The sequence below is a fragment of the Kitasatospora sp. NPDC056181 genome (genome assembly GCF_042266225.1).
Classification (GTDB): Bacteria; Actinomycetota; Actinomycetes; order Streptomycetales; family Streptomycetaceae; genus Kitasatospora.
Map to the genome: position 1 here is coordinate 41,502 of NZ_JBHJUK010000011.1, position 57,671 is coordinate 99,172.

The following is a 57,671-nucleotide window of genomic DNA, read 5'->3' on the forward strand; positions in this document are numbered from 1 at the left end:
ACTAGGGCGTTGGTGGCGAGCTTTTGTTGTTTATAACCGACTCCATTTGGCGGGTTGTGTTGACCTTACATTGGGGGTTGGGCGCCTTGCGCCGACGCCCGACGCGGGCGCCCTCGCGGGGGGTTCAGGCCTTCTTGACCACGCTCGACTTGAGCTGCATGGGGCCGAAGCCCTCGATCCTGCAGTCGATGTCGTGGCCGTCGACGCCGTCGACCAGGCGGATGTTGCGGACCTTGGTGCCCGCCTTGATGCCCGAGGGGCTGCCCTTGACCTTGAGCGCCTTGACGACGGTCACGGTGTCGCCGTCGCTCAGCACGTTGCCGACCGAGTCCTTGACCACCCGCTCGCCGGCGGCGCCGGTCTCCTCGGCGCCGCCGGCGCCGGGCACCCATTCGTTGCCGCACTCGGGGCAGACCATGAGTGCGTTCATCTCGTAGGTGTACTCGCTGGAGCACCGGGGGCAGGGGGGAAGGTTCTCGCTCACCTGGCCAGGGTATCCGACCACCAGCGGATATCACGCTCCGTGGTCGCCCGGGGGCGGAGCGCGCCCGTCAGGCCAGGAAGCCCCGGAGCAGTGCGGCGGTCGCGGCGAGGTGCTCCTCGGTGGCGCGGCGGGCGGCCTCGCCGTCGCCGTCGAGGATCGCCCGGACCATCGCGCGGTGCTGGTCGGCGGCGTGCTCGATGTTGCGCTCCAGCATCGGGATGGCGTTGAGCAGGTCGTTCAGGCGCATCCGGGCCTCGGCGATGCCGGCGGCCAGGGTGCGGGAGCCGGTCAGCTCGCCGACGGCCAGGTGGAAGCGCGAGTCCAGCTGCCGGTACTGCTCCGGGGGCGCGCCCTCCAGGTCGGCGAGCCGGCTCTCCAGGTAGGCGCGCTGGTCGGCGGAGAGGGTGCGCCGGGCGGCCGCCTCGGCGGCGCCGGTCTCCAGCACCAGACGGTACGTCAGCGCGTCCTCCAGTTCGCCGCCGAGGTCGCGGGCGGCCCGGCGCAGCTCGGCGACGTCCGGCGGCGGCATCCGGTAGGTGACGAAGGTGCCGCCGTAGCGGCCGCGTCTGGACTCGACGCAGCCGGCCTGCTGGAGCGTGCGGAGCGCCTCGCGCAGGGTCTCGCGGCTGACCCCGAGCCGGGTGGCGAGGTCGCGTTCGGCGGGCAGCCGGTCGCCGTGGCCGAAGACGCCCAGTTTGATCGCCTGGAGGAGGCGTTCGACGGTCTCCTCGAAGGCGTTGCCGGTCCGTACGGGCCGGAAGATCGCCCCGGCCTGCCAGTCCACGCGCGCTTGTTCGCGTACCTCGTCGACGTCCACGCCGGAATCGTACCTATGAGTGGCTCCCGGACCCGCCCCCTCACCACCCTTGACGCGGCCCGGGCGGGGGGTGAACGATGCTGCTCACCACCCCAATGGTCTGAATCCAGGCCATTGAAGAGCCGTCCGACCGTCTCACCCGCCGGGGGAGGCGTGCCACACCGCCGTGGCCGCCCGTCCGCCGGCACACCCTCAACCCCCAGGGGTGCCCATGACCGACGAACGCTCACCCGACCAGCCTGCCCCGCCGGTGTTTCCGGCAGACACACCCCCCGTTACCGCCGCCGACACCGCCTCCCCCGCCGACGGGCTCTCCGCCGACGAACAGCGGCTGCGCGAGCTCGGCTACACCCAGGAGCTCGCCCGTTCGATGTCGGGCTTCTCCAACTTCGCCGTCTCCTTCTCCATCGTCTCCATCCTGTCCGGCTGTCTCACCCTCTACGGGACGGGGATGAACGCCGGCGGCCCCGCGATGATCGTCTGGGGCTGGCCGGTGGTCGGCCTGCTGACGCTCTGCGTCGGGCTGGCGATGGCCGAGATCTGCTCCAGCTACCCGACCGCGGGCGGCCTGTACTACTGGTCGGCCAAGCTGGCCCGCAGCAGCGGACCCGCCTGGAGCTGGTTCACCGGCTGGTTCAACTTCCTGGGACAGGTCGCGGTGACCGCCGGCGTCGACTACGGCGCCGCGTTCTTCACCAACGCCTTCCTGAGCCTCCAGTTCGGCTTCGCCGCGAGCCCCGCGCACACGGTGGAGATCTTCGCCGTCATCCTGCTCCTGCACGGCCTGCTCAACACCCGCGGCGTGCGCCTCGTCGCCTTCCTCAACAACGTGTCCGTCTGGTGGCACCTGGTCGGCGTCGCCGTCATCGTCGGCGCGCTCGTCCTGCTGCCCGACCAGCACGCCTCCGCCTCCTTCGTGTTCACCGAGTTCGTCAACAACACCGGCTTCCACAACCAGCTCTACGTGGCCATGCTCGGCCTGCTCATGGCCCAGTACACCCTCACCGGCTACGACGCCTCCGCCCACATGACCGAGGAGACCCACGACGCCGCCCGCTCCGGGCCGCGCGGCATCGTCAACGCCATCACCGTCTCCCTGGTCGCCGGGTGGATCCTGCTGCTGGGCATCACCTTCGCCATCCGCGACTACGACGGCGCGCTGGCCAGCGACACCGGCGTGGCGCCCGCACAGATCTTCATCGACGCGATCGGCGTCAACGGCGCCGAACTGCTCCTGCTGATCGTCATCGGCGCCCAGTTCTTCTGCGGCATGGCCTCCGTCACCGCCAACTCCCGCATGATCTACGCCTTCTCGCGGGACGGCGCACTGCCGGGCTCGGCCCTGTGGCACCGCATCGACCCGCGCACCCAGACCCCCACCAACGCGGTCTGGCTGGCGACCGGCGGCGCCCTGCTGCTCGGCCTGCCCGCGCTCTGGAACACCACCGCGTACACCGCCGTCACCTCGATCTCGGTGATCGGCCTCTACATCTCCTACGTCATCCCGGTCTACCTGCGGCTGCGCCAGGGCGAGGCCTTCCCGCGTGGTCCCTGGCACCTGGGCCGCTGGAGCCGGATGATCGGCACCGTCGCGGTCGGCTGGACGGCCGTGATCACCGTCCTGTTCATGCTCCCCACCGTCAACCCGATCACCGCAGAGAGCTTCAACTACACGCCCGTGGCCGTCGCCGTGGTCGTCGGCTTCGCCGGCCTCTGGTGGCTCGCCTCCGCCCGCCACTGGTTCACCGGCCCCCGCATCCACGAGACACCGCAGGGCCCGGCCGCACCGGACGCCGAAGACGCACTGGAGATCCGTTGAACAGCCCCCGGCTCACCCTCGACGAACTGCGCACCCGCGTGGCCGACGGGTCCGTCGACACCGTCGTGCTCGCGATGACCGACATGCAGGGCCGCCTCCAGGGCAAACGCGTCGCCGCGCCGTACTTCCTGGCCGACGTCGTCCCGAACGCCGCCGAGGGCTGCGGCTACCTGCTCGCCGTCGACGTCGACATGAACACCGTGGACGGCTACGACATCTCCTCCTGGGAGAGCGGCTACGGCGACCTCGTCCTGCGCCCCGACCTCGCCACGCTGCGCGCGGTGCCCTGGCACCCCGCCACCGTCATGGTCCAGTGCGACATCGCCCACCACGACGGCACGCCCGTCGCCGTCTCCCCGCGCCAGATCCTGCGCCGCCAGCTCGACCGGCTGGCCGGATACGGATGGCAGGCCCACGCCGCCACCGAGCTGGAGTTCATCGTCTTCCGCGACACCTACGAGCAGGCCTGGGACAAGGACTACACCCGGCTCACCCCGGCCAACCAGTACAACGTGGACTACTCCGTCCTCGGCACCGGCCGGATCGAACCCCTGCTGCGCCGGCTGCGCAACGGGATGGCCGGCGCCGGCCTCACCGTCGAGTCGGCCAAGGGCGAGTGCAACCTGGGCCAGCACGAGATCGCCTTCAAGTACGCCGACGCCCTCACCACCTGCGACGACCACTCCGTCTACAAGACCGGCGCCAAGGAGATCGCCGCCCAGGAGGGCTACAGCCTCACCTTCATGGCCAAGTACGACGAACGCGAGGGCAACTCCTGCCACATCCACCTCAGCCTGCGTGACGAGCAGGGCACCCCCGTGTTCGCCGGCGACCGGCCGCACGGCTTCTCCCGCACCATGGAGCACTTCCTGGCCGGCCAACTCGCCTGCCTGGCCGACTTCTCACTGCTGTTCGCCCCCACCGTCAACTCCTACAAGCGCTACGTTCCCGGCAGCTTCGCGCCCACCGCGATCGCCTGGGGGCGGGACAACCGCACCTGCGCCCTGCGGGTGGTCGGCCACGGCCCCTCGCTGCGCTTCGAGAACCGCGTCCCCGGCGGCGACGTCAACCCGTACCTCGCGGTGGCCGCCCTGATCGCGGCCGGCCTGCACGGCATCGAGCAACAGCTCGAACTCGAACCGGAGTTCACCGGCAACGCCTACGCCTCCGACGCCCCCCGGGTGCCGGCCACGCTGCGCGACGCGGTCACCGCCTTCGAGAGCAGCGCAGCCGCCGGTGCGGCCTTCGGCAAGGACGTCGTCCGCCACTACGCCCACGCCGGCCGGGTCGAACTCGCCGCCTACGACCGGGCGGTGACCGACTGGGAGCGGCGCCGCGGATTCGAGCGGCTGTGAACCGCGACCACCGCCGGCGCCCCCTGATCGGCATCACCAGCTACCAGGACGAGGCCGCCTGGGCCGTCTGGCGCCAGCGCGCCTCGCTCGTCCCGCAGACCTACGTCGACGCCGTCGCCCGGGCCGGCGGCACGCCCGTCCTGCTGCCGCCGCAGCCCGGCGGCGTCGGCCACCTGCTCGACGCCCTGGACGGGCTGGTCCTGGCCGGCGGCCCCGACATCGACCCGGCCCGCTACGCGGCCGCCGCCGGCCCGCACACCGGCCCGCCGCACCGGGCCCGCGACGACTGGGAGAACGACCTGCTGCTCGGCGCGCTGGAGCGCGACCTGCCGCTGCTCGGCGTCTGCCGCGGCATGCAGCTGCTCAACGTCGCCCTCGGCGGCACGCTCCTCCAGCACCTGCCCGAGCGCAGCCACCAGATCGTCCCGGCCGGGTTCGTCCGCCACCGCGTCGACGTCCTCGACGGCAGCCGGATCGCCGCCGTGCTCGGGCCCGCCGCCGACGTCTCCTGCTACCACCACCAGGCCGTCGCCCGGCTCGGCACCGGGCTGACCGCCACCGCCCACAGCGCCGACGGCACCGTCGAGGCACTCGAACTGCCCGGCCGCCGGTTCGCGCTGGGCGTCCAGTGGCACCCCGAGACCGACCCCGACGACCTGCGCCTCTTCCAGGCGCTCAGCACCGCCGCGCTCGCCACCACCAGCCACAGGGAGACCGCACGATGACCGAACCGGACCTCTTCGAGGTCGTCAACCCCGCCACCGAGGAGGTGATCACCACCGTCACACTGGCCGGCCTCGCCGAGACCGACGCCGCCGTCGACCGCGCCCGCGCCGCCTTCGACACCTGGCGCCGCGTCACCCCCGCCGACCGCGCCCGCCTGCTGCGCGCCTTCGCCGCCGCCGTCGACGCGGACCGCGAACACCTCGCCGCACTGGAGGTCGCCAACGCCGGCCACACCATCGGCAACGCCCGCTGGGAGGCCGGCAACGCGCGCGACGTCATCGAGTACTACGCCGCCGCCCCGGAACGGCTCTTCGGACGGCAGATCCCGGTCGCCGGGGGTCTCGACGTCACCTTCCAGGAGCCGCTCGGCGTCGTCGGCGTCATCGTGCCGTGGAACTTCCCGATGCCGATCGCCGCGTGGGCGCTGGCCCCCGCCCTCGCCGCCGGCAACACCGTCATCGTCAAGCCCGCCGAGCTCACCCCGCTCACCGCCCTGCGCCTCGGCGAACTCGCCCTCGCGGCCGGCCTCCCCGAGGGCGTGCTGCAGATCCTGCCCGGCCGCGGCCCGGTGGTCGGGCAGCGCTTCGTCAGCCACCCCGACGTGCGGAAGGTGGTGTTCACGGGCTCCACCCGGGTCGGCAAGGGGATCATGGCGGGCTGCGCCGCCCAGGTGAAGCCGGTCACCCTCGAACTCGGCGGCAAGAGCGCCAACATCGTCTTCGCCGACGCCGACCTCGCCAAGGCCGCCGCCACCGCCCCCTACGCCGTCTTCGACAACGCCGGCCAGGACTGCTGCGCCCGCTCCCGGATCCTCGTCGAGGCCTCCGCGTACGACGAGTTCATGGCGCTGCTGGAGCCCGCCGTCCGGGGTGTGCGGGTCGGCGACCCGGCCGACGAGAAGACCGAGATGGGCCCGCTGATCTCCGCCGCCCACCGCGCCAGGGTCGCCTCCTACGTGCCGGACGGGTCGGCGGTCGCCTTCCGCGGCAGCGCCCCCGACGGGCCCGGGTTCTGGTACCCGCCGACGGTGCTGGCGCCCGTGCGGCACGACGACCAGGCGTTCACCGAGGAGATCTTCGGCCCGGTCGTCACCGTCGTCCCGTTCCGCGACGAGCAGGACGCCGTGCGCATCGCCAACGCCACCGAGTACGGGCTCTCCGGCTCCGTGTGGACCAGGGACGTCGGCCGCGCCCTGCGGGTCTGCCGCGGGGTCGAGGCCGGCAACCTCTCCGTCAACTCGCACTCCTCGGTGCGCTACTCGACGCCGTTCGGCGGCTTCAAGCAGTCCGGCCTCGGCCGTGAACTCGGCCCGGACGCCCTCGACGCCTTCACCCAGACCAAGAACGTCTTCATCTCCACGGAGGAGTGATCAGCATGACCGAGCGACTGAACGAGCGACTGGCCGGCCGGGTGGCCGTCATCACCGGCGCCGGCAGCGGCATCGGCCTGGCCACCGCCAGGCGGTTCGCCGCCGAGGGGGCCAAGGTGGTCTGCGTCGACCTCGACCCGGAGACGGGCGCCAAGGCCGCCAACGAGGTCGGCGGCCTCTTCATCGAGGCCGACGTCACCGACGAGCGGGCGGTGGAGGCCCTCTTCCAGCGCGCCGTGGACGAGTACGGGCGGCTCGACATCGCCTTCAACAACGCGGGCATCTCCCCGCCCGACGACGACTCCATTCTCACCACCGGCCTGGACGCCTGGAAGCGCGTCCAGGAGGTCAACCTGACCAGCGTCTACCTCTGCTGCAAGTACGCCATCCCGCACATGCAGCGCCAGGGCAAGGGCTCCATCATCAACACGGCCTCCTTCGTGGCCGTGATGGGCGCCGCCACCTCGCAGATCTCCTACAGCGCCTCCAAGGGCGGCGTCCTCGCGATGTCCCGCGAGCTGGGCGTGCAGTTCGCCCGCGAGGGCGTCCGCGTCAACGCCCTCTGCCCCGGCCCGGTCAACACCCCGCTGCTCCAGGAGCTGTTCGCCAAGGACCCGGAGCGCGCCGCCCGCCGCCTCGTCCACATCCCGCTCGGCCGCTTCGCGGAGCCGGAGGAGATCGCCGCCGCGGTCGCCTTCCTGGCCTCCGACGACTCGTCCTTCATGACCGCCAACACCTTCCTCGTCGACGGCGGCATCTCCGGCGCCTACGTCACCCCCCAGTAGCCGTCCCCGCCGACCGGCCGGGGCCCGCGGACCCCGGCCGGTCAGCCACGACCGGACCGGCAGGCGGCCAGGAAGCGCAGGAGGGCGGCCGGCGGGGCGGGGAAGGGCGTGTGGCCGGCCGGGAGGTGGTGCCAGGTCACGGGATGGCCCCAGGCGAGGAGCGTGTCGCGGACGTGGGCGCCGGCGGAGGGCGGGATCACCCAGTCGTCGGCGCCGTGGGCGATCCAGACCGGGGTCGCCGTGCTGGCCGGGGTGCGGCGTTCGGCCAGACAGGCGGCGAGGCCGCCGGGCAGGTAGGGGGCGCTGAGGGCGAGCCCGGCCAGCGGGGCGGGGTGGAGCAGGCAGGTGACCAGGGCCATGACCGCCCCCTGGGAGAAGCCCGCCAGCAGCACCCGGCCCGTGCCGGTCCGGGCCGTCTCGGCGTCCACCACCTCGCGCAGGCGCTCGGCCATGGCGAGGACGTCGGGCAGGCCGATCCGGTCGAGGCTGAAGACGCTCTGCGGGAACCAGGCGCGCACCACCCGGCCGCCGCCCAGCCCGCCCGGCTGCTCCGGCGCCCGCGGGAACAGCCCGCGCGGGGCCGGCCCGGGCGGGCCGAGCAGCCGGGCGGTCGGCATCAGGGCGGACGGGTCCTGGCCCATGCCGTGCAGCCAGATCACGCTCACCGGCGGCCCGTCCGCACCGGCCGGCTGCTGTCCGAGGGTGAGCTCGACGACGTCCAGCACGGTCGCTCAGCCCCGGGCCGCCGCGGCGGGGCGGGGTGCGCGCGGATCGTCCGGCCGGCGGAAGACCATGGACGCGTACTGGCCGCCGAAGCCGAACGAGTTCTTCAGGACCGTGCGAACCGGCCGCTCCACCGGTGCCGCGTTGGTCCGCACCGCGCACTCCGGGTCCGGCTCGGCGCAGGTCACCACCGGCGGGACGACACCCCGGCAGAGCGTCAGCGCGGCGACCACCGACTCGACGATGCCGGAGGCCGCGGAGCCGTGCCCGGTCAGCGACTTGACGGCGCAGACGTCGAGCTCGGCCATCCGCCCGCCGAAGACCCGGTGCAGGGCGCGGGCCTCGGTGAGGTCGTTGAGCCTGGTCGACGTGCCGTGCGCGTTGACGGTGTCGATCCCGGCGGGGTCGGTGCCCGAGCGCTCCAGGGCGGTCCGGATCACCCGCTCCACCGACCCGACCTGCGGAGCGGTGATGTGCGCGGTGTCCACGGCCAGGCCCCAGCCGCCCACGACCGCGTGCGCCCCGCCGGCCCCGCGCCGGGCGGCGTGCTCGGCGGTCTCCAGAACCAGCGCCCCGGCGGACTCGTTGATGACCATCCCGGAGCGCCGCCGGTCGAAGGGCATCGACGCCTGCGCCGGGTCGCCCTTCCACCGGGACAGCGCCATCAGCTGGTTGTACTGCGACAGCACGTACGGGGTGCTGCGCGAGACCGCGGCGGTGACCACGGCGACGTCCACCCGGCCCGACCGCAGCAGCCTGGCGGCCTCGGCGATCGCCCGCAGCCCGCCCGAGCAGGTGGCCTCCAGGCGGGTGGTGACCAGCGGAACGCCCAGCCGCCGCGAGACCTCGCGCGGGAACGCCGACACGTCGGTGGGCTCCGGCGGCAGCGGCCGCTCGCGGAGGTAGGCGGCCACGGCGGCCGGATCGTCCCCGACGGCGGTCCGGCAGGCGGCCACCTCCCGCAGGTGGACCTCGTAGTCGCGCGGGTCGGAGCCGCTCGGCCCCGGCCAGACCCGCGACCAGACCAGCCCGGCCGGCCGGGCCAGCGGCCCGCCGACCCCGGCGTCGGTGAGCGCCTGGTCGACCGCGCAGTGCATGATCGTGTCGCTCCACGACCGGCCCGGCGCGCCCCAGCCCTCCCGCACCTGCGCCTTGACCTCCTCCGGGATCACGCCGGACACCCACCCGCACGGCAGGCCCGACACGTCGATCCGGTCCTCGGCCACGAGTCCCGACCGGCCGGCCAGGTTGGCCTCCCAGAAGGACTCCACGGTCGCGCCGATGGGGGTGACCACGCCCATCCCGGTGATGACGATGCGACTGTCCACGTCAGCTTCCCTTCACGATCACGGCGGCACCCGCCGTCGCCGCGTCCCGGCCGTGGCCGAGCGCGGTGACCAGGGCGGCGGCCGCGCCCGGCACCTCGCGCGGTCCGCCGACGACGAAGTCCACGGCCCCGAGCGCGGGGTCGGGCTTCTCCAGCAGGCCGACGGCGGGGAGCCGGCCGCGGCGCAGCGCCTCCACGGCGAGCACCGCGTCGACGAGTGCGGAGCACTCCAGGGCGTTGCCGACGGTTCCCTTGCTGGACGTGGCCGGCACCGCCGCGCCCAGGCGGGGGGCGACGGCCTCGCACTCGGCGAGGTCCATCGCGACGGAGCCGCACCCGTGCGCCCACCAGAGGTCCGCCGGGCGTCCGGCGCGGGCGAGCACCTCGTCGACCACGGCCGCGGTGGCGGACGCCCGGTCGGCGGCGCAGAGCGTCTCGCAGGCGGCGAGCCGGGCCAGGGGGGCGGCGCCCCGGGCGCGGGCCGCGGCGGTATTCTCGATCAGCAGGGCCGCCGCGGCCTGGCCGACGAGGGTGCCGGCCCGGTCGAGGTCGAAGGGGCCGCGCCCGGGGCCGGCCTCGCGGCCGAAGCGCTCCTCCCGGTCGAAGGCCACGGCGGTGGTCAGCGGCAGCGGCGGGCTGACGCCCACGACCAGGACGCGGTCGAGCTCGCCGCTCCGGATCAGCCGGACGGCCAGGGCCAGCGCGCCGAGCCCGCCGGCGCCGGTCTCGCCGTAGACGGACAGGTTCGAGCCCTCGAACCCGGAGGCGAGTGCGACGAACTGGCCGAGCTGGGACGGGATGCTCCGGATGTAGGCGTAGTCGGGCACCTCGTCGTAGAGCAGCTCGGCGATCGGGCGCTCGTCGTGCTGGGCGAGGACGGCGAGGCGCGGCAGGATGTCGGCGAGTTCGTCGGAGCCGTTGCTGCTGACGGCCACGACGGTGCCGCCGCGGGTGGGGTCCGGGCGGCCGGCCTGGTCGCCGGCCTGGTCGCCCGCCTGGTCGCCGGCCGGTGCGCCGTCCTCCCAGCCGGCCCGCGCCAGCGCCGCGCTGGCGGCGGCGAGGCCCCAGTGCGCGCCCGGGCCGGCGTACTTGCGGATGTTCTGCCAGCGGGCGCCGTCGGGCCAGGGCGCGTGGCGCGGGTCCACCGCGGCGACCGGCCACGGCAGGCCGGCGCCGTCGCCGAAGCCGGGCGTGCCGGACTCCAGCGCCTCCCAGGCGCGGTGGACGCCGGCACCGGCGGAGGTGAGGAGGCCGGTGCCGGTGATGTCGATGTCGATGTCGGACATGGCTGTGCCGTCCTTCCGGCCGTCAGAGGCTCTGGTGGTCGCCGAGGCTGTGGCCCCAGAGCCGGTAGCCGCCGTCCACGGTGATGGTCTGGCCGGCGATCCAGGCGGCCTCGTCCAGGCAGAGCATGGCGACGACGTCGGCGCTGTTCTCCGGGGTGGTCATCCGGTCGCCCGCCCACGGTGTGACCGACTGCTCGTGCGCCACGCCCCGGTTGAGGTCGGGCCGGACCTTGAAGACACCGGTCTGGACGAGCCCGGGGCGCACGCAGTTCGCGACGATGCCGTAGGGCGCCAGCTCGTAGGAGAGGTACTCGGTCAGGGACTCCAGGGCGGCCTTGGCGGCCCCGAACAGGCCGGCCCCCGGGACGATACGGGTGGTGGTGGAGTTGGTGATGGTGATGAACCGGGCGCCGGGGCGGTCCCGCATCAGCGGGACGGCGTGCTTGGCGAGCAGCCAGGTGGAGCGGGCGTTGGTGTCCTGGACGAACTGCCACTGGCCGAGGGTGGCGTCCTCCAGGCGGGTGAACTTGGTGGCCGCCGCGTTGGCGACCAGGACGTGCAGGTCCCCGTGCTGCTCCCCGATCTCGCGGATCAGTCCCTCGATCGCCTCCGGGTCGGCGAGGTCGGCCTGGTGGAGCGTCACCTTGCTTCCCTGGTCGGCGAGTTCGGCGGCCAGCTCGCGGGCGGGCTTGGCCCGGTCCACGTAGTTGACGCAGACGGTGGCGCCCCAGGCGGCCAGCTTGCGCGTGATGCCGGCGCCGATCCCGCGCGAGCCGCCGGTGACCAGGGCGACCTTTCCCTGAAGCGGCTTGATCTCGGTGCTCATCGGGTGTTCCTCTCGGCGGAGTCGGAGTCGGAGTCGGTGGTGCTCCCGGGCGGGTCCGCGGCGGTGCTCCCGGGCGCCGCGGCGCGGCGCAGGACGACCAGGCTCATCCGTCCGATGGCGTGGGTGCGCCCCTGCTCGTCGAAGACCCGGCGGACGGAGTCGATCGTGCCGCGCCTGGCGTCGATCTCGGCGGAGCGCTCGGTCTCGGTGGTGAACCAGAAGGGCTGGTCCGGGTAGAGCGGCCGCAGGAAGTCCCAGGCGAGCCGGCGCATGCCGATGACGGCCACCGGTGCACCGTGCTGGACGGTCCAGCCGGAGGTCACCGAGTGGATGAAGCCGCCGGGGACGATCCGCTCCTGCCGGTCCAGCGTCCGCGCGAACCCGGCGTCGTCGTGGATCGGGTGCTTCTCGCCCATGAGGTCGAGCAGGTGGTCCATCAGCCCGGTCCCGACGACGAGCGGACCGAACCTCCGGACGGGCGCGTCGACGAGGTCCTCCCAGTACTTCAGGGTCTCCCTGGTCGGGGGGTCCTCCTTCAGGGGCTCCCCGTTCGTGGTCTTCCCGTTCACGAGGCCCGGCCCCGGCCGGCCCGGTCGCGCATGACGAGGCGTCCGCCGTCGACGGTGATGGTCTGCCCCTGGATGTAGTCGGCCTCGTCGCCGGCGAGGAAGCCGACGATGCCGCTGATGTCCTCGGGGACGCCCCAGCGGGTCCCCGCGCCGTCGCCGCCGAGCAGGTCGGCGACGGCGGTCGTCATGTCGGTGCGGACCTTGCCGGGCGCCACGGTGTTGACCCGGACGCCCTTGTGGCCGACCTCCGCGGCCAGGGCGCGGGTGAACGCCTCCAGGCCGCCCTTGGACGCGGCGTAGGCGGTCTGCCCGGGGCCGGGGATCCGCACCGAGTTCGACGAGATGTTGACGATCCGCCCCCAGCCCTGGTCCAGCATGACGGGCAGGACCGCCCGGCTGGTGAGGAACGGGCCGGTGAGGTTGGTGCGCAGGACGCGCTCCCAGCCGGCGGTCCGGGTGCCGAGCAGCAGCCGGTCGTCGATCACGGCGGCGTTGTTGACCAGGACGTGGATGCCGCCGTCCTGCTCGGCGACGTCGTCGACCAGGGCGTCGACGGCGGCCTCGTCCGCGACGTCGGCCCGGTGGGCCCGGGCCCGGCCGCCGGCGGCCGTGATCTCCTCGACCGCCTCGGCGGCCTCGTCGGCCGCCTCCCGGTACACCAGGTGGACGGTGTGGCCGTCGCGCGCGAGGCGCAGGGCGACGGCGCGTCCGATGCCCCGCGAGCCGCCGGTGACGATGGCGACCCTGTGGTGCTCGGTCATCTTCGTTCCTTCCGGGTCGGTGTCGCGGGCTCAGACGGCGGCGGGCTCGATGGCGGCGAGCACCGAGCCGAGGGAGCGGCGGTGGGTGTCGGCCTGCTCGTTCCAGGCGTCGAGGTCGAAGTCGCCGCCCAGCTTGCGGTTGATCTTCCGGGCGAGCTGGAGGAGGTCCAGGGAGTCGAGGCCGAGGTCGTCGACGAGGGACTGCTCGGGGGTGAGGGTGAGGTCGCCGAGGCCGGGCTTGACCTCGACGACGAGTGCGGCGAGGCCGGCGAAACGGTCGTCGCCGGAAGCGGGCGCATCGGAGGCGGGGGAGTTGGAAGCGGGGGTGGAAGCGGGGGCGTTGGAAGTGGTCATGACAATCTCCGGTTCTGGTGGGGGTGTGGCGCGCGGTCGTGGTGACCGGCCGGGCGCTAGCGGGAGGGTGTGGCCGCTCCCGGGGCCCGCAGGGCCGCCCGGTCGGGCTTCCCGGTGGGGCCGAGCGGGAGTTCGGGGTGGAAGGTGATGACGGCCGGCACGTGCTCCGGGGTGAGCTCCGCCCGCAGGTGCCGGGCCAGCTCGTCGGCGGTGAGCCGGGCGCCGGGGTGCGGCACGACGGCGGCCCGGGCCCGCTCGGTGCGGTCCTCGGCGACGATGCCGAAGACCGCGGCCTGCGCGACGCCGGGGTGGCCGAGGAGGGCCCGCTCCACGGCCTCGGGGTGGATCCGGATGCCGTTGGTCTTGATCACGTCGGCGATCCGGCCGTGGACGTGCAGATAGCCGCGGTCGTCGAACCGGCCGAGGTCGCCGGTGTGCAGCCAGCCGTCGCGGACGACCCGCGCGGTCAGCGCGGGGTCGGCCCAGTAGCCGAGCATCGCGTGCGGCGACCGGACGCAGATCTCGCCCGCCTCCCCGGCCGGCACGGGCCGGCCGTCGGGGCCGAGGACGGCGATCCGGGCGACCGTGGGCCGCCCGACGGTGGACAGCAGCTCCGGCACGAGGTGCTCCTCCGGGGAGAGCCGGGTGACCGTCCCCGCCTCGCTGGTGCCGTAGGTCTGTTGCAGGACCGGCCCGAACACCCGGACCGCCCGCTCCAGCCGTTCCGGCGACGCCGGACAGCCGAGGTAGGTGACGACCCTGAGGCTGGACAGGTCGGTCGTGCCGACGTCCGGGTGGTCGAGCAGCCGGTACAGCTGGGGCGGGCTGATGGTCATCCGGGTGACCCGGTGGGCCTCCACCGCCCGCAGCACCTCGCCCGGCTCGAACCCCTGGTGCAGGAGCACGGTGCCGCCGGAGGCCAGGGCGCCGTCGGCCATCACCCCGGACATGTGGCTGAGCGGCAGGGTGACCAGGCAGACCGACCGGATCTCCGAGGCCAGGCCGGCGGCGACGGCCAGGCCGCGCAGCCGGAAGGCGGAGGCCACGCCCTTGGGGCGGCCCGTGGAGCCGCTGGTGTAGGTCACGATGCCGGCCTCCTCGGCCAGCCCCACGGCGAGTCCCTCGTCCAGCGGCCCGGCGCCCGTGCCCGTGCCCGTTCCCGTGCCCGTGCCTGTGCCCGTTCCCGCGTCTGCGCCCGTTCCCGTGCCAGCGCCGACGGCGTCGGCGTCGGCGTCGGCCAGGTCGAGCAGGCCCGGGCCGCCGCCGTGGGCGGCGAGCAGCGGGGGAGCGGGGAGCCGGCGGCACAGCCGGCGCGCGGTGCCGGCGTGGTCGGGGTCCACGGCCAGCAGTGCCACGTCGGAGCGGGAGAGCGGCTCCAGCAGGTCGTCGTCGGTGAACCGGCTCCGCGGGTCCACCGCGTTGGCCGTGTGCAGGTGGAGCGCGGTGGCGCCGACCAGGTTGGCCGCGTACCGCAGGACGAGGTTGGCCGGGCTGTTGGTGACCGTCAGCACGCCGACCACCGGCCGCCCGCCCGGTCCGGGGCGGGCCGCGCCGCCCGCGCACACCCCGTGGCGGACCATGACCCGCGCCGCCGACCGGACCGACCGGGCGAGTTCCGCCGCCGTGACGTCGCCGCCGCTCCAACGGACGGCGACCCGCTCCGGCGCGGCGTCGAACACCTCCAGCAGCCGCCGGACGTACCCGCCGTCGACGGGCTCGCCGGCGTCGGCCGGCACGGGGGCCCCGGCCGGGGCGGTGTCGCTGGTCATCCGGGCCTCACTTCGCGTCGGCGGAACGGGGGAAGGGCGTGGTCGGGGTGCGCCCCGGGCGCGGCGGCCGGGGCAGGGCGGCGGGCGGCGCGCAGGCCGCGGGTGGTACGCCGCCGGGTGCGACGGCCGGGCCGGCCGAGGACCGTCCCGTCCCGGCCCGCCGCACCCGGGGACGGGTCAGACCGCGTGCATGACGTCGTACTTGGCGGCCTCCACGAACTGCGGCGCCCACTTGCGCTTCAGCCAGAGGCAGTACCGGTTCAGCAGGTCGGCGAAGACGCCCATCGGCCGCCGGAAGTCGACGATCACGATGATCCGGGGCTCCTCGCTCTCGTTGATCACCTCGTGTTCGAGGGAGACGTCGAGGACGGTGCCCTCGCCCTCCTTCCAGGTGTAGTAGTCCCGGTCCAGGCGGATCCGGGGCGGGTTGTCCTTCGGGATCCGCAGGCCGAGGTGGTAGCGGAGGATCCCCGCGTACGGGTCCCGGTGCGGCGGCAGTCTGACCCCGGGGTCGAGGATGGAGACGAACGCGTTGATCACGTTCGGCGTGGACTCCGCGAACGCCAGCAGCGACGGGATCTCCGTGCGGGCCAGCTCGTTGGGCCGGCCGAACATGTACGCGTAGTAGAGCTTCCAGTCCTCCGACACCTGGGCGGCCCGGACCGGGTCGAAGGTGCCGTACTTCGGGATGTTCCGGTTCTTCAGCAGCTCGTCGACCTCGGCCTGGAGGGTCGGGAACACCGCCTCCAGCTTCCGCACCGCGGGGAACGCGGTGCGCGAGGGGATGATCCGCGGCCGGTTCTCGCCGCCGGAGGCGCGCAGGAAGACCCAGTTGGTGAGGGCCCGCATCCGCGGATGGTTGACGCTCGGTGAACCTTTCACACGTTGCTCCCGGTTGTTGTGGGTGGTTGGTGCGCCGGCCTCCCGGTGCCCCGGGACGCCGAAGGGACGGCCCGGTTCAGAGCGAGGGCGCCGGCCGCACCTCGCCGGCGCGGGCGGTGTTCGGCAGGACGCGGCCCGCGACGTACCGGCCGGTGCCGATCCCGCCCATCAGCAGCACCCAGCCGGCCACCGGCAGCGCGGTGAGCAGGGTGCCGACGAGCAGCGGGCCGATGGCGCTCTGGGTGGCCTCGCCGACCACGCAGGCGCTCTGGTAGAAGCCGTGCTCGCCCTCGGTGGCGAGGGTGGCGGAGAGCCCCCACTCGCCGGCGGCCTCCAGGAGTTCACCCGCGGTCAGCGCGACCGTCGCGGCGACCAGGAAGCCCACCTGGAGCGTCGTCGGCACGTGGCCGACCAGGCCCAGCAGCACGCAGCACGCCGCCGTCCAGAAGGCCGAGCCGCGGAAGCACCGCAGCGCCCCCTCGGTGGTCGCGGCGAGCCGGCTCACCGAGATCTGGCCGCCGATCGTGATCAGGGTGTTGATCATGAAGAGCCAGCCCATCGCGGACACCGGGACCTCGGTGTGCTGGGTGATCCACAGCGGCAGCACGGTGGTCAGCAGGGTGGTGTGCACGGTGAGGATGGCCGTGGACAGGGCCAGCAGCCGGCCGCTGCGCCGGTCGCGGGGCCGGCCCGCCCCCGCCGCGTCCGCCGCGTCCGCGGCCGGGGCCGCCGCCTTCCGCGGCCGCGCGCCGAGCGGCGTCAGCAGGAAGCAGACCGCCATCAGCACGTACACCCCGCCGATCACTCCGTAGGCCAGGGCGTACCCGGAAGCGGAGTTGGCCGACAGCAGCCGGACCGACACCAGCGCCCCCAGGGCGAAACCGATGTTGGTGATGGTGCGGGCCCAGGCGAGCCCCGCCACCCCGCTGCCGGCCGCACCCGCGATCAGGCCCCGGCGCACCACGTTCCCGGCGCTGTCGAAGCCCCCGGCCGCGCAGAGCACCAGCATCAGCAGCCACGGGGTGTGCACCTGGCCGGTGAGCGGCACCAGGACGGCCGTGACGAGGGCCGAGACGGCCCCGGTCTCCCGGCCCCGGCCCCGGTCGATCAGCGCCCCGACCGGGAACGCCACCGCCACCGACGCCGCGCCCCACAGGGACAGCGCCGTCGACGCGGCCAGCGTCCCCAGCCCGGCCGTCTTCAGCAGGTAGACCATCACCGTGGCGAGGAACGTCCCCTTGCCGACGGAGAGCACCAGGGTGGCGGCCAGCAGCCCGCCGGTCCCCGCCGGGGGCCGCGCGCCGGCGAGGGCGGTCAGGGCGCTCCCTAGACGGCGCACAGCCCGCCCCGGCCCGCCTGCCACACCCGGGTGGCACCGTCCGGCGCCTCGATGTGGAACCTCATCTGCGCCAGGCACTGGTCGATGGTCTTCAGCATGCCCGCGTGGTCGGGCGCGCTGCCGCGCAGCAGGTCCATCCAGAGCGTGCCGCCCTCCGGCTTCAGCACGCTGCCCACCGGGAACCGGGCGAGGTAGTCGACGACCCCCGGCTCCCGCAGGACCGCGTCCACGCCCTCGACCCGGCGCAGCACCCCGCCCTCCAGCGGCGGGTTGTTGAAGAACTGGAACTCGACGGTGTCCGAGCGCGCCGGAGCCACCGTCCCGACCGGCTGCCCGCAGGCCACGGCGATGCCGAGGGCGAGCCAGTCCGCCCCGGTGACGCGGCCGTACAGCTCGCTCTTGTACCCGCCGATCCGGCCGTTGACCTCGATCAGCCGCGGGCCGTCGGGGGTGAGCTTGACCTCGCTGTGGACGTGACCGCGCCGCACGTCCAGGGCCCGCACCGCGTCCGCGGCGAGTCCGGCGATCGCGTCCAGCTCCGCGGGCGGCAGGTGCGAGGGGAAGAACGCGCCCACCTCGCGGAACGGGGTGATCATCGGCAGCTTGCCGCTGATCCCGAGGGTCTGCACCCGGCCGTCCTCGACCAGCCCCTCGACGGACACGTAGTCCGCGAAGTCGCCCTCGCCCCGGCCCTGCAGGAACTCCTCGACCACGAACGGGCGGTCGGGCGTCGGCAGCAGGCCGGCCGGCAGGGCGTCGGGCACGGGCACGAACCAGGTGTCGCGGCTGCCCTGGCTGCGCACCGGCTTCACCACCACCGGTCCGTCCTGGGCGCGCAGTTCGGCCAGCAGCCCGGCCCGGTCCGTGACCACCGTGCACCGCACGGCGTCCACCCCGGCCTCGGCCAGCCGCCGCCGCTGCGCCCACTTGTCGGTGAGCAGGGTGACGGTGGCCGGGTCGTGGAAGGACAGGTCCAGGCCGTCGCCGATCGCGGAGACGAGCGGGACCATGGCCTCGCTGAACGTCGTGACGCCCGCCGGGCGGTGGCGCCGCAGCTCCTCGACCGTCGCGCCGACGGCGTCGGGATCACAGGCGAGCACGGGGCCGAGGGCCGCGCACTCGGCGTGCTCCGGTCCGCCCAGGGCGCCGGGCAGGGCCACGAAGACCGGGGTGTGCCCGCAGGCCTGCGCGGCCGCGGCTATCTCGGCCGGCCTGACGGCCGCGCCCGGGACGATGGCAACTACGACACTGGTCAATGGACTCACTCACCCTCGTCGGGACGGATCCGGTACACACGGTCCTTGAGCTCTTCGATGCGCCGGTGGTCGCGCTGCACGGCGTCCATGGTGCCGCCGTGCAGGAAGATCCTCATCGTGCTGGTGTAGAGGTCGACCGTCGGCCGTATCCGCCCGCCCGGTTCGATCTTCAGATTGAGGCCGAACACCGTGTCCAGGCCGAAGAGTTCGGCCACCACGCGTTCGTCGGCGCCCTCGACGACGCCGGACAGGGTGGTGGAGGTGGTGGAGCAGACGGCCTCGCCGCGCTTGGTGTAGGAGCGGCCCGCGTACTCGGCGAGGAAGCGGCCGGGGTCGAGCGCGGCGAGCGCGGTCAGGGTCGCCTGGTTGCCGCCGGCGCACGCGTCGTGGAACCCCGGGTGCATGTTCCCGGCGATCCGGGAGCCGACCTCCACCAGGGCGGGGCCCTGCGGCGTGAGGATGACCTCCGCGTGCGTCGGGCCGTGCTCCACGCCCAGCGCGGTCAGCGCCCGGTCCACGTACGCGACCAGCGCCGGCGCCGGGTCCTCCGCCGCGTCCAGCAGGTGCTCGCGGTCGTAGATGTTGCGCCCGCTCGGCAGGAGCCGCTTGTGGTACATCCACACGCCGCAGACGTACCGCCGGCCGCCGGACGACACCATGTCGACCACGTACTCCGGGCCGCGCAGGTACGACTGGACCAGCGCCTCGCGGTTGGTCTCGCAGTAGATCGTGTCGGAGGAGAGCACGGCCCGGGCGGCGGCCCGCACCTCGTCGGCGTCGGCGCAGACGAACACCGAGTCGCCGGCGGCGGACTTGAGCGGCTTCACCACCACGGGGTAGTCCGCGGCGCGCTCCGCCCAGTCGACGAGCTCCTGCACGTCGCCGCTCTTGAACTGCTCGGCGCAGTGCAGCCCGGCCGCCCGCAGCGTCTCGATCATCCGGTACTTGTCCCGCCGCGCCTCGGAGCGGAGGGTCCCGTTGGTCGGCACGCCGAGCCGTTCGGAGAGGGTGTCGGCGAGCGTCACGCCGGGTTCCTGGCCCGCCATGACGTACACCGGCTCGTACTTCGCGAGCAGTTCGACGGTCGTGTCCACGTCCTCGTGGACGATGTTGGCCAGGTAGGGGCCGAGGTCGGGGGCCGGCATCGAGGGCATGAACTCGGGCGTGCTCTGCACGTGCACGGCCTCGGCGCCCTGTGCCGCGAACTCGGGGGGCAGGTACTTCCCCGAGGTGTAGGCATCGACCAGCACCACCACCGGTTTGCTGCGTGACAACGGAACTCCTCGTGCTCTTCGCGCTGTTGGTCCGATCGTGCGTGTCCCGGCGGCTGAACCTCGGCCCCCGGCCGTCAGGTGGCGGAGAAGCCCCCGTCGACGAAGATGGTCTGGCCGGTCACGTAGGCCGAGGCCTCGCTCGCCAGGAAGACGGCGACCCCGGTGAAGTCGCCCAGCTCGCTGTTGCGTCCGATCATCGTGCGGCGCGCCATGGCCTCCGTCCGGACCGGGTCCCGGAAGACGGCCTCGTTCAGCGGGGTGTGCACGAAGCCCGGCGCGATGGCGTTGACGCAGACGCCGCGTGACGACCAGGCCTCCGCCTGGGAGCGGGTCAGCGCGGACAGCGCGGCCTTGGACACCCCGTACGCTCCGCTGTTGCCGAACGCCCGAATGGCCTGCTGGGAGGAGATGTTGACGATCCGTCCCCAGCCGTTGTCGGCCATCCGGGGGCCGAGTCGCTGTCCCAGCACGAACGGCGCGTCCAGGTTGGTGCGCATCGTGCGGTCCCAGTCGGCCTCGCTCAACTCCCCGAACGGCGGCCGGATGTTGATCCCGGCCGAGTTGACCAGGATGTCCGGGTCGCCGTGGCGCTCCAGCAGGGTGTCGACGAGCCGGTGGGCGGCCTCGCGGTCGCCGAGGTCGGCGTCGATCCAGTCGGCGGTGCCGCCCTCGGCGCGCAGTGCGCCGGCCGCCTCGGCCAGCGGTTCGGCGCGGCGGGCCGTCAGCACCACCTCGGCGCCGGCCCGGCTCAGGGCCGAGGCGATCGCCAGGCCGATGCCCGAACTGCCCCCGGTGATCAAGGCCTTGCGGCCCTTCAGGGAGAACAGGTCGTCGATGAACGCGTCCAAGGTGGCTCCTTCGAAGGTGGCGGGACTCGCGGCGGGCGTGCTGCCCGGCCGGGCCGAGGCCGCCCCGCGCACCGGACCGCCGGCCTCAGGCCCGCTGACGGGTGGGGCGGAGGCGGATGTCGTCGAGATGGACGTGGGTCGGGCGGCTGATCGCGAACCCGATGACGTCGGCGACGTCCTCGGGCGTCAGCAGCGGCCCGTTCTCCTCGGCGACGGCCTCGAACCATGCGGAATCGTACCCGGCGGCCGCCTGGAACCCGGAGCGGACGAACCCCGGTTCGATCAGCGTCACCCTGATGTTGTACGTGCACACCTCCTGGCGCAGCGCCTCCACCAGCGAGTGCACGGCGAACTTGGTCGAGCCGTAGACCGGGTTGGCCGCCGAGACCTGGCGGCCCACGGTGGAGCCGATGACCACGAGGTCCCGGACGGCCGCACCGCCGTCCGCCTCCGCGTGCTTGCGGAACTCGGCGGCGCAGGCGCGCAGTTGCCGCAGCACGGCGAGGTAGTTCGCCTCGATGAGCTCCTCCCAGCGGGACGGGTCGGAACCCAGGACCGTCCCGGGCAGGCCCAGCCCCGCGGAGGCGACGAAGAGGCTCGCCGGCCCCCACTCCCGCTCGGCCGCGGCGAGCAGCTCCTCGGTGTGGCCCGGAGCGGTGATGTCGCCCGCGAACGGGGCCACCCGGCCCGGCCCGTCGGCGAGTTCGCCCGCCAGGGCGGCGAGCCGGTCGGCCCGGCGGCCCGCGGCGACCACGTGCACCCCGCGGCGGACGAGGTCCCCGGTGACGGCCCGTCCGATCCCGGAGGAGGCTCCGGTGACGACGGCGATGCGTCCCTCTGTCATGTCGTTACCCCTGCTTTCGGTCGGCGAGGGAGATCTCGCCCTGTTCGATCAGGCCGGTGAAGTACTGGCGCAGCCAGGCGCGTTCGGGTGTCGGGAACTCCACGTCGAGGTGGGCGAGGAGACGCCGGGTGCGGGTGTGGTCGTACCGGACGTTGCGCTCGGGCCGGCTCGCCCAGAAGTGCGCGAGCGTGACCTGCTCGTCGCGCTGCGCGAGGTGGCGCCCGAACAGCGAGGCGAAGTCGGGTGCCTCGTCCTCGGCCAGCGGGCAGCCGAGTTCGCGCAGCACGGCGAAGACGTCCTCGTAGCGGACCTCGTGCGGGGTGTCGACGTGGAAGGTGCCGTTGCGGACGCGCTCGCTGCGGGAGATCTCGAGGATGCCCCCGGCCACCACGTCCACCGGGCTGAGCGCCAGGGTCCGGTGGCCGACCTGCGGCACCCGTCCGATCCGCACGGCGGCGCGCAGGAGTTGGACCAGCCGGTTGTCGCCCCCGTTGCGCTGGAACCGGCCGGACTCCGAGTGGCCGGAGACGTTGCCGGAGCGGTAGATGAACCCGCCGCCGCCGGCCGCGGTGAAGGCGTGGACCAGCCGCTCGGCGTCGAACTTGCTGCGCTCGTACTCGTTCAGGAACCGCTGTCCGACGTTCAGGCTCTCCTCGGAGAAGACCACCTCCTCGCCGTCCGGTCCCTCGCCGCAGACGGCGAGGGTGGAGGCGTAGTGCAGGTCCTTGGGGCGGCCGGTGGAGGCCAGTTCGACCAGGGCCCGCAGCGGCTCGACGTTCAGCCGGTCGAAGGTCTCGCGGTCGCCGAACAGGCGGGTGTCGGCGGCGAGGTGGTAGATCGCGCCGATCTCGCGGCGCAGCCGCTCGTGCTCCTCGCGGGTGAGGCCCAGGCGGGGCTCGGCGAGGTCGCCGGCCGTCACCGTGAAGCGGCCGGCGTACCGGTCGAGGTCCTCGCCGGGCAGGTGCCAGGCGTAGGCGTCGCGCAGCCGCTCGGTGGCGGACCGGCCGTCCCGGCCGCGGACCAGGCAGTGGACGTGGCCCGTGGTGCGGGTCAGCAGGAGGTGGAGCAGGTGGGCGCCGATGAAGCCGGTGGCGCCGGTGAGCAGGACGCTGTCGTACTCCCGCACCGAGTCGGCCGGCGGCTCGCAGTGCAGGGCGCGTGGCACCTGGGCGAGCAGGCCGGTGCTGGAGCCGTGCTCCACCACGAACTGGGCCTCGGCGCAGGGGAGTCCGGCGGCCGCCAGCAGGTGGGCCCGGGTGGTGCGGGCCAGCGTGAGCACCTGCGCCGGGGAGTGGCGCCGGGGGGAGTAGGACAGGTCGGCGACCAGTTGTCCGTCGTGGACGCGGGCGGTGAGCTTGAGGCCGTGGCCGCGGTCGTTCTCCGGGCCGCGCACCGGTCCCAGCTGCCGCCGCGAGGGCGTGAGGCGCAGGTCGTCGCCGTGCGGCAGGGCGAGCGTGCCGAGGTAGTTGAAGCAGACGTCGGTGCGCTGGGGCCGGTCGTGCAGGCCGTAGGCGACGCCGTAGCGGGGGACGTCGGCCAGGGCCGCGGCGGCGGCCTTGCCGGTGGCGGCGGCGTCGTCGGCGACGGTGTCGATCCGGACGGGGAAGGTCGAGGTGAACCAGCCCACCACACGGGAGACTTCGAGGGAGTCGTCGAGCGACACCCGGCCGTGGCTCTCGACGTCCACGACGACCTCGTCGGTGTCGCGCAGCAGGGCGAGCGCCTGGGCGAAGGCCCCGAGCAGGGTGGCGTGCGGGGGCATGCCGGTGCTGGCCGCGGCGCTGTGTGCCAGGGCGCCGGTCTCGGCGCGGGAGAGCCGGAACCAGACCGCCTCGGCGTCCCCCTCGCGGTTGTCGCCGGCCGCGGACCGGGACGCCGTCTCGGGGAGGCGGTCGAGGCCGTCCCAGTGGGCGAGGTCGGTGCGCAGGGCGGGGGCCTGGGCGCGCAGGTGGGTGGCCCAGGCGCCGAAGTCGGTCGCCGCGGCCGCGGTGGCGGGTGTACCGCCGCGGATCCGCTCGCTGTAGCAGCGGCTGAGGTCGTTGACGAGGATGCGCCAGGAGACGGCGTCGACGCCGAGGTGGTGGCCGACCAGCAGCAGGTGGGCGCGGGTGGCGCCGTGGAACAGGTGGGCCTGGAAGAGCGAGCCGTCGGCGACGCGGATCCGGCGCTGGCAGGCGGCGGCGGTCTCCCGGACGTGGTGGGCGGCCGCGGTCTCGTCCTCGGGCAGGACCGAGCTGGTGAACGCGGCGGGAGGCTGGGCGGCCACCCGGCGCCAGGCGGTGCCCTCGGGCCGGAACGCGGTGCGCAGGAGGGGGTGCAGGGCGACCACGTCCGCGACGGCGGCGGCCAGGCCGGCCGGCTGGACGGACGGGTCGGTGTCCAGCAGCAGGGCCTGGTTCCACTGGTCGGGCTGGGCGAACTCCTGCCGGAAGAACCACGCCTGGGCGGGCGACAGCGCGGTGTCGTCCGTCTCCGCGGGGGTGGCGGCCGGGTGTCCGGCGGGCCGGTCGCTCCGGCCGGCCCGGAGCCGGGCGGCCAGGGCGGCGGCGGTGGGTTCGGCCAGGAAGGCGGCGGCCGAGACCCGGTGGCCCCGCGCCTGGAGGTCGGCGATCACCTGGATGGCGTCGATGGAGTTCCCGCCGGCCAGCGTGAAGTCGTCGTGGATGCCGAAGTCGTCGTGGCCGAGCTGGCGCCGCCAGGCCTCGCAGACCTCGGCCAGCAGTGGGTCGTCGGTGGCGCGGGCCTGTTCGGACCGGTCGGCGAGCCGGCTCTGGACCAGCTGTCGCAGCGCCGCCTGGTCGGTCTTGCCGTTGCCCGTGCGGGGGAACGCGTCGAACACCTCGATCCGCTGGGGGATCATGTAGGAGGGCAGGAGTTCGCGCAGCCGGGCGCGCAGGTCGCCGGCCCCGGCGGCGGGCGCCGCGACGGCTGCGACCAGCCGCTTGCGCTCCCCGGGGAGCAGCAGCGCGAGCGCGTCGGTGACGGCCGGCAGACGGCGCAGTCCGGCCTCGACGTGGCCGAGTTCGACCCGGTAGCCGCCGACCTTGACCTGGCGGTCGCCGCGGCCGAGGAACTCCAGTACGCCCCAGTCGTCGGCGCGGACCCGGTCGCCGGTGCGGTAGGCGCGGCCGGCCCCGGGGGAGGCGGTTTCGAGCTCGGTGGTGAAGGCCGCGGCGGTGGCCTGCGGGTTGTCCCGGTAGCCGAGCGCGACCGAGGGGCCGGTGATGTACAACTCGCCGGTGGCGCCGCTGCGGTGGAACGTGCCGTCCGGGGTGCGGACGTAGAGCCCGGTCGCCCCGAGCGGGCTGCCGATGGGGACCGAGGCGGCGTCGCCCAGGGCGTCGAGGCCGGCCTCGACGGTGAGCAGGTGCGTCGCGACGCCCACCGTCGCCTCGGTCGGCCCGTAGTGGTTGACGAGGGTGCGGGTGACGCCGGAGGCGAGGATCCGGCGGGCCAGCGGCACCGGCAGCAGTTCGCCGCCGAGCAGCAGGTACCGCAGGGCGGGCCGGGAGGCGGCGTCCAGCCCGAAGGCCTGGAAGAGCACGGTCCAGTGCGAGGGCGTGGTCTTGACGACGTCGATCCGCTCCGCCCGCAGGTACCGGAGCAGTCCGGCCGGGTCGCGCCGGGTGGACTCGTCGACCAGGTGCAGGGTGCCGCCGGTCCACAGCGCGAGGAAGACGCAGGTGTTGCCGAGGTCGGCGGCGAGCGTGGTGACGTGCGCGTACCGCAGCGGCTCGGTGATGCCGAGGCGGTCGAGCAGGGATTCCGTGTAGTGCCGGATGTTCCGGTGGGTGACCATGACGCCCTTGGGCACCCCGGTGGAGCCGGAGGTGTAGAGGACGTACGCGGTGTCGTCCTCGCCGGGTGCGGGGCGGGCGGCCGGCCCGGCGGGCCCGTCCTCGTCCGCGTGCCGCTCCCGCGCGTCCTGCCCGCCCGGGGCCTGCGGCCCGTCGAGGACCTCCTGCACGTCCAGGACGTCGAGGCCGCGCCGGTGCAGGTCCTCCCGGTACGCGGCGGAGGTGAGCACCAGGTCGAGGCCGGCCGCCAGGCCTCCCGCGTTCCTGGTGGCGGGTTCGGCCGGGTCGATCACCGTGTACGCCGCGCCCGCCCCGAGCACGGCCAGGACGGCCGCCACCGCGTCGGGGCTGCGGTCGAGGTGGACGCCGACGAGGTGGCCACGGCCGATGCCCCGGTGGCACAGGCGTCGGATCAGCCGGGCGACTCTGTCGTCGAGTTGGGCGTAGGTCAGGCTGTTCTGACCCACCGCGACGGCCGTTCGGTTCGGATGAGCCTTCGCGTGCGCGTGAACCAGCGCCGGGAGCATCTGCCGTAGTCCTCTGCGTGTCGACTCTTGCTCGATGGACGGACGGGGAGCCGGGGTCAGCTCCAGAAGAGCAGCGGTTCCTGCGGGCCCTTGGTGGCGATGAAGGCGGCCGCGCCGACGCGGTGCTCGCCCTGGCCGGAGGTGACCGCGTGCAGCATGCGGGGGCTGAAGATGATGAGGTCGCCGGCCTCCGGGTGGATCTCGACCACCGGCGCCTCGACGGAGTCCCGCTCCAGGCCCTCGACCTCCAGGATGACCTTGGTCTCCTCGGGGGTGGGCTCGCGCAGCCACAGCTGGAGGTTGCCGCCCTCCTTCGGCACCTGGAGGTAGATGTTGGCGACCAGCTGGTTGAGCACGCCCGCGATCTCGGGGGCGTCGGTCTCCTGGTCGATCGCGTCGTTGTGCGGGTAGAACTCCGAGGTGGTGGGCTGGAAGACCCGGAAGGCGCCCACGAAGCAGGCCCGGCCGCGCAGTCGCAGCAGGTTGGCCCCGGACGGCCAGAGCTCCTGGAGCTGGAGGCGGACCCGGTCGACCGGCGAGAGGTAGGGGTGGAACATCGAGCGGACGTCCTCGATCGCCGGCAGGGCGGCGTCGTGGTACTGCCGGGTGAGGTCCTCGTCCCACTTGGTGTCGATGTGCGGCATGTAGACGCGGCCGACGCTGCTGGTGTGCTGCTTGTGGTAGTGGCCGAGCGCCTGGTGGTTGATCGCCTTCTGGGCGACCTCCTTGGCGATCTCGACGGGGTAGTAGCCGCGCACGTGGATCGCGCCGATCTCGCGGTTGGCCAGCTGGAGCAGGCTCTCGGTGGTGAGCTCGTCAGCGATCTTGTTGGTCGCCGACCTGACGACCGGGGTGGTGACGGTCACGGATGTGCTCCTCTTGGTGGACGGGAACGGGTTGGTGCAGGCGTGGGACGGTGCGGTCGTGGACGCGGCGGCCCGCCGCGGTGGCGCGGTGCGGTGGTGTGCTGCGGTGCGGCCGGCGCGGGCGGACGGGGTCAGGCCGCGTGGCCGGGCAGGCCCTCGGTGCGCGGGGGGCCGGCGTGCGGCCCGTCGGCGCGCGGGGCGTCGGCGCGCGGGGCGTCGAGGTCGCGCCAGACCGTGTCGAGGGCGTCGACGAGCCGGCGGACGTCCTCGGGCCCGTGCACGGCGGACGGCGCGATCCGCAGGATCTCCTCGCCGGGCCGCACGCTCGGTGCGTTGATCGGCTGGATGTAGTCGCCGTGGCGTTGCAGCAGGAGGGCGGACGCCTTCCGGCAGAGCTCGTCCTCGCCCACGAGGACGGAGACGATGTGCGACCGGTCCGAGAGGAAGGGGATCCGGCGTTCCGTCAGGAGGCGGTGCAGCAGGCGCGCGTTCCGCCGCAGGGCGTCCCGCTCCGACTCCGACGTCCTGAGGTGGCGCACGGCGGCGAGCGCGGCCGCCGCCACCGCGGGCGGCAGCGACGTGGTGAAGATGAACGGGCGGGACAGGCCGCGGACGGCGTCGACCAGCGCCGCCGGTCCGGCGACGTAGCCGCCGCTCACGCCGAACCCCTTGGCCAGCGTGCCCATCACGACGGTGAACTCGTCCGCGAGCCCGGCCTCGGCCGCCAGCCCGGCGCCCTGGGGGCCGTACATCCCCACGGCGTGCACCTCGTCCAGGTAGGTCGTCGCGCCGTGCCGCCGGGCAGTCGCGGCGACCTCGGCGAGCGGTGCGACGTCCCCGGACATCGAGTAGACCGACTCCAGGACGACCAGCTTCGGCCGGTCCGGCCCGGCCTCGGCCAGCAGTTCGTCGAGATGACCGGCGTCGTTGTGCCGGAATATCCGCTTGGCCGCGCCACTGTGCCGGATTCCGTCGATGATGGACGCGTGGTTCAGCTCGTCCGAGAAAACAACGCAGTCGTCGGGAATTCCGGCCAGCACGGCGAGAGCGCCGTCGTTGGCGGTATATCCGGACGTGAAGAGAAGCGCCTCCTCCTTGCCGTGCAGATCGGCCAGCTCCCTTTCCAGGAGCACGTGCTGGTGGTTGGTACCGGCGATGTTCCGGGAGCCTCCCGAGCCCGCGCCGAACCGGCCCGCGGCCTGCTGCATGGCTGCGACCACGGCGGGGTGCTGACCCATGCCGAGATAGTCGTTGCTGCACCAGACGTTGACCTCAAAGACGCCGCCGGCCGGGTCCGGAGCGGTCGTCGCGGCCGGGAAGCGGCCGGCGACCCGGCCGATCTCCAGGAACTCCCGGCCTCGCCCGGACGGATCCGCCAGGCGCTGCGAAAAGAAGTCGAAATGCCGGTTCACGAAATCACCCCCCCTGTCTGACTTTCGTTTCCACGAAGCGCCGCCGGTCGGTGACCCCGGCTCACCACAAGCTAGGCGACGCCCGTCGGGACTGTCCAGGGAGATCGCTATCCGCATTTCCACTGCCCGGTAACCGGCGGTCCACCGGCCGCGCCACTGCCTGTCCGGTTTCCCGGCGATTACCGGGCAGTGGACGAAGTTCCGGTGCGTCCGAACAGGCCGTGCGATGCTTTTCCGGGTGCGCCGCGCGCCCGACGGGAGGCTGTGATGCGCGTGGAGTCCGACGGAATGCTCTCGGTGGCGGCGGTGCTCGCCGAGTCGGCCCTGCGGCGGCCGGACCACCCGGCCGTCGTCCACGAGGGGCGGGAGCTGCGCTACGGCGAGCTCTGGGAACGGGCACGGCGCCATGCGGCCGTGCTGCGCGCTGCCGGCACCCGCCCCGGAGACCGGGTCGCCCTGCTGCTGACCGACACCCCGCACTTCCCGGCGGTGTACTTCGGCGTGCTGGCGCTGGGCGCGGTCGTCGTCCCCGTCCACCCGCTGCTGCGCGCCGGGCAGATCGCGCACGTGCTCCGGGACAGCGGCGCGCGGACGCTGGTCTGCTCGGCGGCGATGCTGCCGCAGGCCCTGACGGCGGTGCGCGACGCGACGGCCGAACCGGGGCCGCCGGTGGCGGTGTTCACGCTGGACGACGCCCCCTCGGCGGCCGCCGAGGGGCCGGGCCCGGGCCGCCCGGCCGCCGGCCCGCACGGAACCCCGCCGGAGCCGGCCTGCGAGCGGACCGGCGAGCGGACCGACGGCGTGCCGAGGATCGACCTGCTCGCCGCGCGGGCCGAACCCGTCGAGGGGTACCTGCCGCGGGCCCCCGGGGACGTCGCCGTCATCCTCTACACCTCCGGGACCACCGGGCGGCCCAAGGGCGCCGCGCTCACCCACCTCAACATCGTCATGAACCTCATGACGACCGCGCGTTCCCCCTTCGACATGGGCCCCGGGGACCGGCTGCTGGGCTGTCTGCCGCTCTCCCACACCTTCGGCCAGCTCTGCGGGATGGGCGTGTGCTTCCTGGCCGGGGCCACCCTGGTGCTGATGTCCCGGTTCGAGGCCCGGCGGGCGGTCGAGCTGATGGCGGCCCACGACTGCACGGTGTTCATGGGCGTGCCCACGATGTACCTGGCCCTGCTGGAGGCGGTCGCGGCGGACCCCGGGGGCCCGCGCCCCCGGCTCGACCGCGCCTACTCGGGCGGCTCGGCGCTCCCGGTGAAGGTGCTGGAGGAGGTGCAGGAGGTGTTCGGCTGCACCGTCTACGAGGGGTACGGCCTGACCGAGACCTCCCCGGTCGTGGCCTACAACCAGAAGGCCTGGCCGACCAGGCCCGGGACGGTGGGGCGGCCGGTCTGGGGCGTCGAGGTGGGGATCGCCCGGCCGGACGTCGAGGGCCGGATCGAGCTGCTGCCCGGCGCCGCCGTGGGCGAGGTGGTGGTCCGGGGTCACAACGTGATGGCGGGCTACCACGGCCGGCCGGACGCGACCGCCGAGGTGCTGGTCGACGGCTGGTTCCGCACCGGGGACCTCGGCAGGGTCGACGCCGACGGCTGCCTGACGATCGTCGACCGCAAGAAGGACCTCGTCGTGCGCGGCGGCTACAACGTCTATCCGCGCGAGGTGGAGGAGGTGCTGGTGCACCACCCGGCCGTCGCCCGGGTCGCGGTGATCGGGGTGCCGGACCGCGTCCACGGCGAGGAGGTGTGCGCGGTCGTGGTGCCCGGGCCCGGCAGGGTGGCGGACGCCGCCCTCGCCGCGGAGATCACGGCGTGGGCCCGGGAGCGGATCGCCGCCCACCAGTACCCGCGACGCGTCGAGTTCCTGCCCGAACTGCCGCTCGGGATCAGCGGGAAGGTGCTCAAACGGGAGCTGGCCGCACGGTTCGGGTCGTGAACCGTACGGCGTCCGGACCGCCGCCCCCCGCGGGCGGCCGCCCTCCCCGCGGCGCGCCCGCCCCGGGCCGGCCCGGGCCGCCGTCCCCCGGCGACCCGCCCGGCCCGGGGTCAGGCCGCCGAGAGCGGTTCCAGCGTGATGGTCGTGGACGAGGGGGCGGTGTCGTCCGGGCCCGGCCGGCGGATCGCCAGCTCCGGCCCGGCCAGCTCCGGCCGGGCCGTGACGATCACCAGCAGCGACAGCGGACCCGGGGTGTGGACCGCGTCGCCGAGCGAGGCGAGCACCGGGTCGTCGCCCCGGTGCAGGTCCTCCAGCACGACCACCAGCGGCTGGCCGGCCGCCGCCCGTTCGAGCGCGCTGTGCAGCCCGCCGGAGGCCTGCTCCCGGGGCCGCGCGACCGAGTCGGCGCTCCAGAGCGTCGCCACGCCGTCCTGCCGGAGACTGTCGCCGAAGTCGGTGACCAGCCCGCTCTTCCCGGTGTCCCGGTTGCCGAGGATGGTCACCACATGGGGTTTGCGTTTGCGCCGCACCAGGGTCAGCAGGCTGCGCAGCAGCTCCAGTTCGGCGACCCGGTCGGGCGAGCGCAGTGCCGCGGCCTGCGGCCGGCCGATGCCCTGCGGTGGCGGTACGGCGCCCTGCTGCGGTACGGCGCCCCGGGGCGGCACGACGGTGCTGCGCAGCGGGGCGCGGCCGGGTTCGGTGCAGTAGGGGGTGACCGGGCGCCCCGCCGGGACGCTCCGGCGGGGCGCCCGGGCGGCCGGGCCGGCGGGTGCCGTGGGCAGGTCGAGGGAGGGGTCGTGACGCAGGATCGCCCGGTAGAGGTCCTGGAGCTCCGGGCCGGGCTCCAGGCCGAACTCGTCCAGCAGCCGGGGCCTGAGCCGCCGGTAGACGCCCAGCGCCTCCACGTGGCGGCCGCAGCGGTAGAGCGCCAGCATCAGCAGCCGGCACAGCCGCTCCCGGGGGGCGGCCAGGGCGACCTCGGCCTCCAGCTCGGCCATCACCTCGTGGTGGCGGCCGCTGTCCAGCTCGGCCTCGAAGTAGTCCTCCAGGGCCGCCATCCTTGAGTTGCGCAGGGCGGCCAGCTCCGGCCAGTCGATGCCGGTCTCGGCGAGGTCCTCCAGGACGGGCCCGCGCCAGCAGTCCAGCGCCGTCCGCAGCAGCCGGGCGGCGTCACCGGGCGAGCCGGAGACCAGGGCCGCCCGTCCGTCCTGGAGGAGGGACTGGAAGTGCGCCAGGTCGATGTGGTCGGCGTCGATCCGCAGCATGTACCCGGGTGCCCGGCTGACCAGTTCGGCCGCGCGCGGGTCGACCCGGGCGCGGGCCAGCAGGCCGCGCAGCCCCGACACGGCGTTCTGCAGCATCTTCCGTGCGGTCGGCGGGGCCTCCTGCGGCCACATCGCCTTCAGCAACTGGTTGGTCGAGACCACCCGGTTCGCGTGGAGCAGCAGGAACCCGAGCGTGGTCCGCTGGATGACGCCGCCCAGCGGCAGCGCACGGCCGTGGTGGACCACCTCCAGGGGCCCCAGCAGCCGGAACACGACCTGCTCCGCCGCCGGGGCGGAGGCGGGCCCGGCCGGCCCGCCCGGCCCCGGGCGTCCGGCGCGGTCGTACGGCCGGTCCGCCGGGGGCTCCGGCGCGAGCAGGGACCGGCTCGGACCGCCCGGGGCGGCCTGGGCCGCACGGCGGTTCCCGGTGGGAAGGGAGCGCAGCCGCAGCGGGTCGGCACCGTTGTCGCGAATGTCTTGAAAGTTGTCAGAAAGGGGCATCCCGCACTCCGGTCGGATATTCGGAAAGGGTCCTCCGCATGAGCGCCGGCTCCAGGTGGCGGACCGGCGCACCGTCCCCGTCGACCTTCCACGAGGTTCGTCGCCGGCCGTCCGGGCTGACCCGGTGGGGCCGGCGCAAGGCTCCGCCTCACAGGGGAGTTGCGTACGCCCGGCGCTCGGTTTACCAGGGCGACCGTATTGACCGGGTGATCTGCGTCACACCCGCGAGGGGCGGGCCGTCGCCGGAAGCCGGGGCAATCCGGCGCATTCCGGGGGGCGGGGCGTCCACCACCTGGGAAGCGCACCCTGCTTTGTTGCGTCCGTCACGTGCTCGGATTACGGTCCTGTCGCATGAACATGACGAACGCCTGAACCGTACATGCAGACAAGGGCGGCAGATGTCCTCCATTGGTTCACTGGCCTCGTTCGCACTGCTCGTGGGAGGGGTCGCCGCCGCGGTGCGCGTCGCCGCACGGCGCTCCGACCCGCGCGAACTCCCCCACCCGGCGGGCTGGACGCTCGCCGGACGCCGGCTCGGCCCGGGCGGCACGGCCGTCCTGCTGGGCGGCACCGTCTACACCGCCTACACCGTGGTGGCCGTTCCCGGACTCACCTACGCCACCGGCGGGTTCGGGCTGTACGCCCTCGCCTACACCGTGCTGCTGCAGCCCGTCGCCCTGGTCGTCCTTCCCGCACTGCGCGAACTGGCCTCCCGTCACGGGCTGCTGACCGCGGCCGACCTCGCGCTCAACCGGCACGGGTCGCACGCGCTGGCACTCGCGGTCGCCCTCACCGGCATCCTCGCGGCGATGCCCTACCTCGTCCTCCAGGTGGTCGGGCTCGAAGCGGTCCTGCGCGTCATGGGGATCGACCCGCAGGGCCCCGCCGGACTGCTCGGCCTCGCCGGGGCGTTCGTGGTCCTCGCCCTCGTCCTCCTCCCCGGCGGGCTGCGGGCCTGTGCCCGGTTCGCGCGCTTCAAGGCCGTCCTGATCTTCGGCATGCTGGCCGTGGTGCTCCTGATGGCCACCCGCCGGACGGCCGGTCCCGGACAGGTGTTCGCCGAGGCCGGCCGGCGGCTCTCCGTCGAGGGCCTCGGCTCCGTCGCCCCGCCCGGCTCCCAGGCCGCCTACCTGACGCTCGCCCTCGGCTCGGCCCTCGCCCAGCTGATGTACCCGCAGGTCCTCACCGTGTCCTTCGCCGCCCGCAGCACCGACGCGCTGCGCCGTGCCGTCCTCTCGCTGCCGCTGTGGACCGCCGCGCTGGGCCTCTTCGCCTACCTCGGCTTCGTCGCGCTCGCCCTCGACGTCCGCACCCCCGACGGGCACGCGGAGCTGGCCGTGCCGATGCTGCTCGACCGGCTCGACGCGCCCCCGGTCTCCGGACTGCTCCTCGGCGCACTGGCGATCGCGGCCCTGCTGCCGGCCGCCGTCATGGCCGTCGGGATCGCCACCCTCGTCGCGCGCAACATCTACGCCGAGTACTTCAACCCCACCGCCACCCCGAAGCACGAGGTCAGGGCGGCCGGCCTCGCCGCCGTCGTGATCATCACGGGCGCGCTCGCCTTCGCCCTCGCCCTCCACCCGCAGGACGCGATCAACCTCCACCTGCTCGGCGGGGTCTGGATCAGCCAGACCCTGCCCGCCGTCGGGCTCGCGCCGTTCACCCGCTGGTTCCACCACCGGGCCCTGCTCGCGGGCTGGGCGGCCGGCATGCTCGCGGGCACCGCGCTGGTGGTCAGCGGGGGCTTCTCCTCCGTCGTCGACGTCGGCCTCGGCCTCGTCCACCTCCCCGTGTACGTCGCCGTCACGGCACTCGTCGCCAACCTCCTCGTGGCGCTGGCCCTCACCCCCGTCCTCGACCGCGCCGGTGTGCCGCGGCGGACCGAGCAGCCCGAGGAGGACCGGGATGTCCAGCGCAGGGGCTCGCGATTCGCGGTGCGGGTTGATTGAAGAGGAGCCGGGGCCCGACCACCCCGCCCAGGCGCCCGACGGCACCCGCACGGCCGGTGACCAGGGGAGCGGTGACCAGGGGAGCGGTGACCAGGGGGGCGGGCCGCCGCACCGGGACCCGCCGGTCCCGCCTGACGGGTTCGACGCCGGCAACGCCGACCGGGACGCCGCCATCGCCCACCTCTTCGCCACCCACTACCACGGGCTCCTGCGGCTCGCCTTCCTGCTCGGCGCCGACGGGGACACCGAGGACGTGGTGGCCGAGGCCTTCTACCAACTGCACCGCCGCTGGGGCCGGCTGCGGACCCCGGACGCCGCGCTCGGCTACCTCCGCGGGACCGTCTGCAACATGGCCCGGATGCGGCTGCGCCACCTCCGGGTCGTCCGCAAGCACACCCACCACCACGTCGAGCGGCTGGAGCTGTCGGCCGAGACCCAGGCCCTCATCAGGGACGAACACCGTTTGGTGGCCAAGGCGTTGGCGGCCCTTCCGGCCAGGCAGCACCAGGTGCTCGTTCTGCGATACTGGCTCGACCTCAAGGAGGCCGAGATCGCCGAGATCATGGGCATCTCGCCGGGCGCCGTGAAGTCCCACGCCTCCAGGGGGATGGCGAGGCTGAGCAGGATCCTGAAGGGGGCCTAGGCATGGGCGCGTCCACCGAAGACCGGCTGCGTGCCGTCCTCGCGTCCCTCGCGGAGACCGTCGAGGAGCCCCCCGAGGACGCCTACCAGCGTGCCCGGCGGGCGTGGAACCGCTTCGAGCTCCGGCGCAGGGCGGTCATGGTCTCGACCGCCCTGCTGGTCGTCGCCGTCGCCTGCGCGATCGGCCTGTGGGCGCTGTCCGGTGCCTCGGCCGGGCAGCACGTCATCTTCGACGACCACACCCGCCGCCCCGGCACCCTCTTCCCGCCCGGGTCTCCGTAGGGTTCGTGGGCCCGCGGGTTCGTGGGCCCTGGGCCGTGGGTCCGTCGCCGGGGGCAACCGGCCCGCGGGGACGGGTCCAGCCGTGGGTCTAGCCGGCCCGGAACGGGGCGAGGTCGGCGGGGTCGTGGGCGCAGATCAGCCGTACCTCGTCCGGCCGGGTGCGGCGCAGCTCGCGCAGGCGCTCGCGGTTGTGCAGACGGGCGCGGTTGTCGACGGCCATCATGCGCTGGAAGGCCGTCAGCGCGGGCGGCCGGCGGGGGGAGGCGGGGTCGGTGTCGGTGCGCGAGAAGTAGGCGTCGCCGCAGTGGAGCAGCCAGCCGTCGGCGTCCCGGACGGCGACGCCGCAGTGGCCCCGGGTGTGCCCCGCCAGCGGGACGAGCAGGAGACCGGGCGCCTCGCGCGGCAGGATCGGGAGCGCCCGGAAGCCGTACCAGTCCTCGGCGGCGGCGTCCGCCCGGTGCTCGGCCCAGCGCGGACCGTGGGCCCACTGGACCGGGCGGTACCGGTCCCGCTCACCGCGGGTGGGCGGCGCCGTGGCGGCCCGCAGCTCGTCGGCGAGGACGTGGACCTCGGCGTGCGGGAAGTCGCCGATCCCGCCGGCGTGGTCGGGGTCGAGGTGGGTCAGCACGATGTGCCGGACGTCGCGCGGGTCGTGGCCGAGCGCGCGGACCTGGTGCAGAGCGGTGCGAGCGGGTTCGAGCCGGGGCCGTACGGTGCCGAGGAAGGCACGCCCGAGCCGGCGGGGGTCGGCGACGTCGCCGGTCCCGAAGCCGGTGTCGACCAGGATCAGCCCCTCCGCGCCCTCCACCAGCAGGCAGTGGGCCGAGAGGTGCCCGACCAGCGGTCCGCCGGCGCCCAGCAACAACCTGCCCCCGACCGGGCACATGGTGGCGCAGTCCAGGTGATGGATGGTCATGTCGTCTCCGGCGGGTCGGGGTTCGGGTCTGGGTTCGGGTTCGGGTCCAGGGGCGGGGTCGGTTCCAGGGGCGGGTTCAGGGTCGGGGACGGGGTCGGTCGTCCGGGGCGGCGCACCGGCTCACGCGATCCGCATCCGGCGGCGGCCCCGGGGGTCGTCGGCCGCGGCGCCGGGTGGCGGTGCGAGCAGCCGGTCCAGCTCCTCGGCCGGTCGGGCGTCCCCGTGCGCGGTGTACAGCTCGCCCGCCACCCGCAGGTGTTCGCGGGCCTCGTCGGCCCGGCCCGTCCCGGCCAGGAAACCGGCGAAGTGCCGCCGCGTCAGGGCGTGCAGCCGCACGTTCCCGGTCGACCGGCACAGCCGCAGTGCCTCCCGCCAGACCCGCTCGGCCGCCGTCCGCTCGCCCAGCGCCTGAAGGGCGAGGGCCTCGCTGACCATCGCCCAGAGATGGGCGTTGGCCGTCGGGTTGTCCGCCAGCAGGGCGCGGGTCTCCCGCGCGTGGTCCAGCGCCGCCGCCGAGTCGCCGAGGACGACCTTGACCGCCGCCGCGTTGCTGAGCACCGTGGCGGCGTGCTCGCGCAGCCCGCTCGCCCGGATCAGGTCGAGGGCGGCCTGCGAGAGCCGGTCGGCCCCGGCCGGGTCGCCGGACAGCGCGGCCATGGAGGCGCGTACCGAGAGGGCGTGGATGTGCAGGTCGCCGTCGTCCGGGGTGGTCCGGGCGACGGCCTGGGCGGCGAGCGGCAGCGCCTCGGCGACGTGTCCGGCGGAGCCGAGCGCGCAGGCCGTCGCCGCCTCCATGGCGGCGAGGCCCTCGCGGCCGCCGTCCAGCCGGGCGGCCCGCAGCCCGATCCGCAGGCAGCCGAGCCGGTCGGAGACGCGTCCGGCGCCGTAGTACAGGGTGGCCGTCACCCGGGCCAGGCGCCAGGCGCGTTCGTGCTCGCCGCGGTCGGTGGCGGCCGTCACCAGCGCTCGCAGCACCGGCTCCTCGGCGTGGCACCAGGCGAGCGTGGACGGCGCGTCGGCGAGCCGGGGCAGCGCCAGCGGCCCCGGCCCCGCCGGCCGGAACGGCTCGTGGAACGGGTTCATCCGCTGCACGGCCAGGCCGGCGGCGACCAGCTCGTAGTCGGCCAGGTTCCGGAACGCCTGCCGTCGGCGCTCCTCGGGAAGCCGCTCGAACAGCTCCGCGCCGTAGAGCCGGACGAGGTCGTGCCGGCCGAAGCGGCCGGGCGAGGGCTCGGTCAGCAGGTGGTGGGCGGTGAGCGGGCCGAGCGCCTGCCGGGCGGCGGCGGCGTCCGTGCCGAGCAGGGCGGCCGCCGCGTACGGGTCGGCCTCGGCGCCGGGGTGCACGGTCAGCAGTGCGAGCAGGCTCCGCGCGCCGTCCGGCAGGTGCGGGTAGGTCAGGGAGAGCGCCGTCCGGACACTGGTCACCCCGCCCGGGGTGCCCAGGGAGGCCAGCCGGGTCCGCTCGTCGGAGAGCTCCTCCACCAGGTCCGCGACCCGCCAACCGGGGCGGGCGGCGAGCCGGGCGGCCACGATCCGCAGCGCGAGCGGCAGCCGGTCGCAGAGCCCGACCAGTCGTCCGGCCGCGTCCGGCTCGGCCCCCACCCGCTCGGCCGTCAGCTGCCGCTCCAGCAGCCGGCGGGCGTCCCCGGCGGGCAGCGCGTCGAGCTGGAGCAGGGCGGCGCCGTCGGTGACCACCAGGTCCTCCAGGCTGTTCCGGCTGGTGACCACCGTGGCGCAGCCGGGCCCGGAGGGCAGCAGGCCGGCGACGTCGGCGACGCACCGGGCGTTGTCCAGCACGACGAGCAGCCGACGCCGGCCGGTCTGCTCCCGGAAGAGCGCCGCCCGCGCGTCCCGCTCCTCGGGGATGGCCGTCTCGGGCACGCCCAGGGCCCGCAGGAAGCCCCCCAGCACCTGCCCGGGGTCGCCCGGACCGGCCGGGTCGAAGCCGCGCAGGTCCGCGAAGAGCCTGCCGTCCGGGAAGCCCGCCGCCGCGCGGTGTGCCCAGCGGACCACCAGCGCGGTCTTGCCCACGCCGGCCGGGCCGGCCACCACGGCCAGGCCGTCCCCGCTGCGGTCCGGGCCGCACTGCTGGTCCAGCCAGCCGTCCTCGGTCGCGCGGCCGACGAAACCCCGGGGCGGGGAGGGCAGTTGGCCGGCGACGGGCACGGCTGCGGGCACGGGCACGGGCATGGGCACGGCGGGCATGCCGGGGGCCCCGGTGGCGGGACCGGAGCCCTGGGCGGTGGGCCGGTCGGTGGGCGACTGTTCGGCGACCCGGTCGGCGACCCGGTCGGCGGTCAGGACCGCGGTGAGGGCCGCCTGGAGCGCGGGGCCCGGCGTGACGCCCAACTCCTCGTCCAGCCGCACGCGGGCCCGGTGGTAGACGCGGAGCGCATCCGGGCCGCGACCGCCCTGGTGCAGGCAGCGCATCAGCAGGGCCGTGGTGGGCTCGCGCAGCCCGTCCGCACGGACGCTCTGCTCCAGCGCGGGGACGGCCGTATGACCCTGCCCGAGCCGCAGCTGCCGCCCGGCCCACGCGGTCAGGGTCTCCGTGCGGGTGTCGTCGAGCCGGTCGGCCAGGGCGGCGCAGAGCGGGGTGGCCGGGAGGTCGGCGAGTGCCGCACCCCGCCAGAGCCGCAGCGCCTGCTGGAGCAGGGCGGCGGCGGCCGCGTCGTCGGCGGTCGTCGCGGCGCGTGCGGCCAGCGCCCCGGCGGCGAGCGCGTCCACCGCCCCGGGCTCGCCGGTCAGCTGGTAGCCGGGCGACCGGGTGAGCAGCGTGAACCCCGAACCGGCCAGGACCTTGCGCAGCGCCGCGACGTGCCCCTGCAAGGCCGCCCTCGCTCGGGTCGGCGGCGCGTCGGCCCAGAGCAGCTCGAAGAACCGCTCGACCGGCACCGCCCGCCCGAGTTCCAGCGCGAGCAGGGCGAGCACCGCCCGTCGCTGCGCGCCGCCCACCCCGGCGGCCTCGCCGTCCGTGAGCCGCAGCTCGACCGGGCCGAGCAGCCGTATCCCCATGTCCCGTCCCGCCTGTGCCGCCGTGTCCGCCGCGTCCGCGAAGGTCGCGGGCAGCCTACCGGCGAGTAGGGCGCCGGCGGCACCCGCCGTCCGCCGGGGGCGCCGACGGCCCTGCGGCGGTGGCCGTCCTACCTGGGCGCGTGCCGTACGAAGGCACTGACGGGGCGTCAGGTCGCGTCGCCAGAGGGGGTGGAGGGGGCGGAGGGGGCGGAGGCGGTGGCCCGGTGCGGGGCGACGCCGGGGGTGAGGAGGAAGCGCTCCGGGCGGTCCGGGGTGCGGCGCTCCTCGGGGGCGAGGAGGTCCCGGCGGGCCAGCCAGACGAGGAGCCGGGCGCGGCAGTGCTGGTCACGGTCGTCGTCCGCCAGCCCCACCTCCGCGCGCTCCCGGGGGAGGGGGAGGCCGGTCTCGCGGAGCAGGACCCGGGTCGGACGGCCGTCCTCGCCCGGCAGCACGTCGAGGACGGAGAAGTGCGAGCCCGGCGGGAACACCACCTCGTGCTCACCCTCCTCGGCGAACACCGCCGTCCGCCGGCCGGTGGCCGACCAGACGGCGAACTCGACCGGTGTCCCCAGCTCGACGTCGTGGGAGGGGAGACCGACGACCGGTGCGGGTTCGGTCAGCCGGGCCCCGGGGACGTAGTGCCGCAGCTCCTCCGCGGTCGCGTGGGCGCCGAGCAGCACGGCGCCGTGGTGGCTCGGCAGCCTGCGCAGGCCGGATCCGAGGCAGGCCAGGAACGCGTCCAGCGGCCCCGGGTCGGGCCGGCGGGCCGCCTCGACCAGCTCCGCGCGGGAGACCGGGGCACCGGGGTCGGCGTGGTGCAGGAACACCGCAGCGAGGTCGGTCTTCAGCTCGTTGAGATCGTCGCGGCCGCCGGAGCGCAGGGCCGGAAGCCGGGTGGCCACCTGGTCGGCGTGGCTGGCGCAGCGCTGGAAGTGGCCGCCCAGGAGGTCCTTGACGGCGGCGCGTTCGGCGGCGGTGCTCGGGCGGGCCGGTGCGGCGGCCGTCTCGGGCCCGAAGGGCCGGGCGAGGCCCGGGGCGTGGCCGGTGGCGGTGGCGGTGGCGGGGGTGGGTGCGGTCTCGGTCTCGGGCCCTTGATCGGGGCCGGGTGCTGGTGCTGGTGCCGGTGCCGGTGCCTCGGAGGCGGCCGCCTCCGTGTCCGGCAGGGTGTCCGGTGCCTGGTCGGTGTCGGGTGCGGCGTCCACGTCCGACGCAGAGTCGACGTCTGACGCAGGATCCAGGTCCGACGCAGGATCCAGGTTGGTCATGGGGTGAGTGTCCGGCGTGGGGTCGGTGTCGGGTATGGCCTGCGCGTCCGACGCAGGGTCCACGTCCGACGCAGGGTCGACGTCCGACGCAGGATCCAGGTCGGGCCCGGGGTGAGTGTCCGGCGCGGGGTCGGTGTCGGGTGCGGCGTCCGCGTCCGGCGCGGCGTCCACGTCCGGCACGGCGTCCGCGTCCGGTCGTACGGGCCGGTCGGCGTCGAGGTTCCCCGGTGTGGTGGCGTCGGGGCTCGCCACTCCGCGGACCGTCAGCCGCGGCGCGGGCGCGCCCTGCCCGGCGAGCGCGGTCACCAGGTCGCCCGCACCGGCCGCCACGTCCGGCGGTACGGGCCGGCCCTCCTCACCGACGATCAGCAGCGGTCCTGCGGGGTCGGGGTCCAGCAGCCGCGGTGCCAGGTCCTGTGGCGGGTCCCCGGGCCGAAGCCAGAGGCCGGCCGGCACGGCCTCCAGGAGCCACCCCGGCACCGCGGCCGCGAAGAGCGCCGGCCCGCACGGCGACAGGCCGGCCGGTGCGCTGCGCCAGGCGGAGGCCACGACACGGCGCAGGCCGGCCGAGGCGGTGAGTTCGGTGAGCCACGGTTCCCAGGCCGGGACTCCGTCGGCGTCCAGGACGCGGGCGGAGAAGCCGCCGGCGGTGCGCTGCGGCAGGCCGACGGCCACGCGGACGTCGCGTTCCAGTTCGGCGGCGAGCCCGGCGGCGAGCACGGTGAGTGCCGCGGTGGGCGCCCAGGGCGCGCTCAGCAGCAGCCCGGTGGGCGGCCGGGGGAACAGCCGGCGGGTGGTGGCGGCCAGGCGGTGGGCCTGCGGCAGCGGCTCGCCGGGGCGGCCGACGAGCAGGACCACAGTGCCCTCCCCGGCCTCGGCCCGGGCCGGCGCTCCGGGAGTCCCGTCGAGCGGGTCCGGGCCGGTGCCGATCCGGAAGCCGCCGGTGAAGGGGGTGGCCGGGAGGTCGTCAGGGTGGTCCGGAACGGGGGGCTCTGCGGACACCGGACCGGTCCGGATGCCGAGGGGAGCGGCCGGGCTCGCCGGCCCGTCCGTGGACGGGTTCGGGGGCGTCGGCGCGCTCGCGGGCACCGGCTCCGGCGCGGTGGCAGCCGGCGGCGGCGGGGGAGCGCCGACGCTCGTGAGCGGTCCCGCCGGGGTGGCGGGGACGGGCGCCTCGCCGGCCGGCGCGGGTGCCGGGGCCACCACCCACCCCGGTGCCGGTGCCGGTGCCGGCGTCTGCGCTGGCGCTGGTGCCACGGCCCGGGCGGCGGGTGCCGTGGCCCAGCCCTGCACCGGTACCGCCGGCGCGACCGGGACCGGGACCGGGACTGGGGCCGCGACCGGTACCGCGGCCGGTGCCGGGTGGGATGCCGCGTTGACGACCGCCGGGACCACCCCGGACCGGGCGGCGCCGCCCCGGTGGGAGAGCGGCCAGACCGGGCCGAGCCGGCGGACCACCCCGGCGGGCGTGCAGAGCCACCAGGACGACGGGACGCCGCCCTCCGGACCGGTCGTCAGCAGCGTGCCGTCCGGGCGCAGCGTCACGACCCCGTCCGGGGCGACGATGCCGATCCCGGTCAGCTCGGCGACCTGTTCGGACGGCCGCCGCCCTTCGGCCGGGGCGGCGGCCAGCCCGGAGGCGGCGAGGACCAGGGCGGTGGCCCCCCTCGCGGAAACCGTGCGGATCAGCTCGTCGAGCCGCTCGAACAGCACGTCCGGAGCATCGGGGGCGGCGGCGAGCACGGTCACGGTGCGCACGACCGGCTCCAGCCGCGCCAGCGCCGTGGTCAGCGCGGGAGGCAACGCCGCCGGCCCGCCACTTCCGCCGTCGCCCGGGGCGATGACGAAGTGCGGGCCCGCCTGGTGCAGGGTCGAGGGGCGGGAGCCGGCCGCGGGCCGGGGCGCGGTGGGGCCGAGGCGGCGGGCCAGCCGGCGCCAGGCCGGTGCGGCATCTGCGGCCGGGTCGTCACCGCGCCCCGCGCCGACCGTCTGTCCTGCTGTGCTCAACGCTCTGCCCTCTCGCCGCCGGCCGCGGCTGCGGCGGGTTCCAATCGGCTCTACGGGTGCCGGACCGAAGGTGGTTCAGCCGCCGGACCGAAGCCGGACCGAAGCCGGACCGAAGCCGAAACCGGGGCCGTAGCCGTAGCCGTAGCCGTAGCCCTGGCCGAGGCCGAAGCCCGGGCCGCGGGCCCGGGCCCGGCCTCAGAACCCGCCGTCCTCCGACCCCTCCTTCTCCTCCTCCGCCAGGATCGCGGTCTGCACCTGAACCGTGCGGCGCCGGGTGACGTAGAGGCCACGGCCGGCCGGGAAGGTGCGCGGCTTGAGGTTGCCGAACACGTAGCCCTCGCTGGGCGGGCAGGAGAGCAGCATCACCGGGGTGTTGACCTCCTCCAGCTTGCGCAGCAGGGCGTCGGACATCGCGCGGGCGATGCCGTTCGCACTGCGGGCGACGATCAGGTGCAGGCCGAGTTCGGCGCCCTGGGCCAGGTAGTCGAGCAGGGCCGAGAACGGGTGGCCGCTCATGCTGCCGGAGGCGCCCGACACCAGTTCGTAGTCGTCGACCAGGATGAAGAGTTCGGGCCCCTCCCACCAGTCCCGGAGCTTCAGCCGGGCGGGCGTGATGTCGGCGCCGGGAAGGCGGTTCGCCATGGCCCGGGCCGCGCCGTCGACGATCTGCCGCAGGACGTCCAGGGCGACCGCGTGGCCCAGCCGGTACTCGTCGGGGACGGCCTCGTAGAGCTCGCGGCGGTAGTCGACCAGCATGATCCGTGCCTGGTCGGGGGTGTAGGCGCCGGTGATGGCGGCGGTGGCCAGCTTCAGCAGGTTGGTCTTGCCCGACTCGGTGTCGCCGACCACGAGCAGGTGCGGCGACTCCTCGAAGTCGTGCCACAGCGGCGCGATGGTGGTGTCCTGCAGACCGATCGGGATGCGCAGCCGGCCCTCGGGGGCGGGCAGCGTGGCGGCGTCGACGGTGAGCGGCAGCATCCGGACCTCGGGCGCGCGCGGGCCGGTCCAGTGGTCGGCGATCGCGTCGACGAGGTCCGCGACGCCCTCCCCGAGGTCGTCGGTGCCGCTGTTGCCGTCCAGCCGGGGCAGGGCCGTGAGGAAGTGCATCTGGTCCTCGGTGAGGCCGCGGCCGGGGACCTTCGGCACCTTCGCGGCCGCCCGCATGTTGATCGCGGAGTCGACCGCGTCGCCGAGCCGCAGCTCGAACCGGGTGCCCAGCAGGTCGCGCAGGGCGCCGGTGACCTCGCCCCAGCGGGTGGTGCCGACGATCAGGTGGATGCCGTAGTTGAGGCCGCGCTGGGCGATCAGGGTCAGCGCGGGGGCGGCGTCCGGGAACTCCTGGCGGATGGTGTTCCAGCCGTCGATGACCAGGAAGACGTCGCCGTGCCGCTCCTCGGGAAGTTCGCCGGCCGCCCGGCGCCGGCGGAAGGAGGAGACGGAGTCGATGCCCAGCTCCGCGAAGCGCTGCTCGCGGTGGACCAGGATGGCGTTGACCTCCGCGATGGTGCGCACCACCCGCTCGGGGTCGTGCCGGCCGGTGACCCCGCCGACGTGCGGGAGCCCGCGCAGGGAGGAGAGCGTGCCGCCACCGAAGTCGAGGCAGTAGAACTGCACTTCGGCCGGCGTGTGGGTGAGCGCGAGGCCGGTCATCAGGGTGCGCAGCAGGGTGCTCTTGCCGCTCTGCGGGCCGCCCGCGATGCCGACGTGGCCGTCGGCGGCCGAGAGGTCGGCGGTGAGCAGGTCGCGCAGCTGCTGGAAGGGGCGGTCGACGACGCCGACCGGAACCGTCAGGGTGCCGCGGAGGGCCGGGTCCTCGACGGTCAGGCCGTGCTCCGGGTGCGGCGCGAGCGGCGGCAGCAGTTCGTCCAGCGTCGGCGCCGCGGTCAGCGGCGGCAGCCAGACCTGGTAGGCCGGGGGACCGGCGTCGGTGAGCTTCTCCGCCACGATCTCCAGCAGGCTGCGGGTCTCCTGGGGGGCCGTCGCCTCCTCGGGCGTCTCCTCGACGGGCGCGAGGGGCCGACGCGGCGCGACGTACTCGGTGCCGTAGGCGGCGACCTGGCCGGCCACCACCTCCTGGCGGGCGGCGCGGACCCTGGCCCTGTACGGGCCGGAGACGTACGCGGCCTTGAACCTGGTCAGGGTGGCGATGTCGCTGCGCAGGAACCCGTTGCCGGGCTGGGAGGGCAGCTGGTAGGCGTCCGGGACCCCGAGGACGCCGCGGCTCTCCATCGCGGAGAAGGTCCGCAGGCCGATCCGGTAGGACAGGTGGGACTCCAGGGCGTGCATCCGGCCCTCGTCCAGGCGCTGCGAGGCGAGCAGCAGGTGCACGCCGAGGGAGCGGCCGAGCCGGCCGATCATGATGAAGAGCTCCATGAAGTCGCGGTGCGCGGCCAGCAGTTCGCTGAACTCGTCGACCACCACGAACAGCGTCGGCATCGGCTCCAGAGCCGCCCCGGCGGCGCGCGCCGTCTCGTAGTCCAGCAGCGAGGTGTAGTTGCCGGCCGCCCGGAGCAGCTCCTGGCGGCGGACCAGCTCGCCGTGCAGGGCGTCGCGCATCCGGTCGACCAGCTCGGCCTCGTCGGCCAGGTTGGTGATGACCGCCGAGGTGTGCGGCAGCCGGTCGAGGCCGAGGAACGTCGCGCCGCCCTTGAAGTCCACCAGGACGAAGTTCAGCACCTCGGAGGAGTGCGTGACGGCGAGTGCCAGCACCAGCGTCCGCAGCAGCTCGGACTTGCCCGAGCCGGTCGCCCCGATCAGCATCCCGTGCGGGCCCATGCCGCCCTGTGCCGACTCCTTGATGTCCAGTTCGACGGGCGAGCCGTCGCCGGAGACCCCGAGCGGGACGCGCAGGCGGTCCGCGATGCCGCGGCGGGCCCAGTTCTCGGCGACGTCGTGCTGGTACAGGTCGCGGATGCCGAGCAGCGACGCGAGGTCGAAGTCGGCGTCCAGCGGCTCCCCGGCCTCCGTCGTGTCGCCGATCCGGAACGGCGCCAGCGCGGCCGCCAGCCGGCGGGCGGCGGTGGCCGGCAGGGCGTCGGGCCGGCCGAGGTCGGTGACGTCGTCCCGGTGGTTGCGGTCCGCGCCGACCATGGCCAGCGCACCGTCCTCGATCCGCAGCCGCAGCCGGAACCGCGACGGCTTCCACTCCAGGGTGTCGCCGAGGTCGATCAGGGTGGCGTTGCGGTAGCCGGCGAGGGCGGCCCGGCTGGTGGGGCCGGCCTGCGGGCCGTCCAGCACGATCACGGTGAACGGCTCGTCCCGGCCGGGCTGGGTGTCCGGCTCGTACGGCGGCCGGGCCGCGAACTCGCCGCCGAGCAGCTGCTCGATCTCCGCGACCGAGCCCGCCACCAGCCGCACCGGGCCCACCCCGTCGGTGTCCACCGGGTGGAGGGCGTGCGGCAGCCACTTGGTCCACTCCCACTCGGCGCGGTGCTCCGCGTCGGTGACGACGGCGATCTGCAGCTCGTCGGGAGCGTGGAACACGGCCAGCTGGGCCAGCATCGCGCGGGCCAGGTCGCGGGCGGCCGCGCGATCGTCGGCGCGCAGCAGGACCTGCGCGTAGCCCCGGAGGTAGACCGCGATCGGCTGGTCGGCGACGGTGCCGTAGGCGTTGATGAAGCGACGCAGTGCGTGGGCGCAGAGCGGCTCCAGGTCCTCGACCGGCTTGGTGGCCAGCGGCGCGAGCCGCACGGCGAGGCGCTGCGGACCGGTGCCGATCCGCACGTCGCCGAAGTCCGGGTGCGCGCTCCGGCGCTCCCACAGGCGGGAGGTGCGGGCCAGCGCGGCCAGGGCGGACGGGGCGGGGTGGCGCCAGGCCAGGGCCTCCTGCTGACGGGCGATGTGGCCGCGCACCTGGCGGCGGATCTGGGAGAGGTAGCGCAGGTAGTCGCGGCGCTCGGCGCGCAGCGCCTGCTTGCGGTCGCTGGAGCCGCGGATCAGCTGGGTGACCAGCATGCCCACGGCCGAGAGCCCCATCATGCCCATGGCGATGTAGGTCAGCATGCCTCCGCCGTCCCCGGGGCGCAGGAAGACGAGCACCATGGAGAGCGAGCTCAGCGCCATCGGCGCCATGCTGATCACGCTCGACATCCCGCTCTGCTGCTCCGGCAGGCCGGGCGGCTCCTGCAACTGGATCTCCCCGTCGGGCATCTCCGGGCCGGGGCGCCGGGGAGGACGGTTGACCAGCACCACGCTCAACGAAGGGCTCCTCGCGATGGGGGACGGCCGGCCGGTGATCCGCGGCCCGGGACGCGTGTCGTCCGTCAGGGGACACGGACGGCGGACCGCCACGGGTTCACGGGGCGGTGCGCCGGCGCGTTCCGGCGGGCGGTGAACCTCACGGGCCCCGCCCCACGTAACTCCCGGTGCGGGCGGCGCCCCGGCTGCTCCTCCCCCAGGCGGCCGGGGCGCCCACCCCGCCAGGACCATCCCGCCGAGGCGCCGTGCCACGCCGCCGCCTCCGGCCGGGGTGCTGGAGACTTCCGGGTCGTTGGAGGGTAGGAGACTCTTGAACGGGACTGCCGTTGCCGGACTGTGCCGACTGAGGTTCCGGACACCCGACACGGTGTTCGAACTCGCGGTGCCGGCGGACGTTCCCCTGGCCGACCTGCTTCCGGCGGTGCTCGGCTACGCGGGCCCCGGGGTGGACGAGCAGGGTGTCGACCACGACGGCTGGGTCCTCCAACGGCTCGGCGGTGCGCCGCTGGACGAGGAACTCAGCGCGGACGCGCTCGAACTGCACGACGGCGACGACCTCTACCTGCGCCCGCGCCGCGACGCGCTGCCCGAGGTGCACTTCGACGATCTGGCGGACGGCGTCGCCTCCGGCATGCGGGACCGCCCGGACACCTGGCGGCCCGCGCTGACCCACCACCTGGCGGTGGGCCTGGCCGTCGCCGTCCTGGCGGGCGCCCTGGCCCTGCTGCTGCTCGACGGGCCGCAGCACACCCGGGGCCTGGCCGCGGCCGTCGCCGGCGTCCTGCTGCTGCTCGGCGCCGTCAGTGCCTCCCGGGCGGTGGGCGACGCCGGTGCGGGCACCGCGCTGGGGGCCATGGCCGTGCCCTACCTGGCCCTGGCCGGTGCCCTGCTGCCGACCGGCGGAGGGGCCGGCGTCACCGGGGCCCGGTTGCTGGCGGGCGGCTCCGCCGCCGCCGGCGCGGCGGTCCTCGCGGTGGCCGCCGTCGGCTGCTCGGCGCCGCTGTTCCTCGGGGCCGTGCTGCTGGCCCTGCACGTCGTCCTGGCGGGCGTGCTGGTGCTGAACGGAGTGACCGTGCAGGAGACGGCGGCGGCGCTCGCCGTGCTGGCGGTGGTCATCGGTGCGTTCGTCCCGGGGATCTGCTTCCGGCTGTCCGGCCTGCGCCTGCCCGCGCTGCCCCGCAACGCCGAGGAGCTCCAGGAGGGGATCGCCGCCTTCCCGAGCACCACCGTGCGCACCCGCAGTGCCGTCGCCGACGGCTACCTGACCTCCTTCCACCTGGCGCTGGGTCTGATCCTCACGCTGTGCATCACCGTGCTGGCCGGCGCCGGGGGCTGGGCCGCGCCGACCCTGACGGGCGCACTCTCGGTGCTCCTGCTCCTGCACGGCCGGGCCATCGGCAGCATCCCGCAGCGGCTCTCGGTCCTGCTGCCCGGTGTCCACGGCCTGGCGCTGCTCGCCGGGGGCGTCGCGCTCCACCAGCAGACCGGCGGCCGCCTGCTGCTCCTGGCCGGACTGCTCGGGCTGGCCGCCGCACTGGCGATCGCGGCCTGGACCCTGCCCGGACGGCGGATGCTGCCCTACTGGGGTCGTGCCGCCGACCTGCTGCACACGACCGCGGCGATGGCCGTGCTCCCGCTGGCACTCGACGTCGTCGGGGTCTACCAGGCCCTGCGGGCCATCGCCGGCTGAGGCGCCCCACCCCGACCCGGGCCCCGTCCGTGACGCCCCGCCCCTGAGGAGAACCACGAGATGCAGTCGAAACGCGACCAGGTGCAGGCGCACCTGTTCGTGATGGGCCGGCTCGCCACCGGCATGCTCCGCGGCGAGCCCGACGCGGCCGACACCCCGGCCGGCCGCACCTCCAGGGGCACCGTCACCGGACTGGTCGTCGCCGCGCTGATCGGCCTGGTGGTCACCCTGTACGGGGTGGTCGTCCCGGGCGGCGCCACGGCCTGGAAGAAGCCCGGCACGCTGATCGTGGTCAAGGAGAGCGGCGCCCGGTACCTCTACCTCGACGGCAGCCTGCACCCCGTGCTGAACGAGGCCAGCGCCCGTCTGCTGGCCGGCGATCAGCTGGTGGTCGACCAGGTCAGCGTGAAGTCGCTGGCCGACACCCCGCGCGGCGCCCCGATCGGCATCCTCGGCGCCCCTGACGGCCTGCCCGAGCCGGCCGCACTCGCCGACGAGCCCTGGTTCTCCTGCGCGGTGACCCGCCCCGGCCCCGGCGCCGTTCGGGCCCCCGGACTCGCCCTCGTCATCGGGCTCACCCGCCAGGGCGACCGCCTGGCGGACAGTCAGGCCGTGTTGATCGCCGCGCCCGACGCCACCGAGTACCTGCTCTGGCGCGGCCGGCGGCTGCGGCTGGACGGCCGCAACGGCGCCCGCCAGGCCCTCGGCCAGGCCTCCGTCACCGCCTACCCCGTGACCGCCGCCTTCCTCAACTCGTTGAGCGCCGGCCCGGACCTCGGAGCACCCGAACTCGACGGCCGCGGCAACGCGGGGCCGATGCTGGCCAACCGCCCGACGAAGGTGGGACAGCTGTTCACCGGCCCCGGCGGTGACCCGTACGTGCTGACCTCGGCCGGACTGGCGCCGCTCAGCCGGATGGCCTTCGAGCTGCTCCGCAACGACCAGCGGACCCAGAGCGGCGCGTACGGGGGCGCGGCCGTCACGCCCGCCGCGCTCACCCCGGCGGACCTCGCGGCGCACACCGCGCCGGCCCCGGCGGCCAACGCGGCCCTGGCCGGCCTGGCCGGCCAGGGCCTGCCCGCCTCGCCGCCCGACCTGCTGGCGGTCCCCCAGGGGCGTGGCGTCTGCGCCGACCTGCGCCTGACCGAGGCGGCCCCGACCACCTCCGTCGCCCTGCTGGACGCCGCCGCCGTCGCGGGCCTGCCGCCGGCCGCCCAGCCGGGCGTCGAGCCGGGCTGCGGCGGCGCCGACAGCATCGCGGTCCGGCCCGGCGGCGGAGCCCTGGTACGGGCGCTGTCCGGTGCGGGTGTCGGCTCGACCCTCTACCTGGTGACCGACGGCGGGGTGAAGTACCCGCTGGCCTCGGCCGCCGTCGCCAAACAGCTCGGCTACGGTGCCGCCACCCCGGTGGCCGTCCCCGAGTCCCTGCTGACCCTGCTGCCGTCCGGGCCGAGCCTCGACCCCGCACCGCTGACGGGCGCCACGGCGGCGCCGCGCCCGAGCGGCCCGGCCTGCCCGCGGTGACGGCGGCGGCGGGTGTGGCGGACCGGCCGGACCGCTGAACCCCGCTGAGCCGTCGCCCCGTTGAACGGACTGAGAGGGCCTGGCGACCCTCTTCCGAGCCCGCCGCATGCGGGTCAACGACGACGAAGGGAACCCGGTGACCACTCCTCCCACCTTGCAGACGGACGACGCGGCCGTCCGCATCATGCTGTCGACGCTGGCGGGGCACGTCCAGACCATGCGTCAGCACGGCGACCGCATCGAGGCCATCAGGCGTGAGATCGGCGACCACTTCAAGGCGGCCTGCAGCACGCTCTACCAGCAGAGCATCGACGACTGGCACGTGAAGTACGGCCAGCTCCAGACGCAGTACGACCACTTCACGCAGAACCTGCACCAGGGTTACAGCACCATCAACACGGCGCACGAGCAGGCGCTCGGTGTCGTCACCGGCGGCGGGTCGCACTCCAACTACGTGCTCGGCGAGCTCAACCGCTGACCGTCCCCGCCCCCGCCGTCCGCCGGCCGTGACCGTCGGACGCCCGCCCGGACCGGACCGGGCCCTGGAACCAGCCGACCGAAAGGATCCACCATGAGCACGCCGCCCGGGGACATCGTCCTCAACCACCAGAACGTCGACGACGCCGCGACGGACCTCACCAAGGCCTCCGCGGACATGATCGAGGCGATGGAGAAGTGCGCGGCGGACCTGGCCAAGGCGGAGTCCCTGCTCCAGGGCCAGCTCCTGACCGAGGCCGTCGCGTTCCGCACCATGCTCAAGGGCAACGAGTCGGGCATGAGCAGTGACATCAACACGGCCGCCGGGCAGTTGAGGCTCATGCACGGCCTGCTGCGCGACGCCGACAACCAGGCCGCCAGGGGCATCGCCTCATGACGACGGCGACGGCTCCGCACGGCGCCCGGGGGAGGTGAGCCGTGATGGGCGGCACCATCAGCTTCGACCACGACGGCCTCGACAAGTTCGCGAACACGGACCTGAAGAACTTCCTGGACGAGTTCGAGAAGAGCGAGGCGTACAAGGCGGTCGTGCAGTTCTCCAGCCAGGGCGGCTCCGGGACCGGAGCCGCGGGCACCCCGTACACCAAGCTGCTGCCGGGATACCAGACCTTCCCCTCGGCGCTCTCCCTCCAGAACGGGTTCACCGGGCTGTGCACGACCCTGGCCGCGGACCTCGACACCCTCGGCAAGCAGGTGCTGGCCGCCCAGCGTGAGCTGCGGCGGACCATCCGGCTCATGGACACCGCGCACGAGGAGGCCATGACGGCCGCCGAGATGCTGGAGGTCCTGAACACGGTCATCTCGGCCGGAGGCAACAAGCCCACCGGCAAGTAGCCGGGCGGTCGCCGTCCCGCCGATGCACGGCCGGCGGGACGGTCCGCCGTCCTCACCGGTCCGCCGCCCTTCCCGTGCCGTCGCCCTCCCCGGCCCGTAGGAGCCTCCCCGGCCCGTACCGGCCTCCCCGTCCGTACCAGCTCACACGTCTGGAAAGAGTGATACCCGTGGCCGATTGGAAGTGGGAAGCGGTCCTTGAGGTGTTCGCGTCCTCGGCACAACGGTCGGCGAAGATCGTCAAGAGGGAGGAGATCGCCGGCCCGAACGTGGACAGCTGGTTCAAGCCGGTCAAGATGTTCGTCTGCCAGGGCGGCTACATGAACTCCGAGACCACCGGCATCTCCCGTGGCCAGGGCACGCCGGACGTCTGGTGGGCGTGGAACTACAACGACGCCAACAACAAGCCCGCCAGCTTCGTCATCGGCATCAGCATGGACTACGGCAAGTGGGGAAACGACACCAAGGGACCGCTGTCGCGCTTCAACTGGCAGTCCCAGGAGATCTTCGCCCCGCTGCTCGCGGCCGCCGTCAAGGACGGCGACAAGTCCATGGGAGTCCTCGGGAACGACACGGTCAGCTCGAACAGCCTCTACGTCGGGGCCCAGACGCTGACGAACGTGGAGAAGCTGATCGAGACCACGGTGGCGAAGTTCCAGGGGTGGGCCAAGGACCTGGACTCACCGGGGGACAACTGGCAGGGGAGCGCCGCCGGGGCGTTCAAGGTGCTCATGGACGGATTCGTCGACGAGCTGCTGACCCTGCAGGAGGACCTCAAGAGCTCGCCGTACGCGAAGAACCTGGAGACCGCGGGCGCGGCCATCGACAAGGCCGCGACGGACCTCCAGGCCGTCCGCAACGACTGGTACAACGGCAAGACGCCCGCCACGGCAGGCACCACGGACGCCCAGTTCCCGGGCTACCCGTGGCTGAGTACCGCGACCCTCCAGGCCCTGGCCGACGCCCTGAAGGACGTCAGCCCCACGATCACCCTGGACCCCAACGGCGGCACCGACACAGCCGTGGTGACCACGCCCCTGGGTGACCCCACGAAGCAGGAGTTCTACGACGCCCTGCAGGTCAAGGCCAAGGAGGTGTGGCTGCGGCGCGTCTCGGACTACCTGGACAAGCCCGCGAGCGAGAAGATGAACACCCTCGACACGGCCTACGGCCCGCTGCTGACGGCGCTCAGGCTGGGCCTCGGGAACTTCGGGATCCGCACGCCCCCCGCACCGGTGCCGGACCCGTCCAAGGGCGGGGGCGGCCCGCCGCCCCCGAAGGGCGACGGCGGCACGGGTGACAAGGCGCCCCCGAAGGGCGAGGGCGGCGGCGGGGCCGGCGGAAGTGGTGGCGGCCCCAAGCTCGACCTGGGCGGCGGCACGGGCGGCGGCGGTGCGGGCGGCGGTGCCGGTGGCAAGAAACCCCCGACGGTCATCGGCGGCGGTGCGGGCGGCGGCGGGGCCGGCGGCGGGGCCGGCGGCGCCGGCGGGGGCACCGGGACGCAGATCCTCGGCCCCGACAAGAAGCCGCTGCTGGACGCCGACAAGAAGCCGGTGATGCTGCCGCCGGGCGGCTACATCGGTGCGGGCGGCAAGCTGTTCGACGGCAACGGCAAGCCGGTGCTGGACAAGAACGGCAAGCAGGTCGTCGTGCCGGAGGGCTCGACCGTCGCGCCGGGCTCCGGCGGGGGGATCTACGGCCCCAACGCGAAGGTCCCCAAGGGCTCGACCGTCCGGGAGGACGGCAGCGTCGTCGACGCGGACGGCAAGCCGGTGCTGGACGCCAACGGCAACCCCGTCGTGCTGGGCAAGGGCGGCTCGATCGCGCAGGACGGCACCCTGCTCGACGCGAGCGGGAAGCCGATCTCCGACTACTCCCAGCGCTACAGCGACCAGCAGCGCGTCGTCGACTCCATCGGCGGGGGCGGCGGGGGCGGCGGCGGTGGTCTGCGGCCGCCGTCCACCGGCTCGTCCTCGTCCTCGTCCTGGCGCCTGGACACCGGCAGCGGTTTCGGCGACTACAGCGGCTCCGGCGGCGGCTCGCTCGGGTCGTACGCGGGGCTGTTCGGCGGTTCCGGCGGCTCCGGCGGTGGTGCCGGTGGTGGTGGCTTCTCCCCGTCCGCGGGCCAGGCGGGCCGGGTCCTCAGCTCCGGCGGCGGACTCAGCCCCAGGGCCATCGAGAGCAACGGCGGCACGCCGGTCGCGGGGAAGCTGGCCGCCGCCGAAGCCGCCGCCGCGGAGAAGGCGATGAGCCAGAAGGCGGCGGCGATGGCCGCCGAGGAGGCCGCGATGCGGGGCCGTTCGGTGGCCACCACCGGCGGTTCCGGCGCCCCGATGGTGCCGCCGATGGGTGGCGGTGCCGGCGGTGGCCAGGGGGAGAAGAGTCGTCAGCGGACCACCTGGCTGGCCGAGGACGAAGAGGTCTGGGGCACCGACAGCGGTGCGGTCAGCGGTGTGATCGGCCGCTGAGGACCCGTCCGGCAGGACGGGACCGGCGCGGCAGGGGGCCGGCCACGGTGGCCGGCCCCGGCGGGCAGTGGAGCAGGAAAGCGGAGAGGGATGACGATGTCGTTCGCGGAGCAGCTCGAACAGGCGCTGGCGGAGCTGGAGGAGCAGCAGGCCAAGATGGCGCAGGCGGCGAAGGAGTTGCAGGCGTCGACCGCTTCGGCGACTTCCAAGGACCGGATGGTGACGGCCAAGGTCGGACCGCAGGGCGAGATCCTCGCGCTGACCTTCCACACCGTCAGCTACCAGTCCATGGCGCCCGCCCAGCTGAGCGCCGTGCTGATGGACGTGCTGAACGAGGCCAAGGCCCGGATGGGCGACCAGATCGCGAAGTCCATGCGTTCCTTCGAGGGGGTCGGCGAGTCGCTCCGCCTCTCGCTCACGGGTGAGAGCGACCCGGACTGGCCGTCGATCGGGCTCGACCTGGACGCGCTGCTGGCGCCGCTCACCGCGATGCGGCCCGGGCACGACCCGGCCGCGGGGCAGGGGCGGGCGAAGCAGGAGGAGTTCAATGGGTGACAAGCTGAAGAAGCTGTCGGAGCTGAAGACGGTGTTCGCCAAGTGGCCCGAGATGGCCGACCTGGTCGAGAAGGTCAAGCTGGAGGTCGACGACATCAACCAGCGGAACGTCCAGGGCGGCGGAGCCGACGAGATCGGCAAGCAGTACCACGAGAAGATCGACAAGCCCACCGAGGGCCTGACGCTCCTGGTCACGCAGATCAGGGAGAAGCTGCTGAAGATCGGGGAGGACGGCCAGAACGCCGCCACCCTCTTCGACGACGCCAACGAGCACGCGACCAACGTCGTCAGGTGATCCGCCCGTGGCCGGTTGTCCGTAGTCCGTAGCCGGTGGCCGAAATGCCCGGCCACCGCTGCCCGTTGCCGGTAGCCCGATCCCGTCCCCGAACCGCCTGACAGGCCCGCAGCCGGAGGCTCTCCCGCCATGCCCCACTCGTCCGTCCGCGTCTCCCCGGCGGTCGCGCAGATGTTCTACATCCTGACCGGGATGGAGTGGCCGAAGTCCGACGAGGGCCTGCTCCGCGACGTCCGGGACGAGTACACCACGCTGGCCACGGAGCTGCCGAAGCTGCGCGACTACATCGCGGACCTGGTGGAGACCTGCAAGAAGCAGTTCGAGGGCAAGGCCGCGGATGAGTTCGCCTTCGAGATGGGCCGGTTCATCGGCGCCAACGCGGGGGACGACGACCAGCTCACCATCGCCGCCGCGATGTGCACCGACCTCGCCGAGTTCGCCGGGAAGGTCGCCAACTCCGTCGAGTACACCAAGTGGATGACGATCGGCCAGATCATCCAGCTGCTCATCGAGTTGATGCTCGCGATGTTCTGGCTGCCGTTCACCGGCGGGGGCTCGATGATCGCGGCGGAGGGCCACAAGCTGGTCGTCCGAGAGATCATCATCAACCTGCTGAAGAAGCTCGTCCAGACGATCGCCATGCACACCTTCTTCGGTGTCGCGGGCGGGCTCACGCTGGACGCGATCATCCAGGGCCTCCAGTTCCGTGACGGCAACCGCCACGAGTGGGACACGGAGCTGACCAAGCAGGCAGCGATCTTCGGCGCGATCAGCGGCGTCCTCGCCGGACCGCTGCACCTGCTGGGCCTCGGGCTGGGCAAACTGCTGGGTGCCGGGATCGGCAAGCTCTTCGTGCAGCGTGAACTCGGCGCCTCGCTGCGGGGCGTGACCAAGGAGCTCGCGGGGGCCGGGCTCAAGGGCGGCACCAAGGAGCTCGGGACGGCGGTCGGGCACGGCCTCGGCGACAAGGCCGCCTCCGGCCTCGCCAACGGCATCGACAAGCTCCTGCGGGAGAACTCCGGCTGGCTGGCCAAGGGCTTCGGGGCCGGCGGCAAGACCGGTGTCCAGGCCGGTGCGAGGTTCGTCGAGGGGATGGGCAAGGCCTTCGAGAAGAACCTCGGCAGCGAACTCGGGAAGAACACGGCCCGCACCCTCGGGCGGGACGTCGGCAAGGCGTTCGTCGAGAAGTGGGCCAACTCGGCCGAGGGACGGACGGCGTTGGGCGACACGCTGCGGAACCTGATGAAGGAGTCCCACGTCGCCGACACCGGCCTGCGGACGCTGGCCGACCGCCTGCCGGAACTCGCGGGCCGGGTCGACAGGATGAACAAGATGTTCCTGCTCGGCCACGCGCTCGGGGAGTCGCTCCAGGGCAGCCTGAACAACGGCCTCAGCGAGGGCTTCTACAACCTGATCTTCGGGGAGAACCACGAGTTCACCGTCAGCGGAGGGAGCTTCCTCGGCGGGTTCTCCATGGGGATGGCGAAGCACGTGCTGCACGCCGCGGCCTCGCCGCTGATGACGCGGTACGCGAACTTCATCCGGGACCTCCAGCACGCGGACATCCCGCCGGGCGCCAGCAAGTACTTCCACCCGCTCCACCCGATCAGCCTGCTGGCGGTGGCGACCAACCTCTCCGGCCACGCGGTGCCCTTCCCCGTCCCCAGGCTCGGCGAGCACATCCAGCTCCAGTCGGAGGGCCCGGGGCCGGTCAGGACGGGCGACGGCGCCTCGTTCCGGGGCTCCGAGGCCTCCGCCAGGCCCACGGTCGGTTCGCGCGGGACGGACGAGGGGTCGGTCACCGGCAACCCGAACGGCAAGACCAGCTGGAACTCCTCGGCCGACGGGCGGGCCAACCCCGACGTGCGGACGGAGTCCAAGCCGGCCGGCTCCGCGCCCGGCCGCGGCCCGGCCCGGGGTGACCAGCCCGGCCTGGCACCTGGCGAGCGCCCCGCCACGTCCTCGGCCCCGGGCGCCGGCGCACCGCAGCCGACCACCGGGCGCGGCCCCGGACGGCAGCCCGGCACCGCCGAGGCGACCCTCGACTCCACCGGCAACCGGAGCACGGACCAGCACCGCACGGACCAGCACCGCACGGACCAGCACCGCCCGGACCCGCACCGCCCGGACCCGCTCAACGAGCGGCGGGAACAGCCGAACACGCACGAACCGCGTCGCCGCACCACGGTCACCGAGGAGTCCGACGAGACGCCGTTCGTGGACGAGCCCGTCAAGTCGCGGACGGAGACCGGCGCCCCGCCCCGGACCGGCCGGCCGGACACCGGGCCGCAGCCCGCCGGCACCCGGCACGGCGACGAGGCGGCCCAGGACGGGCAGGACCACCGGGCCGCGCCGAACGGAGCCGACCGCACCCCGCCGCCTGCCCGGACCAGCGGCGACGGCACCGGCGACACGCCGCCGCCGGTGCCACCCGTGACCCGCACCCCGGACGGTCCCGTCCCCCCCGGCCCGGACCCCCGCGGACCCGTCCCGCCCGGCGGCGACCCGCGCCGGCCCGGCTCCCACGAGCCGGAAGCGAACGGCCAGGACGCGCACCAGCAGGACGCGCCCGACGCCGGGCCGAAGACCCCCGACGCGCCAGGCCTCGCCCACACCGGGTCCGGCCAGGTCTACCAGCACGTCGAGCCCCCGGAGCACGCGAAGACGCCCACCGGCGATCCCCGCCGCGCCGAGTGGCAGCAGCGGCAGCGGGACCTCGCCGACAGCCACGACCGCAAGCTGGAGGAGGCCGGTCGCGACGCCGCGCAGGAGGCCGACCGGCAGCGCGAGATCGAGGAGAAGCTCCAGGAGGCGCTGGACGCCATGCCTCCGGAGCTCCGAGCCACCGTCGGCCCGGGGACGAAGGCCTGGGACCGCGCCGACGGCCTGCTGCGGGCCGAGCTGGACGCCCGGCCGCAGGACCGGCAGGAGATCCTCGACGGCGCCGCCGACCACCTCGTCCTGGCCGCGGCCCGGGAGGGCGCCCTCGATTTCGCCGCCGGCCGCCTCGACCGGCTGCTCTCCGAGCGCGGGCCCGCGCCCCGGCGCACCGAAGGCACCGCACCGGACGCCGTCCGCCAGGAGGTCGTCGCCCGGTTCCGCGAGGACGCCGAGCGCGACATCGCCCAACTGCTCGCCACCAGGGACGACATCACTCCGGAGCGGACCGCGCTCGGAGCACGGGCGCTGGAACGGCGGCTGCGCCGGGTGGCCCGGGAGCTCGACGTCCGGGAGGCCCTCGACTCCGCGAACGAGCGGGCCGCCGAAGCGGTCGAGGAGGCCTACCAGGCCTGGCAGGCGAAGGAGCTGTCCCCCCAGGACCGCCGGATGCTGAGGGTCCTGGGCGTCGAGGAGAACCCCCGGCTGTCGCCCGAGAGCCGCGACCTCCTCACCCAGGTGCTCCGCGACAGGGTCGCGACGACGTACGAGGGCGTGCCCGGCAGGACGGGCTCCGAGCGACCCGAGCACACCGACGGCCGCGCCCGGGACGTCGGCCGCGAGGACGCCCCGGAGGGCGACCACGACTCGGCAGTCGTCCTGGAGGAGCTGGGGGACGGGGGCGGACCCCTCGCCCCCGTCGACGTGATGAACCGCCGGAAGCCGCAGCTCGAAGCCGACTTCCGGGACGCCTTCGACCGTCACCGGACCGGGCTGGACCGCGACTTCCTCGTGCAGACGGTCCGCGAGGCCTCGCTGCGCCGGGGCGCCGACGCGGTGGAGGCGGCCACGGCGTCCTGGCAGACCGAGGGCAGCACGCTGTTCGAGGCCGACCTCCTGCGGGAGTTCGGCCTCACCACCAGGCCGTCCGAGCGCACGGT

At 74.5% G+C, this 57,671-nt stretch carries 42 protein-coding genes (1 of these 42 only partly in view); 18 read left to right on the plus strand and 24 right to left on the minus strand.

Annotated features, from left to right (window positions below; translation table 11 throughout):
- Positions 1-124 precede the first annotated feature (124 nt).
- Positions 125-484, minus strand: a complete 360-nt coding sequence (locus ACFC1F_RS07360; RefSeq protein ID WP_376156322.1) for a zinc ribbon domain-containing protein YjdM — start codon at positions 482-484, stop codon at positions 125-127.
- Between the two features lie 67 nt (positions 485-551).
- A complete protein-coding gene (locus ACFC1F_RS07365; RefSeq protein ID WP_376156324.1) occupies positions 552-1,301 on the minus strand; it encodes a FadR/GntR family transcriptional regulator in 750 nt (249 codons plus the stop codon).
- Between the two features lie 211 nt (positions 1,302-1,512).
- Between ACFC1F_RS07365 and ACFC1F_RS07370 the strand changes: the two genes are divergently transcribed.
- From ACFC1F_RS07370 to ACFC1F_RS07390, 5 genes are read left to right on the plus strand one after another with little or no spacing between them, the layout of a single operon-like run.
- Complete coding sequence (locus ACFC1F_RS07370) at positions 1,513-3,120, plus strand: amino acid permease (protein ID WP_376156325.1); 1,608 nt, start codon at positions 1,513-1,515, stop codon at positions 3,118-3,120.
- Positions 3,117-4,475 (plus strand): glutamine synthetase family protein, encoded by a 1,359-nt coding sequence (locus ACFC1F_RS07375; RefSeq protein ID WP_376156327.1) that lies wholly within the window; start codon positions 3,117-3,119, stop codon positions 4,473-4,475. Before ACFC1F_RS07370 ends, ACFC1F_RS07375 begins: the two co-directional genes overlap by 4 nt.
- Positions 4,472-5,200, plus strand: coding sequence for a gamma-glutamyl-gamma-aminobutyrate hydrolase family protein (locus ACFC1F_RS07380; protein ID WP_376156329.1), 729 nt, complete (start codon positions 4,472-4,474; stop codon positions 5,198-5,200). The genes ACFC1F_RS07375 and ACFC1F_RS07380 overlap by 4 nt, the downstream gene beginning before the upstream one ends.
- Positions 5,197-6,570, plus strand: coding sequence for an aldehyde dehydrogenase family protein (locus tag ACFC1F_RS07385; RefSeq protein WP_376156331.1), 1,374 nt, complete (start codon positions 5,197-5,199; stop codon positions 6,568-6,570). Before ACFC1F_RS07380 ends, ACFC1F_RS07385 begins: the two co-directional genes overlap by 4 nt.
- A 5-nt stretch (positions 6,571-6,575) precedes the next feature.
- Positions 6,576-7,355 carry a 3-oxoacyl-ACP reductase gene (locus ACFC1F_RS07390; protein WP_209414750.1) on the plus strand — a complete coding sequence of 260 codons (780 nt, stop codon included), beginning with the start codon at positions 6,576-6,578 and terminating at the stop codon, positions 7,353-7,355.
- A 41-nt stretch (positions 7,356-7,396) separates the two neighbouring features.
- On the opposite strand, the gene ACFC1F_RS07395 is transcribed toward ACFC1F_RS07390, so the two are convergent.
- The 17 genes from ACFC1F_RS07395 to hemA all read right to left on the minus strand — a co-directional run bounded on the left by ACFC1F_RS07395 (position 7,397) and on the right by hemA (position 28,015).
- The gene (locus ACFC1F_RS07395) at positions 7,397-8,080 is read right to left on the minus strand and encodes an alpha/beta hydrolase (protein WP_209414747.1); all 684 of its coding nucleotides are present in this window, start codon (positions 8,078-8,080) and stop codon (positions 7,397-7,399) included.
- Positions 8,081-8,086: 6 nt separating this feature from the next.
- Complete coding sequence (locus tag ACFC1F_RS07400; protein WP_376156333.1) at positions 8,087-9,406, minus strand: beta-ketoacyl-[acyl-carrier-protein] synthase family protein; 1,320 nt, start codon at positions 9,404-9,406, stop codon at positions 8,087-8,089.
- A 1-nt stretch (position 9,407) separates the two neighbouring features.
- Positions 9,408-10,691, minus strand: coding sequence for a beta-ketoacyl synthase N-terminal-like domain-containing protein (locus tag ACFC1F_RS07405; RefSeq protein WP_376156334.1), 1,284 nt, complete (start codon positions 10,689-10,691; stop codon positions 9,408-9,410).
- Between the two features lie 22 nt (positions 10,692-10,713).
- The gene (locus ACFC1F_RS07410) at positions 10,714-11,517 is read right to left on the minus strand and encodes an SDR family NAD(P)-dependent oxidoreductase (RefSeq protein ID WP_376156336.1); all 804 of its coding nucleotides are present in this window, start codon (positions 11,515-11,517) and stop codon (positions 10,714-10,716) included.
- Entirely contained in the window at positions 11,514-12,086 is a 573-nt protein-coding gene (locus ACFC1F_RS07415) for a hypothetical protein (RefSeq protein ID WP_376156338.1), read from the minus strand. Before ACFC1F_RS07415 ends, ACFC1F_RS07410 begins: the two co-directional genes overlap by 4 nt.
- Positions 12,083-12,847 carry a 3-oxoacyl-ACP reductase family protein gene (locus ACFC1F_RS07420; RefSeq protein WP_376156340.1) on the minus strand — a complete coding sequence of 255 codons (765 nt, stop codon included), beginning with the start codon at positions 12,845-12,847 and terminating at the stop codon, positions 12,083-12,085. The genes ACFC1F_RS07415 and ACFC1F_RS07420 overlap by 4 nt, the downstream gene beginning before the upstream one ends.
- Positions 12,848-12,877: 30 nt before the next feature.
- The gene (locus ACFC1F_RS07425) at positions 12,878-13,201 is read right to left on the minus strand and encodes a phosphopantetheine-binding protein (RefSeq protein WP_376156341.1); all 324 of its coding nucleotides are present in this window, start codon (positions 13,199-13,201) and stop codon (positions 12,878-12,880) included.
- Positions 13,202-13,257: 56 nt separating this feature from the next.
- Positions 13,258-14,970 carry a class I adenylate-forming enzyme family protein gene (locus ACFC1F_RS07430; RefSeq protein ID WP_376156343.1) on the minus strand — a complete coding sequence of 571 codons (1,713 nt, stop codon included), beginning with the start codon at positions 14,968-14,970 and terminating at the stop codon, positions 13,258-13,260.
- A gap of 177 nt (positions 14,971-15,147) precedes the next feature.
- Positions 15,148-15,819 carry an aspartyl/asparaginyl beta-hydroxylase domain-containing protein gene (locus tag ACFC1F_RS07435; protein WP_245205439.1) on the minus strand — a complete coding sequence of 224 codons (672 nt, stop codon included), beginning with the start codon at positions 15,817-15,819 and terminating at the stop codon, positions 15,148-15,150.
- Positions 15,820-15,928: 109 nt separating this feature from the next.
- A complete protein-coding gene (locus ACFC1F_RS07440; protein WP_376156345.1) occupies positions 15,929-17,191 on the minus strand; it encodes a hypothetical protein in 1,263 nt (420 codons plus the stop codon).
- Entirely contained in the window at positions 17,179-18,456 is a 1,278-nt protein-coding gene (locus tag ACFC1F_RS07445) for an ATP-grasp domain-containing protein (protein WP_376156347.1), read from the minus strand. Before ACFC1F_RS07445 ends, ACFC1F_RS07440 begins: the two co-directional genes overlap by 13 nt.
- The gene (locus ACFC1F_RS07450; RefSeq protein ID WP_376156348.1) at positions 18,453-19,721 is read right to left on the minus strand and encodes an ATP-grasp domain-containing protein; all 1,269 of its coding nucleotides are present in this window, start codon (positions 19,719-19,721) and stop codon (positions 18,453-18,455) included. Before ACFC1F_RS07450 ends, ACFC1F_RS07445 begins: the two co-directional genes overlap by 4 nt.
- A 74-nt stretch (positions 19,722-19,795) precedes the next feature.
- Positions 19,796-20,569, minus strand: a complete 774-nt coding sequence (locus tag ACFC1F_RS07455; RefSeq protein WP_376156350.1) for an SDR family NAD(P)-dependent oxidoreductase — start codon at positions 20,567-20,569, stop codon at positions 19,796-19,798.
- Positions 20,570-20,654: 85 nt separating this feature from the next.
- On the minus strand, positions 20,655-21,413 hold the full coding sequence (locus ACFC1F_RS07460; protein WP_209414716.1) for an SDR family oxidoreductase: 759 nt from the start codon (positions 21,411-21,413) through the stop codon (positions 20,655-20,657).
- A gap of 4 nt (positions 21,414-21,417) precedes the next feature.
- Entirely contained in the window at positions 21,418-25,737 is a 4,320-nt protein-coding gene (locus tag ACFC1F_RS07465; protein WP_376156352.1) for an amino acid adenylation domain-containing protein, read from the minus strand.
- Between the two features lie 56 nt (positions 25,738-25,793).
- Complete coding sequence (locus tag ACFC1F_RS07470; protein WP_209414711.1) at positions 25,794-26,603, minus strand: 2OG-Fe(II) oxygenase; 810 nt, start codon at positions 26,601-26,603, stop codon at positions 25,794-25,796.
- A 131-nt stretch (positions 26,604-26,734) separates the two neighbouring features.
- Positions 26,735-28,015, minus strand: coding sequence for a 5-aminolevulinate synthase (gene hemA / locus ACFC1F_RS07475; protein WP_376156354.1), 1,281 nt, complete (start codon positions 28,013-28,015; stop codon positions 26,735-26,737).
- Between the two features lie 267 nt (positions 28,016-28,282).
- Between hemA and ACFC1F_RS07480 the strand changes: the two genes are divergently transcribed.
- On the plus strand, positions 28,283-29,953 hold the full coding sequence (locus ACFC1F_RS07480) for a long-chain fatty acid--CoA ligase (RefSeq protein ID WP_376156355.1): 1,671 nt from the start codon (positions 28,283-28,285) through the stop codon (positions 29,951-29,953).
- A 110-nt stretch (positions 29,954-30,063) separates the two neighbouring features.
- Here ACFC1F_RS07480 and ACFC1F_RS07485 read toward each other — a convergent pair whose 3' ends face one another.
- A complete protein-coding gene (locus ACFC1F_RS07485; RefSeq protein WP_376156357.1) occupies positions 30,064-31,719 on the minus strand; it encodes a BTAD domain-containing putative transcriptional regulator in 1,656 nt (551 codons plus the stop codon).
- A 398-nt stretch (positions 31,720-32,117) separates the two neighbouring features.
- Between ACFC1F_RS07485 and ACFC1F_RS07490 the strand changes: the two genes are divergently transcribed.
- Genes ACFC1F_RS07490 through ACFC1F_RS07500 form a run of 3 tightly spaced genes read left to right on the plus strand, consistent with a single transcriptional unit; the run spans position 32,118 to position 34,592 of the window.
- Positions 32,118-33,668, plus strand: coding sequence for a sodium:solute symporter (locus ACFC1F_RS07490; protein WP_376156359.1), 1,551 nt, complete (start codon positions 32,118-32,120; stop codon positions 33,666-33,668).
- Positions 33,661-34,311 carry a SigE family RNA polymerase sigma factor gene (locus ACFC1F_RS07495; RefSeq protein ID WP_376156360.1) on the plus strand — a complete coding sequence of 217 codons (651 nt, stop codon included), beginning with the start codon at positions 33,661-33,663 and terminating at the stop codon, positions 34,309-34,311. Before ACFC1F_RS07490 ends, ACFC1F_RS07495 begins: the two co-directional genes overlap by 8 nt.
- Positions 34,312-34,313: 2 nt before the next feature.
- Positions 34,314-34,592, plus strand: a complete 279-nt coding sequence (locus ACFC1F_RS07500) for a hypothetical protein (RefSeq protein ID WP_209414699.1) — start codon at positions 34,314-34,316, stop codon at positions 34,590-34,592.
- A gap of 88 nt (positions 34,593-34,680) precedes the next feature.
- Here ACFC1F_RS07500 and ACFC1F_RS07505 read toward each other — a convergent pair whose 3' ends face one another.
- The 4 genes from ACFC1F_RS07505 to eccCa all read right to left on the minus strand — a co-directional run bounded on the left by ACFC1F_RS07505 (position 34,681) and on the right by eccCa (position 45,992).
- The gene (locus ACFC1F_RS07505) at positions 34,681-35,508 is read right to left on the minus strand and encodes an MBL fold metallo-hydrolase (RefSeq protein WP_376156362.1); all 828 of its coding nucleotides are present in this window, start codon (positions 35,506-35,508) and stop codon (positions 34,681-34,683) included.
- Positions 35,509-35,628: 120 nt separating this feature from the next.
- Positions 35,629-38,523, minus strand: coding sequence for a BTAD domain-containing putative transcriptional regulator (locus tag ACFC1F_RS07510; protein WP_376156364.1), 2,895 nt, complete (start codon positions 38,521-38,523; stop codon positions 35,629-35,631).
- A gap of 167 nt (positions 38,524-38,690) precedes the next feature.
- Entirely contained in the window at positions 38,691-41,795 is a 3,105-nt protein-coding gene (locus ACFC1F_RS07515) for a hypothetical protein (RefSeq protein WP_376156366.1), read from the minus strand.
- A gap of 195 nt (positions 41,796-41,990) precedes the next feature.
- Positions 41,991-45,992 (minus strand): type VII secretion protein EccCa, encoded by a 4,002-nt coding sequence (gene eccCa / locus ACFC1F_RS07520; protein ID WP_376156367.1) that lies wholly within the window; start codon positions 45,990-45,992, stop codon positions 41,991-41,993.
- 271 nt (positions 45,993-46,263) lie between these two features.
- Between eccCa and eccD the strand changes: the two genes are divergently transcribed.
- The 9 genes from eccD to ACFC1F_RS07565 all read left to right on the plus strand — a co-directional run.
- Positions 46,264-47,682, plus strand: coding sequence for a type VII secretion integral membrane protein EccD (gene eccD, locus ACFC1F_RS07525; protein WP_376156369.1), 1,419 nt, complete (start codon positions 46,264-46,266; stop codon positions 47,680-47,682).
- A gap of 60 nt (positions 47,683-47,742) precedes the next feature.
- Positions 47,743-49,206, plus strand: coding sequence for a type VII secretion protein EccB (eccB, locus tag ACFC1F_RS07530; RefSeq protein WP_376156370.1), 1,464 nt, complete (start codon positions 47,743-47,745; stop codon positions 49,204-49,206).
- Between the two features lie 136 nt (positions 49,207-49,342).
- Positions 49,343-49,684: a hypothetical protein gene (locus tag ACFC1F_RS07535; protein ID WP_376156372.1), complete on the plus strand. Its 342-nt coding sequence runs from the start codon at positions 49,343-49,345 to the stop codon at positions 49,682-49,684.
- Positions 49,685-49,777: 93 nt separating this feature from the next.
- The gene (locus tag ACFC1F_RS07540) at positions 49,778-50,080 is read left to right on the plus strand and encodes a hypothetical protein (protein ID WP_376156373.1); all 303 of its coding nucleotides are present in this window, start codon (positions 49,778-49,780) and stop codon (positions 50,078-50,080) included.
- A gap of 44 nt (positions 50,081-50,124) precedes the next feature.
- Positions 50,125-50,538, plus strand: coding sequence for a hypothetical protein (locus tag ACFC1F_RS07545; protein ID WP_376156374.1), 414 nt, complete (start codon positions 50,125-50,127; stop codon positions 50,536-50,538).
- 167 nt (positions 50,539-50,705) lie between these two features.
- Positions 50,706-53,003, plus strand: a complete 2,298-nt coding sequence (locus tag ACFC1F_RS07550; protein WP_376156376.1) for a hypothetical protein — start codon at positions 50,706-50,708, stop codon at positions 53,001-53,003.
- 90 nt (positions 53,004-53,093) lie between these two features.
- Positions 53,094-53,558, plus strand: a complete 465-nt coding sequence (locus ACFC1F_RS07555) for a YbaB/EbfC family nucleoid-associated protein (RefSeq protein ID WP_376156377.1) — start codon at positions 53,094-53,096, stop codon at positions 53,556-53,558.
- Positions 53,551-53,853, plus strand: a complete 303-nt coding sequence (locus ACFC1F_RS07560) for a hypothetical protein (RefSeq protein WP_376156379.1) — start codon at positions 53,551-53,553, stop codon at positions 53,851-53,853. Before ACFC1F_RS07555 ends, ACFC1F_RS07560 begins: the two co-directional genes overlap by 8 nt.
- Positions 53,854-53,982: 129 nt before the next feature.
- Positions 53,983-57,671: part of a hypothetical protein coding region (locus tag ACFC1F_RS07565; RefSeq protein ID WP_376156380.1), annotated on the plus strand (this coding region is incomplete at its 3' end). The annotated region continues 14,455 nt past the right edge of the window; the window shows 3,689 of its 18,144 annotated nt.

Coding starts and splice junctions, on each gene's coding strand:
- ACFC1F_RS07370 (WP_376156325.1), top strand. CDS start 1,513: ATGACCGACGAACGCTCACCCGACCAGCCTGCCCCGCCGGTGTTTCCG.
- ACFC1F_RS07385 (WP_376156331.1), top strand. CDS start 5,197: ATGACCGAACCGGACCTCTTCGAGGTCGTCAACCCCGCCACCGAGGAG.
- ACFC1F_RS07390 (WP_209414750.1), top strand. CDS start 6,576: ATGACCGAGCGACTGAACGAGCGACTGGCCGGCCGGGTGGCCGTCATC.
- ACFC1F_RS07405 (WP_376156334.1), bottom strand. CDS start 10,691: ATGTCCGACATCGACATCGACATCACCGGCACCGGCCTCCTCACCTCC.
- ACFC1F_RS07410 (WP_376156336.1), bottom strand. CDS start 11,517: ATGAGCACCGAGATCAAGCCGCTTCAGGGAAAGGTCGCCCTGGTCACC.
- ACFC1F_RS07420 (WP_376156340.1), bottom strand. CDS start 12,847: ATGACCGAGCACCACAGGGTCGCCATCGTCACCGGCGGCTCGCGGGGC.
- ACFC1F_RS07425 (WP_376156341.1), bottom strand. CDS start 13,201: ATGACCACTTCCAACGCCCCCGCTTCCACCCCCGCTTCCAACTCCCCC.
- ACFC1F_RS07430 (WP_376156343.1), bottom strand. CDS start 14,970: ATGACCAGCGACACCGCCCCGGCCGGGGCCCCCGTGCCGGCCGACGCC.
- ACFC1F_RS07435 (WP_245205439.1), bottom strand. CDS start 15,819: ATGCGGGCCCTCACCAACTGGGTCTTCCTGCGCGCCTCCGGCGGCGAG.
- ACFC1F_RS07460 (WP_209414716.1), bottom strand. CDS start 21,413: ATGACAGAGGGACGCATCGCCGTCGTCACCGGAGCCTCCTCCGGGATC.
- ACFC1F_RS07465 (WP_376156352.1), bottom strand. CDS start 25,737: ATGCTCCCGGCGCTGGTTCACGCGCACGCGAAGGCTCATCCGAACCGA.
- ACFC1F_RS07480 (WP_376156355.1), top strand. CDS start 28,283: ATGCGCGTGGAGTCCGACGGAATGCTCTCGGTGGCGGCGGTGCTCGCC.
- ACFC1F_RS07485 (WP_376156357.1), bottom strand. CDS start 31,719: ATGCCCCTTTCTGACAACTTTCAAGACATTCGCGACAACGGTGCCGAC.
- ACFC1F_RS07490 (WP_376156359.1), top strand. CDS start 32,118: ATGTCCTCCATTGGTTCACTGGCCTCGTTCGCACTGCTCGTGGGAGGG.
- ACFC1F_RS07500 (WP_209414699.1), top strand. CDS start 34,314: ATGGGCGCGTCCACCGAAGACCGGCTGCGTGCCGTCCTCGCGTCCCTC.
- ACFC1F_RS07505 (WP_376156362.1), bottom strand. CDS start 35,508: ATGACCATCCATCACCTGGACTGCGCCACCATGTGCCCGGTCGGGGGC.
- ACFC1F_RS07510 (WP_376156364.1), bottom strand. CDS start 38,523: ATGGGGATACGGCTGCTCGGCCCGGTCGAGCTGCGGCTCACGGACGGC.
- eccB (WP_376156370.1), top strand. CDS start 47,743: ATGCAGTCGAAACGCGACCAGGTGCAGGCGCACCTGTTCGTGATGGGC.
- ACFC1F_RS07540 (WP_376156373.1), top strand. CDS start 49,778: ATGAGCACGCCGCCCGGGGACATCGTCCTCAACCACCAGAACGTCGAC.
- ACFC1F_RS07545 (WP_376156374.1), top strand. CDS start 50,125: ATGGGCGGCACCATCAGCTTCGACCACGACGGCCTCGACAAGTTCGCG.
- ACFC1F_RS07555 (WP_376156377.1), top strand. CDS start 53,094: ATGACGATGTCGTTCGCGGAGCAGCTCGAACAGGCGCTGGCGGAGCTG.
- ACFC1F_RS07560 (WP_376156379.1), top strand. CDS start 53,551: ATGGGTGACAAGCTGAAGAAGCTGTCGGAGCTGAAGACGGTGTTCGCC.